Below are 56,984 nucleotides of genomic sequence, written 5' to 3'. Positions count from 1 at the left end.
CAAGGGGGCCTCCGCGCGACATCAGCCGCGCGGTACACCGGAGGTCAATCGAAGCGGCCGGTGCGCGCCATCTCCATCAGGCGCGCGATGCGTTCCTCGGTGGCCGGGTGCGTCGAGAACAGGTTCTGCAGGCCGCCGCCGTGCAGCGGGTTCATGATCATCATCTGCGCGGTGGCCGGATGGGCCTCGGCCGCCTGGAACGGAATGCCCGCCGCATAGCGATGAATCTTGTCGAGCGCGGTGGCGAGCGACTGCGGATCGCCGGAAATCTGCGCGCCGCCGCGGTCGGCCTCGAACTCGCGGGCCCGCGAAATCGCCATCTGGATCAAGGCGCCCGCGATCGGCGCGAGCAGCGCGACCGCTATACCCGCGATCGGATTGGCCGGCCGGCCGTTCTCGTCGCGCCCGCCGAAGAACATCGCGAAATTCGCGAGTGCCGAGATCGCACCCGCCATCGTCGCGGTGATCGTCGAGATCAGGATGTCGCGGTGCTTCACGTGCGCGAGCTCGTGCGCCATCACCCCGCGCATCTCGCGCTCCGACAGCACGCGCAGGATACCCGTCGTCGCGGCGACCGCCGCGTGCTCGGGGTTGCGCCCCGTCGCGAACGCGTTCGGCGCATCCTCGTTGATCAGGTAGACGCGCGGCATCGGCAGGTTCGCGCGCGTGGCCAGCTCGCGCACCATCCGGTAGAACTGCGGCGCCGTGTTCTCGTCGACTTCCTGCGCGTTGTACATGCGCAGCACCATCTTGTCCGAGAACCAGTACGAGAAGAAATTCATGCCGAGCGCGAACAGCAGCGCGATCGTCATGCCGCGCGAGCCGCCGATCATCCCGCCGATCACGATGAACAGGGCCGTGATCGCGGCCATCAGCATCGCCGTTTTGACCCAATTGAACATACCCACTCCTTATCCGTCAGGGGACCGCCGCGCATCACAGGGCACGGCGGAAAATTGTAAGCGATTTGTTAGATAAGGTCTTGCCGGAAAAATTCAATCTCAGCGTTGCGACGTTGCAAGACGAAGTCCGAGGCCGACGAACGCGCTGCCGACCGTGCGGTCGAGCCACTTCTTGACGCCCGGCTTGCCGGAAAAGCGCTGTGTGACGCTGCCCGCCACCCACGCGACCAGGCTCGTCCAGACCGTGCTCATCGCGACGAACACCGCGCCGAGGGTCAGGAACGCCCATGTCTTGTGCGGACTGTCGGCCGAGACGAATTGCGGGAAGAACGACACGAAGAACAGCACGACCTTCGGATTCAGCACGTTGGTCCAGAAGCCCTGCATGAACAGCTGGCGCAGCGGCTTGGCGACCGCGACCTGCGCGGCTGCGGCGCCCGACGGCGCGGCGGCCTGCTTCGCGATGATCATCCGCACGCCGAGATAGATCAGGTAGGCGGCGCCGACCAGCTTGATCACCGTGAACGCGGTGGCCGACGCGGCCAGCAGCGCGGTCAGGCCGAACGCGCAGGCGAGCGCGTGAACGCAGCAGCCGGCCGAAATGCCGAACGCCGACATCAGCCCCGCGCCGCGCCCCTGCGCGACGCTGCGGCCGACGATGTAGGCCGTATCAGGGCCGGGCGTGACGTTCAGCAGGAAAACCGCGAACACGAAGAAGCCGAAATGGGTGATGCCGAACATGAAAACCTCGAAACCGGAGAGCGCAGGGAAATTCTACGCGCGCCTGCCGCACCGCGCGACTCGGCCGTCCGGCCAGTTGCGCCGGGCCGGCAGACCGGGTCGAATGGCGCTCAGGCCGTGTCAGTCGACGTCGGGCAGCGCGAACCGCTGGCCCGCGGCGAGCGGCGAACCGGCGAGGAATTCGCGCGCGGGCAGCCGCTTGCCGCCCGGCTTCTGCAGCTGAGTGACGCGCAGCGCGCCGCTGCCGCATGCGACCACCACGCCTTCCGGCGCGGCTTCGACGATCGTGCCGGGCGCCGCGTTGGCCATCGTGCCGCGCGCCGCCACGGGCTCGGCCGCCCACAGCTTGATGGCCGCGCCGTCGAGCGTCGCGACGCCGCCCGGGAACGGATCGAATGCACGCACCTGGCGCGCGAGTACGTCGGCCGGCTTGCGCCAGTCGAGCGCCGCTTCGTGCTTGCCGATCTTTTCCGCGTAGGTCACGCCGTCGGCGGGCTGCGGCGTCGCCGGCAGCGTGCCGTCGCGCTCGAGCCGCACGAGCGCGTCGACGATCAGCCGCGCGCCGTCGGCGGCGAGGCGGTCGTGCAGCGTCGCGGTCGTATCGTCGGGCGCGATCGCGATGCGCGCCTCCTCGATCATCGCGCCGGTGTCGAGGCCGACGTCCATCTGCATCAGCGTGACGCCCGTCTCGGCGTCGCCGGCCTCGATCGCCCGATGGATCGGCGCGGCGCCGCGCCAGCGCGGCAGCAGCGACGCGTGAATGTTGATGCAGCCCGCGCGCGGGATGTCGAGCACTTCCTGCGGCAGCAGCAGGCCGTACGCGGCCACCACCATCACGTCGTGCTGCGTCGTGCGCAGCAGTTCGATCGCGTCGGCCGCCTCCGCCGGGTACTTGCCGGCGCGACGCAGCGACGGCGGTTGCGCGACGGTCATCCCGTGCTCGACGGCGTAGCGCTTCACGGCACTGGCCTGGAGTTTCATCCCGCGGCCGGCCGGGCGATCGGGCTGGGTAAGCACGAGCGGCACCGGGAAACCGGCCTCGTGGATCGCGGCAAGGGCAGCCGCGGCGAATTCCGGCGTGCCGGCAAAAATCACGCGCAACGTATGGGTCATGACAGCGTTCGGGGTCGGGCTGGGTGCACGCGCATCACATCGCGCGTTCGAGTTTCTTCATCTTCGTCTTGATGCGCGTCTGCTTGAGCGGCGACAGGTATTCGACGAACACGCGGCCCATCAGGTGATCCATCTCGTGCTGGACGCACACGGCGAGCAGGCCCTCGCAGTCGAGCTCGAACGTCTCGCCCTGCTCGTTGAGCGCACGCACGCGCACGTGGTCGGGGCGCTCGACTTCGTCGTAGATGCCGGGCACCGACAGGCAGCCTTCTTCATAAGTCTGCTTCGCGTCGCTCGACCACACGATTTCCGGGTTGATGAACGCGCGCAGCTCGTTCTTCTCCTCGGAGACGTCGATCACGATCACGCGCTCGTGCACGTCGACCTGCGTGGCCGCCAGGCCGATGCCGGGCGCCGCGTACATGGTCTCGGCCATGTCGGCGACGAGCTTGCGGATCCGGTCGTCGACCTTGTCGACGGGCTTCGCGACCTTGTGCAGCCGCTTGTCGGGGTAATGAAGAATATTGAGCAAAGCCATGGTGTTCGGTATTCGGTGGAGCGGCGTGCCGCATCGGCCATCCGGCCGGCTGGCGCCGCCGCCGGGATGCAATGAAGATGAGGCGGATGCGTGGCATATCAATGCCGCGGATCGCGCCTCCTGCAATCGGCCGGGCGCCTGCGCGCACGGCCCTGTCGAGTATTTCGGATGATGAAAATTTTATCATGGCGCCACGCGCTTCGCTGGCCGCCGCATTCGAGGGCCGCCTCATGTCGCCGCAAGCGCTGACGCCCGCCGCGCTGCGCGCATGGCTGCAGTTCGCGCATGCGCCCGGCCTCTCGCCTGCCGTGCTGCAACTGCTGCTCGCGGCATTCGGCTCGCCGGAGGCGTTGCTGCGCGCGTCCGACGAGGCGATCGCCACCGTGAGCAGCCCCGCCGCCGCGCAGGCCGTGCGCATGAGCGAGCGCGACGATCTCGATACGCGCACCGCCGCCGCGCTTGCGTGGCTCGACGGGCCGGGCAACGTGCTCGTCACGCTGAGCGATCCGGCCTACCCGCCGCGGCTGCGCGACCTGCACGATCCGCCGCCGCTGCTATATGTAAAGGGAGGGCTCGAGCTGCTGCACGCACGCGGCCTCGCCGTGGTCGGCAGTCGCCATGCGACGCCGCAAGGGCTCGCCGACGCCACGCAGTTCGCCCGCACGTTGTCCGACGCGGGCCTCACGATCGTCTCGGGCCTGGCGCTCGGGATCGACGGCGCCGCGCACCGTGGCGGGCTCGACGGCCGGTCGGGCACCGTCGCGGTGATCGCGACGGGCGCCGATCTCGTCTATCCGGCGCGGCACCGCGCGCTCGCCCACGAGATCGCCGCACACGGCGCGATCGTGTCGGAATGGCCGCTCGGCACGCCGGCCCGCGCCGCGCATTTCCCGCAGCGCAACCGGCTGATCGCCGCGCTCGCGATCGGCGCGCTCGTCGTCGAGGCCGCTCCGCGCTCGGGCTCGCTGATCACCGCGCGGCTCGCGAACGAATTGGGGCGCGACGTGTTCGCGATACCCGGTTCGATCCACGCCCCGCTCGCGCAGGGCTGCCACGCGCTGATCCGCGACGGCGCGAAGCTCACCGCGGCGCCGCTCGACGTGCTCGAGGAATACGGGCTGGACGAACCGGCGGCGCGCGCAACGAGCGGCGCAATGCGAGCCGGCAATCAGGGCTCGAACACCGACGCGCTCCGCGAACCTGAAACTGCCGGCATCGCGCAGGCGAATCGCACGGCGGCGACCACCGCACCGGCCTCAATCGAAGCCGCTCCACCAGGCAATCCGTCGGAACGAGCGGTGCTCGCCGCCCTGGGATACGGCCCCGTGACATACGAATGGCTGGCCGAACACAGCGGCCTGTCCGACGACGTGCTGCATGGCGCGCTGCTCGCGCTGGAACTGGCCGGCCGCGTCGCGAGCGTCGCCGGCGGCCGCTTCGCGCGGCTTGACGCAGCGCCCACCCCCTCCACGCGGGGCGTGCTACATTCCCCGGCATAGGGGCGGCCCGGCCGCCGACGCTACCCAAGGAATGCCATGCCCGCGCTGAATCTCGACACCGATGCCGATCGGATCGCCGAGCGCCTCGCCGATCCCGGCACGTTGCTGGTCGCCTGCCTGTGCGCCGAGTGGTGCGGCACGTGCCGCGACTACCGCACCGCCTTCGACCAGCTCGCCGACGCGCATCCGGACGCCTGCTTCGCCTGGATCGACATCGAAACCCACGCCGACCGGCTCGACGATCTCGACGTCGAGAACTTCCCGACCATCCTGATCGAGGATGCCCACACCGCGCGCTTCTTCGGCACGGTGCTGCCGCACGCGGCGATCGTCGAGCGCATGCTGTCCGACCTGAGCGCGGTGCCAGGTGCGCCGCACGCACCGAAATTGCGCGACGTCCTGAACGTCGAAGCCTGAATTCGCGGCCGGCCCGGCGGTTTTGCGCCCGTTTGCGCGCGCCGCCGCGTCGGACGCTTGCCGCCGTTGCGGCCCCCCTCTATGATGAGCCGCTTTTTACACGCCGAGCCGCCGTCGCTGCGGCGTGTGCTATAAAGCGGTCGTAAAAGGGACCCACAACCGGCGAACCCGGTCTACCAACACACACCTGTCATGTCCAAAGCACTGATCATTGCGGAAAAGCCTTCTGTCGCGAACGACATCGCACGCGCTTTGGGCGGCTTTACCAAGCATGACGAGTATTACGAGAGCGACGATTTCGTCCTTTCGTCCGCTGTCGGCCACCTGCTGGAAATCGCCGCCCCGGAAGAGTACGAGGTCAAGCGCGGGAAATGGAGCTTCGCGCATCTTCCCGTCATTCCGCCGCATTTCGACCTGAACCCGATCGCAAAAAGCGAGTCGCGCCTCAAGGTGCTCACGAAGCTGATGAAGCGCAAGGACGTCGACCGCCTGATCAACGCATGTGACGCGGGGCGCGAAGGCGAGCTGATTTTCCGCCTGATCGCGCAGCACGCGAAGGCCAAGCAGCCGGTCCAGCGCCTGTGGCTGCAATCGATGACGCCGCAGGCGATCCGCGACGGTTTCGCGAACCTGCGCAGCGACTCCGACATGCAGCCGCTTGCCGACGCCGCACGCTGCCGCTCGGAAGCCGACTGGCTCGTCGGGATCAACGGCACCCGCGCGATGACCGCGTTCAACAGCAAGGGCGGCGGCTTCTTCCTGACCACCGTCGGTCGCGTTCAGACGCCAACGTTGTCGATCGTCGTCGAACGCGAAGAGAAAATCCGCCGCTTCATCCCGCGCGACTACTGGGAAGTGAAAGCCGAATTCGCGTGCGCGGGCGGCTTCTACGAAGGCAAGTGGTTCGACCCGAAATTCAAGCGCGACGAATTCGATCCGGAAAAGCGCGATTCCCGCCTGTGGAGCCTGCCGGCCGCCGAAACGATCGTCGCCGCCTGCCGCGACCAGGTCGGCACGGTGTCCGAGGAATCGAAGCCGTCGACGCAGCTGTCGCCGCTGCTGTTCGACCTGACGAGCCTGCAGCGCGAGGCGAACAGCCGCTTCGGCTTCTCCGCGAAGAATACGCTCGGCCTCGCCCAGGCGCTGTATGAAAAGCACAAGGTGCTGACCTACCCGCGTACCGACGCGCGCGCGCTGCCGGAAGACTACCTGTCGACGGTCCAGTCCACGCTCGAGATGCTCAAGGAGAGCCACAACTACCTGCCGCATGCCAAGCAGGTGCTCGACAAGGGCTGGGTGAAGCCGAACAAGCGGATCTTCGACAACTCGAAGATCAGCGATCACTTTGCCATCATCCCGACGCTGCAGGCGCCGAAGTCGCTGTCCGAGCCGGAGCAGAAGCTGTACGACATGGTCGTGAAGCGCTTCCTCGCGGTGTTCTTCCCGGCCGCCGAATTCCGCGTGACGACGCGCATCACCGAAGTCGCCGGGCATCACTTCAAGACCGAAGGCAAGGTGCTCGTCGAACCGGGCTGGCTGCAGGTGTACGGCCGCGACGCCGAAGGCGCGGACGCGAACCTCGTGCCGGTGCAGAAGGACGAGAAGGTGAAAACGGACGAAATCGCCGCCGTCGCGCTCGTGACCAAGCCGCCCGCACGCTACTCGGAAGCGACGCTGCTGTCCGCGATGGAAGGCGCCGGCAAGCTGGTCGAGGACGACGAGTTGCGCGAGGCGATGGCCGCGAAAGGTCTCGGCACGCCGGCGACGCGCGCGGCGATCATCGAAGGCCTGCTCGGAGAGAAGTACCTGCTGCGCGAGGGCCGCGAACTGATCCCGACCGCGAAGGCATTCCAGCTGATGACGCTGCTGCGCGGCCTCGGCGTGAAGGAGCTCACCGCGCCCGAGCTCACCGGCGAATGGGAATACAAGCTGTCGCAGATGGAGCGCGGCAATCTCGGCCGCGACGCGTTCATGCAGGAAATCGCCCGCATGACGCAGCAGATCGTCAAGCGCGCGAAGGAATACGATTCCGACACGATTCCCGGCGACTACGCAACGCTCGAGACGCCGTGCCCGAACTGCGGCGGCCAGGTGAAGGAAAACTACCGCCGCTTCGCGTGCACGAAGTGCGACTTCTCGATCTCGAAGATCCCGGGCAGCCGGCAGTTCGAGATTCCGGAAGTCGAGGAGCTGCTGCAGAAGAAGGAAATCGGGCCGCTGTCCGGGTTCCGCAGCAAGATGGGGCGCCCGTTCTCCGCGATCCTCAAGCTGTCCTTCGACGACGAGACGAAGAACTACAAGCTCGAGTTCGATTTCGGCCAGGACCAGGGCGGCGAGGAAGGCGAAGCGCCCGACTTCTCCGCGCAGGAACCGGTCGGCGCGTGCCCGAAGTGCAAGGGCCGCGTGTTCGAGCACGGGATGAGCTACGTGTGCGAGCACTCGGTCGCGAACCCGAAGACCTGCGACTTCCGCTCGGGCAAGGTGATCCTGCAACAGGAAATCACGCGCGAGCAGATGGGCAAGCTGCTGGCCGACGGCCGCACGGATCTGCTGCCGAACTTCAAGTCGTCGCGCACCGGCCGCAACTTCAAGGCGTTCCTCGTGAAGCAGCCGGACGGCAAGATCGGTTTCGAGTTCGAGAAGAAGGAGCCGAAAGCCGCCGCCGCGAAGAAGACGGCCAAATCGGCGACGAAGGACGCCGAAACCGTGACGGAAGGCGCCGAGGAGAAACCGGCACCGGCCCGCAAGACCGCCGCCCGCAAAACCACGGCGCGCAAGACGGGTTCGTGACGGCCCGACCGCCGGGCGCCGCCTGCGGCGCGTCCGGCGCCGGCACGCAGCCATAAAAAAACGCGGATCGAACGATCCGCGTTTTTTCTTTGTGCCGGCAGGGGCGCTGCCGGGCCTGGGCCGCCGAGCCGTTACAGCGGCGACGGCACCGCCACGCGCGTGCGCGGCGAACGCGCCAGACGCGGCTGCAGGTTCGGATCGGTCGATTCGGGCTGCTCGGCACGCATCTCGACGCCGATCGGCGGCAGCGTCGCGCCCTGCGCGGCCCACTGTTCGCCCATCATCGCGTCGGTCGAATGGCTGAAATGCTCGACGAGATGGTCGATGAACGTGCGCACCTTCGCCGGCAGATGGCGCCGGCTCGGGTAGGCAATGTTGATCTCGACCTGCGGCAGCCGGAAATCCGGCAGCAGCCGCACGAGCGCGCCGCGCGCGATGTCGCTGCCGATCAGGTAGCTCGGCAGGATCGCGACCCCCATCCCGAGCAACGCGAACTGGCGCAGCATCGCGGTGTTGTTCGCGACGATCACGTTGGTCGGGCGCACGCGCACTTCGCCGTCCGGCCCCGTGAACACGCGCTCGTCGCCCCAGTATTCGGTCGGCAGGCTCAGCGCCGGATGCTCGGCGAGCTGTTCCGGATGCGTCGGCACGCCGTGCTTCTCCAGATAGCTCGGCGTCGCGCACACGGTCATGCAGCCGGTGGTCAGGCGCCGCGTGACGATGCTCGCGCTGCGCATCTGGCGCGTGACGACGATGCCGACGTCGAAGCCTTCCTCGACGAGATCGACCTGCCGGTCGACCAGCGTGAGATCCGGCACCACCTTCGGGAAATTCTCCGTGTACGACTGCAGCACGGGCGCGAGGTTGTGCAGGCCGAACACGACCGGCGCAACGATGCGCAGCGTGCCGACCGGCTCGTGATTGCGTGCGACGACCATCTGCTCGACATCCTCGAGCTCGTCGAGGATCTGGCGGGCACGCTCCAGATAGACCTGACCCGACTCCGTCAGGGAGAGGCTGCGCGTGGTGCGGTTAAGCAAACGCGTGCCGAGCCGGCCTTCCAGATCGGCGACGTGGCGCGTCGCGACCGCGTTGGAGATATCCATTGCGCTCGCGGCCCGCGCGAAACTGCCGAGATCTGCAACCTTGACGAACACGCGCATCGACTGCAAATGATCCATAAACGACTCCTGCCGCTGTTACAACTTCAAAAAGATGAAGCAAATGCGTAATTCTCCTACGACAGCGGAAATGATGCAGAGTTGCTCAACAAGGGGCCGGTTGACGATAAAAATAGTCAAAAATCCTCGCCTTCCGCGGATAGTTGATCCAATTATTCTGCTTGGAGCAACAATTGGGTGAACCTCGTCGAGGAAGTGGCCGAATCAGGAAGGACCTATTTGATGCGACACAACAGCGCACCCCGTCGCACGACGCAGGAGCGGCGCCGGGTGTGGCCGGCGCCGATTGCGGCGGAGCGTAACAACCTGTTAAAAAGACACCACGAAGGCGGCCGACGTTGCATCATGTCGGCCCCGGCCGGGCGGGACGGGCGCGCAACGTGCGCCACCGCCACGGCCGCTTTCAACGCGCGACACCCCGTTCACCATGAAAATTGCCATCCTCGACGACTACCAGGACGCCGTCCGCAAGCTGAACTGCTTCGAGATGCTCGCCGGCCACGACGTAAAGGTCTTCAACAATACGGTGCGCGGCCTGGGACAGCTCGCCAGCCGTCTGGCGGAAGTCGAGGCGCTCGTGCTGATTCGTGAACGGACCCCGATTACCTCGCAGCTGCTGTCGAAGCTGCCGAACCTGCGCATGATCAGCCAGACCGGCCGCGTGTCGAGCCACATCGATCTCGACGCGTGTACCGACCGCGGCATCGCGGTGCTCGAAGGCACCGGTTCGCCGGTCGCGCCGGCCGAGCTGACCTGGGCGCTCGTGATGGCCGCCCAGCGCCGCATTCCGCAATACGTCGCGAACCTGAAGCAAGGCGCGTGGCAGCAGTCGGGCCTGAAGACGTCGGCGCTGCCGCCGAACTTCGGCCTCGGCCAGGTGCTGCGCGGCCAGACGCTCGGCATCTGGGGCTACGGGAAGATCGGCCGGCTCGTCGCCGGTTACGGCAAGGCGTTCGGGATGAACGTGCTGGTATGGGGCCGCGAGCATTCGCTCGAAGCCGCACGCGCCGACGGCTACACGGCCGCCGACAGCCGGGAAGCGCTGTTCGAGCAGAGCGACGTGCTGTCGCTGCACCTGCGCCTGCATGACGACACGCGCGGCATCGTGAAGCAGGAAGACCTGATGCGGATGAAGCCGACGTCGCTGCTCGTCAACACGAGCCGCGCCGAGCTGCTCGAGGAAAACGCGCTCGTCAACGCGCTGTCGCACAACCGTCCGGGGATGGTCGCGATCGACGTGTTCGAAAGCGAGCCGATCCTGCAGGGCTACAGCCTGCTGCGGATGGAAAACGTGATCTGCACGCCGCACATCGGCTACGTCGAACGCGAAAGCTACGAACTGTATTTCAGCGCCGCATTCCGCAACATTCTCGCGTTCGACGACGGCGACATGTCGAGCGTCGCCAACCCGGAAGCGCTGACGCCGATCCGCAAGCGCTGATCGCACGGGCCGCGCGCCGCGCGGCCCCACCGTTTCATTCCCCGCTCGTCAGGCGGCCACGCGGCCGCCCGTCATCGCGCCGACGCGCGCGAGGAAGTGCTCGCCGTCGCGCCGTCCGAGATCGTACGCATGCCGCATCTGCGACGGGCTCGTGTAGTCCCAGCTCGAAATCGGTACCTTGCTCGACGGCTGCACATACAACCGCCGCTGGTCGCCATGCGCGACCGTGAACATCTGCGGACGCGGATACAGCCGGGTGACGAGCACCAGCACGTCGCCCGGCGACGGATCGAGCGCATCGACCGGCACGTTGTCGACCATCCCGCCGTCGAGCACCGGCCGGCCGCCACGCCGCAGCACCGGCGTGAACGGCGGCGTGCAGGACGACTGCAGGATCAGGTCGGCGAGCTCGTCGACTTGCGTGCAGGCCTGCGCCCGCACGAATTCGGGCCGGAAACCGAGCGTGCGCCCGAGCGTCGGGTGCAGCGTCTTGCGCACGTACTTCTCGATGTTGTATGCGACGAGGCCGGCCGCGACGGCGCTGCGCGCGCCGAGCCAGCGCGGCACGTGCGACACGCCGATGCGGATCTCCGGCGCCGTGGCGAGCTTCGCGAACGGCTCGCCGTAAATGTCGAGCAGCGCCTGACGATAGATCCGGTAATGCGGAAACACGGGCTCGCGCCCGAACAGGTTGCCCCAGTACGCATTCTTCCGGTTGTGGCGCAGCGCTTCTCCGTAATAGCGCATCACCCACGCGGCGTCGCGTGTATACAGCATGCAGGCGGTGGCCGCGCCGGCCGAGATGCCGGTGATCACGCGCGGGCGCAGGTCGAGGGCCGGCCGCGCGACGTCCCAGAAGCCGGCCTGCCACCAGCAGCGATTGCCGCCGCCCGCAAAGACGATCTGGTCGAACATCGCGCCGCTCAGCTGACGAGCGCGTAGGTCGACGTCGCGTGAACGGCAATCTTGCCGTCCTCGTCGAACAGCTCGACTTCGCCGAACACGAGGTTGCGGCCCATCCGCAGCACGCGCGCGGTGACGAGCACGTCGCCCTTGCGCACGGGACGCATGAAGTTCGTGTTCAGCGACACCGTCGTCATCGGCCGGAATTCGCCGAGCGCGGACGAGATCGCGACCACCATCGCGGTGTCGGCGGCCGCCGTGAACACCTGGCCGCAGATGATGCCGCCCGAATGGCGGAACTCGCCGGAAAACGGCAGGCGCAGCGTGACGCTGTCATCGCCGATCGACACGGGGACCAGACCCAGCGAGCGGACCCACGGGGCCAGCAGGCGATCCAGCAATTCGCGGACTGCGTTTTCGTCCATCTTCGGATGTCCAGAAAACGTTGCGCGACCGCCGCGCAACGCGTGTGGCGTCATCATACCGGGAGCGCGCAAACTGCGATCGCTCGTTACCGCGCTGACAGCCGCGGTTGTCTTGACGAAATATTTTCAGGAAATTTGCACAAAGGGCTTGCCATGTCCTGAAAACCCCGGCATAATCTTTCTTCTGTTGGGGGCGTTAGCTCAGTTGGTAGAGCAGCGGACTCTTAATCCGTAGGTCGAGTGTTCGAGTCACTCACGCCCCACCAGGAATTCCAAAGGCCGGTCAGCGAAAGCTGACCGGCCTTTTCCGTTTTGGCCGCCGCATTCATCGCGGCGCGCGCCTTTGGCGGCGATACGCGAGCGCACGCCCGTTGCACATCGTTTCCGCTAGAATCCTCCGACAAATATCACACGACCGGCGCAGGGTTCGTCGTTTGCCCGCCGGCACTGAGAGAACATGGGACGTCAGACATGGAAGCATGTGAACGAGACGCGACCATTCAGAGGGCATGGTTGCGCCGATATCGGCCCGTCCGTCGCGATGGGCCGTGCATCCGGACACACCCGACTCCGCACGGCGCACGAACCGGATCGCGTCATGCCCGGTAAGGACGCGCTGCTCGCACTGATGATCGGCGTCGTCCTGTTCGTGCTGGCCGGCGTGCTCGCCATCACGGCCGGCCGGGAACCGGGCAATCTGGTCCGCGCGCCGGGCACGGTCGTGCGCATCGTCCAGGACAGCGACGCGATGCACGCGTACCGGCCGATCGTCGCGTACCTCGCGAACGACGGCCAGCGCCGCGAAGTCGCCGGCAATACCGCGTCGACGGTCCCCGCCTACGACATCGGCGAGAACGTCGACGTCCTGCTCGACCCCGATCACCCCGAACGCCCCGCGCTGATCGACGATTTCACGCAACGCTGGTTTCCGGCGGCCGTGCCGGCGCTGCTCGCCGTCGCGTCGTTCGCGATCGGCGGCCTGCTGATTGCCCGCGAGCGTCGCCACCGGCAATCGGACCCGGCGCCGCGCCGCGTCGTGCACACGCCGGCACGGCGTCGCTGGGATGTCGCGATCGTGCTGATTCCGATCGCGATCGGCACGGGCTTCCTCGCCGGCGCCGGCGCGGCCGGCCTGCGTCAGTGGCAGATCGTCCATCACTATGCGCGCTCGACCGGCCATGTGGTCGAGATCGCGAAAAACGGGCGGTCGTCACGGTCGCGCACGTCACTGTATTCGGCCGTCGTCGCGTTCACGACCGACAGCGGGCGGCTGATCACGTTCGCGCAGGGCTCGGCGTCGTCGCACCCGGGCCTGCACGAAGGCGACGCGGTCAACGTGCTGTACGACCCCGTCACGCCCGAGCGTGCGCTCGTCGACCGCTTCTGGGATCGCTGGGGCCTGACGGCCATCCTGTTCGCGATCGGTGCGCCGTTCCTGGCGGCCGGGCTGTTCGTCGCCGCGACGCTATGGCCCGACCATCGGCCCCACGGCACTGCTCAATGACGCACGCGCGGCGCGGCCACCGCCGCAGCGCGCGTGTCACCGCTCCCTGAACGCCTCCACCTTCGCGCGATTCCCGCACGTGCGCATGTCGCACCACCGTCGCCCGACGCCGCGGCCGCGATCGACGAAGAACCACGTACACCGGCCGCACTGCCGCACCCGCGCGAAATCGTCGCTGCGCATCAGATCCTCGAAACCGAGCGCGATCGCATCGACCCAGCGCGACGCGGCCCGCGCATCGGGCCGCCACGCGAAGCGGCCGCCGACCGCATCGAATGCGCTGCGCCCGATCGCATCGCGGATCGCCACCGCGAGCCGCTCCGCCGCGCGCGCGCGCGCGCTGCCGCCACCTTCAGCCGTCAGATGTGCGATCGCGACGTACGCGTCTTCGCGAAAGCGGCGCAGCGCCGCGAGTTCGTCGGGGCCGTCCTGCCGCGGATGACGTAGCAGCCGCGCCAGATCGTCCGGCGCCGGCAACCCCGCTTTCCCGGCCCACGCGCGCACGGCCGGCCAGTCGACGAGCTTGTCCTCGGCGCGCGTCTTGCCCGTGTCGGCCACCGTGTTGAGGAAGTCGAGCGCCGGATGGCCGCCGACGAAATCGGCCGCGCGCCATTCGTGCCGGGGTCGCACCGGGTCGGATCGAGTAACCATTTATTTTCACCTATTCGGTTTCACATCCGGACAATCCGGCGTAACCTGTTAACAACCAAAACAGGTTAGCACGGAGAAGCCGATGCTCGAACTCCCGAACCGCTTCAATTTCGAAGGCCACCGGATTGCATGGGGCACGCTCGGCGAAGGGCCGCCGCTCGTGCTGGTGCACGGCACGCCGTTTTCGTCGCAGGTATGGCGCCGGATCGCGCCGTGGCTCGCGCGGCGCCATCGCGTGTATTTCTACGACCTGCTCGGCTACGGGCAGTCCGACATGCCGGACGCGGACGTGTCGCTGGGTCGCCAGAACGCGCTGTTCGGCGCGCTGCTGAATGAATGGAAACTCGCGCGGCCGCGCGTGCTCGCGCACGACTACGGCGGCGCAACCGCACTGCGCGCACACTTTCTCGACGGCATCGCATATGCGGATCTCACGCTGGTGAACCCGGTCGCGATCGCGCCGCAAGGCTCGCCGTTCGTCCGCCACGTCGCGCAGCACGAAGCCGCGTTCACCGGCCTGCCCGCGTACGCGCATCACGCGCTTCTGTCGGCCTATCTCGGCAATGCGGTCGCGCGCCCGCTGAGCGACGACGCGCTGTCGATCTACCGTGCACCGTGGCTCACGCCGGCCGGCCAGGCCGCGTTCTATCGGCAGATCGCGCAGATGCGCCAGCGCTACATCGAGGAAGCGGAGGCCCGCTACGCGCCGCCGGACTTTCCGGTGCGCATCGTGTGGGGCGAGGACGACGCGTGGATTCCGCTCGAGCAAGGGCAGGCGCTAGCCGATCGCATCGCGAACGGCCAGTTGATCCGGGTGCCGCACGCGGGCCATCTGGTTCAGGAAGATGCGCCCGAAGCGATCGTCGCCGCGGTGCTAGACGGATACGCGCAACGCTGAGCGCGCCCCCATCGCGCCGCGTCGTCAGAACGCCGGCACGCCTTGCGCGAGCGTCGCGACGAACTTCGCGGTGCGCGGGTCGCGCGGCCGGCCGAACAGGTCGCGCGATGCGCCGGCTTCGACGATGCGGCCATCGGCGAGAAACACCGCATCGTGCGCGATCGACGCGGCGAGGCGCAGGTCGTGCGTGGCCATCAGCATCGTCGTGCCTTCACGCGCGAGCTGGCGCAGCACCTCGACCACTTCGACGGACAGCTCCGGATCGAGCGCCGACGTCGGTTCGTCGCACAGCAGCACCTGCGGCGACGGCGCGAGCGCCCGCGCGATCGCCACGCGCTGCTGCTGGCCGCCCGACAGCGTGGCCGGCCATGCGTCGGCCTTGTCTGCGATGCCGACCTTGTCGAGCAGCGCGAGCGCGCGCTCCCGGGCCCGCTCGCGCGGCCAGCGCTGCACGGTCACGAGCCCCTCCATCACGTTCTGCACGACGCTCAGGTGCGGAAACAACTGGAAGTTCTGGAACACCATGCCGGTCTGCTTGCGCACCGCGAACACCGCGTCGCGCGACGGCCGGCGCGCCGGCACGAAGTCGATGCGCGCGTCACCGACAACCAGCGCACCCGCCTCCGGCACTTCGAGCAGGTTCACGCAGCGCAGCAGCGTGCTCTTGCCGCTGCCGGACGGCCCGATCAGCGCGGTCACGCTGCCCGGCTGCAACGCGAGGTCGATTCCGCTCAGCACGCGATGCGCGCCGAACGACTTGTCGATGCGTTCGAGGCGGATCATCGCAACTCCGCGTGGAACAGCGCGTGCCGGCCGAAGCGGGTTTCGAGGCGACGTTGCAGCGTGGACAGCACCGAGCTGAACAGCAGATAGATCAGCGCGGCTTCGGTATAGAGAATCAGCGGCTCGTAGGTCACGGCCGCGATGCGTTGCGCGGCCTGGAAGATCTCGGGCACCGTCAGCACGGCCGCGAGCGACGTGTCCTTCACGAGCGAGATGAACGAGTTCGACAGCGCGGGCAGCGCGACGCGCGCGGCCTGCGGCAGGATCGCGCGGCGCAGCGCCTGCGCGCGCGTCATCGACATCGAGTACGCGGCCTCCCACTGCCCTTTCGGCATCGATTCGATCACGCCGCGAATCACTTCCGCGTTGTACGCGCCGACGTTCAGCGAGAAACCGATCACGGCGGCCGTCAGCGGATCGAGCACGATGCCGACGTTCGGCAATCCATAGAAGATCACGAACAACTGCACGAGCAGCGGCGAGCCGCGGAACAGCCAGATGTAGAACCGCACGACGGCCTGCGCCCAGCGCGGCCCGAACAGCCGCGTGAGCGCCGCGCCGAACGCAAGCAATAAACCGATCGCGAACGACGCGAGCGTGAGCGGAACCGTGAACACGAGCCCTGCAACGAGCAGGGGCCGCAGCGATTCCGCCATCAGGTGCAGCCAGGCCGGCATCGTTCAGCCTCGCGTCACGGCTGCGACACGTCGCGGCCGAAGTACTTCTGCGAGATCTTCGCGTAGGTGCCGTCCGCCTTGATGTCCGCGAGCGCCTTGTCGATCGCGGCCACCAGCGCCGGGCTGCCCTTGCGCAGCAGTACGCCGGACGCGTCGCCCGCGCCGGTCTGGTCGGTCGCCGCGATCTTCAGTTTCGCGTCGGGCTTGTGCTTGCGGAAATCGAGGTACGACAGCGAATCGTTGATCGTCGCATCGACGCGCCCCGACGTCAGCAGGTCGATCGATTCGTTGAAGCCCTGCACGGGCACCACGTCGGCGCCGTGCGCGGCCGCGAGCTTGCCGAAATTGCTAGTCAGCGTGTTCGCGGATTTCTTGCCCTTCAGGTCGTCGAACGAGCGGATCGTCGTGTTGTCCGCGCGCACGATCAGCACCGCGTGCGACGTGATGTACGGCGTCGAGAAATCGTATTTCGCCTTGCGCGCATCGGTGATCGACACTTCGTTGACGACCGCGTCGTAGCGGTTCACGTCGAGGCCCGCGATCAGCCCGTCCCATTTGCCTTCGACGAACTGCGGCTTCACGCCGAGGCGCTGCGCGATCGCGGTCGCGATGTCGACGTCGAAGCCGGTCAGCTTGCCCGTCTCGTCGTGGTACGTGAACGGCGCGTAGGTGCCTTCGGTGCCGACGCGGAACACGCCGGCCGACTTGATCTGCGACAGGTCGTCGGCAGCCAGCGCACTGGTGGCCGCGGTGGCCTGCAGCAGCGCGACGACCAGGAGGGAGCGGAGGAATTTCATGGTGCGGACCCCGAATGATTGGAGAGAATCATCCCGCCGGCATGCGTACGCCGTTCGAGAGGTCCGCGAATTCTACCGACGCGTCGAGGCGCGGCAAAAACGCAAATCGGCTAACGATATGAGCCGATCGAATAACGCCCGCACCGGCCGCCAGGCCGGCGCGGGATCTTACACACCGCTTACCAGGGCAGCGAATACGTCTTCGTATTCGTGAAGCTCTTCATCGCTTCCTGCACGCCCTCCTTGTAGCCGAGCCCCGAATCCTTCACGCCGCCGAACGGCGTCAGTTCGAGCCGATAGCCGGGCACTTCGCGCACGTTCACGCTGCCGACTTCCAGCTCGGTGATGAAGCGCGTGATGTGGTCGAAGCGGTTCGTGCACACCGACGACGACAGCGCGTAGTCGGTGCTGTTCGACATCCGGATCGCCTCGTCGATGTCGCGAAAACGCATGATCGGCGACACCGGCCCGAAGGTTTCGTGCTTGACCAGCGGCATGTCGGGCGTCACGCGATCGACGACGGTCGGCGAATACAGCGCGCCGTCGCGCACGTTGCCGACCAGCAGCCGCGCGCCGCGCGCGATCGCGTCGTTGACCTGCTGCTCGCAGAACTTCGCCGCCGCTTCGTCGATCACCGTGCCCATGTCGACCGACGGATCGGACGGGTTGCCGTACGACCAGGCGCGCGTCTTCTCGACGACGAGCGCCGTGAAGCGATCGGCCACCGCCTCGTGCACGAGCATCCGCTTGATCGCCGTGCAGCGCTGCCCCGAATTCTTGTACGAGCCCGACACCGCGAGCGTGCTCGCTTCGTCGAGATCGGCATCTTCCATCACGATGATCGGATCGTTGCCGCCGAGTTCGAGCACCGCGCGCCGGTAGCCCATCCGCGCGGCGATCGACTTGCCGATCGACACGCCGCCGGTGAACGTGATCAGGTCGATCGCCGGGTTCGTGATCAGCTCGTCGGCGATTTCCTTCGGGTCGCCGGTGATCACCTGCAGCATCTGCGGCGGCAGGCCGGCTTCGTACAGGATGTCCGCGAACAGATAACACGACAGCGGCACCTTCTCCGACGGCTTCACGACGATCCGGTTGTTGGTCGCGACCGACGGCACGATCTTGTGCGCGACCTGGTTCATCGGGTGATTGAACGGCGTGATCGCCGAAATCACGCCGAGCAGCGGATCGCGCTGCGTGTACACGCGGCGCTTCTTGCCGTGCGGCGTCAGATCGCACGAGAAGATCTGCCCGTCGTCCTTCAGCACTTCGCCGGCGCCGAACGTGAGCACGTCGGCCACGCGGCCGGCCTCGTAAGTCGAATCCTTGATGCACAAGCCGGCCTCGGCCGTGATCAGCGCCGCGATCTCCGCGGTGCGCGAGCGCACGATGTCGGCCGCGCGGCGCAGGATCGCCGCGCGATCGTGGCGCGTGAGCGTCGGCCGGTACGCACGCGCGACCGCGAATGCACGGCGCACGTCGTCGAGCGTCGCCTTCGGCACGGTGCCGACCAGCGCGCCGTCGTACGGGTTGCGCACGTCGATCACCGCGTCGCGGTGAATCCGTTCGCCGTCGATTCGCAGTGCTTCGCGACGAATCTCGCGGACGGCCGTCGATGCTGCAATGGCGTTCATGACTGTATCCCCCCAAGGATGCGCGTGCATCACTGCAGATGGTTGAGCGCGATGTCGATGATGTCGAAGTTGCGCAGCCGCGCGCGACCGGTGACGTCGGTCGCGACCGGCTTGCTGAAGATCAGCGGCACGATCTGCTCGGAGATCCCGCCGTGCGAACGCAGCGGCACGTCGAGGCCCGACAGGTCGTGCTTGATGCGGCGCGTGCCGAGCACGACGTCCTGCTTCGAGATCACGATCAGGTCGCCCATCCGCGCGGGCGGCAACTCGAAGCGCGCGCAGCCTTCGGCGCCCGTCAGCACGACCTCGATGCCGTCGACCGCCGCGAGCCGCGCGCGCAGCGCGTCGGCATCGGCGGTGGCCGGCACGTAGACGGTCGCGAACGAGCCGAGCGCACCGTGGTGCACGACGTACGGATCGGTGATCGGCAGGATCACGCGCGCCGCATCGTGGCCGAGCCATTCGTCGAACAGCTCCTGCAGGTAGATCACGTTCGGCTCGCCGGTCGCGTCGTCGTGCTTCGCGTTCATCCCGTGATCGGCCGTGATCGCGACGATCGCGCCGAGTGCGTCGAGACGCTGCAGGTACGTGTCCATCATCGCGTAGAACGCGTTCGCGCCTTCGGTGCCGGGCGCGCACTTGTGCTGCACGTAGTCGGTGGTCGACAGGTACATCAGGTCGATCGGGCGCGTCTCGAGCAGGCGCACGCCGGCCGCGAACACGAATTCCGACAGGTCCGCGCTGTACACGCTCGGCACCGGCTTGCCGACCAGCTCGAGCACGTTGTCGATGCCGTTTTCCTCGACGCTCGCCTCGTCGGCCTTTTCCGACGAGAAGCAGATGCCCTTCAGCCCCTTGCCGAGCAGACGGCGCAGCTTGTCCTTCGCGGTGACGACCGCGACGCGCGCCCCTCGTTCGGCGAAGGTCGCGAGCACGGTGGGCGCGACCAGGTACTTCGGATCGTTCATCAGCACTTCGGCGCCGGTGTCGCGATCGTAGAAGTAGTTGCCGCTTATCCCGTGGATCGCCGGCGGCACGCCGGTGACGATCGACAGGTTGTTCGGGTTCGTGAAGCTCGGCACCACGCACTCGCCCTTGAGTGCGGTGCCCGGCTTCAGCAGCGTGCGCAGGAACGGCGCGACGCCGGCCTCGGCGGCTTCCTCCAGATATTCGTATGCGCAGCCATCGACGCACACGACCACCACGGGCCGGCTCATCCAGTTGTAGCGGCGGCCGTTCACTTCCACGGATACAGGCGTTTCAGTCATGACGTTCATTCCTTTCAGGTCGAAGGGTGTGAGCCGTCGGCGCCCGCGCCGCGCCGAAGGGAGGTGTTTTCCATGCTTGACATTAAAATTGATGATTTGTAGATTGTCAACAACATGCAGAGAACAGAAAGCAAAACAACGAAGCAGCAAGAGGGCTGGTCTCCACTCATCCGCCGTGTGCCGCGGCGCCACAGTCAAGGGGTCTGAAGATGAACGAAGTGCCGGTAAACAAGCGTTTGAACGCATGGGCGGCGGGCGCGGCCCGCGTCGCGCTGGCTGCCGCGGTGGCGCTCGGCGCCGCGCACGCGGCGTACGCGAAGACGTCGCTGCTGGTCTACACCGCGCTGGAAGACGAGGCGATGAAGCCCTACAAGGACGCGTTCGAGAAGGCGAACCCCGATATCGAGATCCGCTGGGTGCGCGACTCGACCGGCTCGGTCACCGCGAAGCTGCTCGCGGAGAAGAACAATCCGCGCGCGGACGTCGTGCTCGGCCTCGCCGCGTCGAGCCTCACGCTGCTCGACCTGCAGGGCATGCTGATGCCGTACACGCCGAAGGGCTTCGACCAGCTCACGCGCAAGTACAGCGACGCGAACACGCCGCCGCACTGGGTCGGCATGGACGTGTGGGGCGCGACGATCTGCTACAACCGCGTCGCCGCGCAGGCGAAGAACATCCCGAAGCCGACGTCGTGGGAAGACCTGACGAAGCCCGTCTACAAGGGCGCGATCGTGATGCCGAGCCCCGTTTCGTCGGGCACCGGCTATCTCGACGTGACCGCTTGGCTGCAGACCTTCGGCGACGATCGCGGCTGGAAATTCATGGACGCGCTCGACAAGAACGTCGCGCAGTACGTGCACTCGGGCTCGAAGCCGTGCACGCTCGCCGGCACCGGCGAATTCCCGATCGGCATCTCGTTCGAGTTCCGCGGCCACGAACTGCAGGCGCAAGGCGCGCCGATCGATCTCGTGTTCCCGAAGGAAGGGCTCGGCTGGGACATGGAAGGCACGGCGATCATGAAGACGACGAAACAGCCCGACGCCGCGAAGAAGCTCGCCGACTTCATGGCGAGCAAGGAAGCGAACCAGATCACCGCGCGCTGGTGGGCGATCGTCGCGTATCCGGGCGTCGCGCGGAAGCTGGCCGGCATCCCCGACAACTACTCGGACCTGCTCGTGAAGAACGACTTCGTGTGGTCCGCGAAGAACCGCCAGTCGATCCTCGATACGTGGCAGAAGCGCTACGGCGCGAAAGCGCAGCAGTAACGCCGCGACCGGCTGCGGGGCCGCGCCGGGCGCCGCCCCGCGTCACTTTTTCCGTCGTCGAATCCGGCCCCCGGGCCGCCCCTCCATGGAGGCGCGCATGGCACCTTATCTGAGCGTAGAACGCATCGAGAAGCGGTACAACGACACGCAGGTCCTCACCGACATCAACCTGAGCGTGATGAAGGGCGAGATGATCTGTTTCCTCGGGCCGTCCGGCTGCGGGAAGACCACGCTGCTACGGATCATCGCGGGGCTCGAGACACAGAACGCCGGCCACATCATGCAGGACGGCCGCGACATCTCGCGGCTGCCGCCGCAACTGCGCGACTACGGAATCGTGTTCCAGTCGTATGCGCTGTTCCCGAACCTCACCGTGTACGACAACGTCGCGTACGGGCTCGTGAACCGCAAGATGAAGCGCGACGCGATCCACGAGCGCGTGCATACGCTGCTGGCGCTGGTCGGTTTGCCCGACAGCCATCGCAAGCATCCGGGCCAGTTGTCCGGCGGCCAGCAGCAACGCATCGCGCTGGCGCGCGCGCTCGCCACCTCGCCCGGCCTGCTGCTGCTCGACGAGCCGCTGTCGGCGCTCGACGCGCGCGTGCGCGTACGGCTGCGCCAGGAGATCCGCGCGCTGCAGCAACGGCTCGGCGTGACGACGATCATGGTCACGCACGATCAGGAAGAAGCGCTGTCGATGGCCGATCGCATCGTCGTGATGAACCACGGCGTGATCGAGCAGATCGGCACGCCGCTCGAAATCTACCGGCAGCCGGCATCGCCGTTCGTCGCGGACTTCATCGGCCGCGTCAACACGATTCCCGCCGAGGTCGCGCAGGACGGCACGCTGCGCGCGGGCGGCATCGGCTTCGACTGCCGCCACGGCACCGCGCAAGGCGCGGCGGTGTCGGTCTACGTGCGGCCCGAGGACCTGCGCATCCGCGTGCCGGGCGAGACGGCCGACAACGTGCTGGCCGGCCGCGTCGAGAAGCTCGAATTCCTCGGCGCGTTCTGCCGCGTGAGCTTCCGGATCGACGGGCTCGACGGCCAGGAGATCGTCGCCGACCTGTCGTATCACGACGTCGACCGCACCGGCGTGCAGGCCGGCGCGCGCATCGACCTCGCGCTCGATCGCGAGCATGTCCGCGTGTTCCCGTGCGCGAAGGAGCGACTCCAATGAGCACCGTCCTGACCGAGCGCCGCCGCGGCGCGTCCGCCCCCGCCGACGTGCGGCAGCTCACGCACTGGCACGATCGCCTCGCGCAGCTCGCGCTGGTCGCGATGGCCGCGCTGATGTCGCTGTTCCTGCTGCTGCCGCTCGCGCTCGTCGTGCAGAAATGCTTCGTCGACGCGGACGGGCGCTTCGTCGGCGCGCACAACTTCGTCGAGTATCTGGAGGACAGCGGCGTGCTGCGCTCGATGCTGCATTCGCTGACGGTCGGCGCGCTCGTCACGATGATCGTCGTGCCGATGGCGTTCACGTTCGCGTATGCGCTGACACGCTCGTGCATGCCGCTGAAGAACGCGGCACGCACGATCGCGCTGCTGCCGCTGCTCGCGCCGACGCTGCTGTCGGCCGTGTCGTTCATCTACTGGTTCGGCAATGCGGGGCTGCTGAAGCCGCTGCTGCACGGCCATTCGATCTACGGGCTGCCGGGCATCGTGCTGAGCATGGTGTACGCGTCGTTCCCGCACGTGCTGATGATCCTCGTCACCGCGCTGTCGCTCGCGGACGGCCGGCTCTACGAAGCCGCCGACGCGATGGGCACGGGCCGCCTGCGCAAGTTCTTCACGATCACGCTGCCCGGCGCGAAGTACGGGCTGATCAGCGCGACGATGGTCGCGTTCACGATGTGCATCAACGACTTCGGCGTGCCGGTCGTGATCGGCGGCGCGTACAACGTGCTGTCGACCGACATCTACAAGCTGATCATCGGGCTGCAGGATTTCAACCGCAGCGCGGTCGTAAGCCTGATGCTGCTGTGCCCGGCGCTCGTCGCGTTCGGCGTCGACTACTTCATCCGCCGCCGCCAGCAGTCGCAGCTCGGCGCGCGCTCGACGCCGTACCAGCCGAAGCCGTCGCGCGGCTTCGACGCCGCGATGCTCGCGTACTGCGCGCTCGTGTGCGCGTTCTTCATCGCGGTGGTCGGCATCTCGGTGTTCGCGTCGTTCGTGAAGTTCTGGCCGTACCAGATGACGCTCGGGCTGCAGCATTACGAGATGGGGTTGATCGCGGCCGGCATCTTCGACGCGTACAAGAACAGCTTGCGGATGGCCGCGACGGTGGCGCTCGGCGGCACGATCGTCGTGTTCGGCGGCGCCTACCTGATCGAGAAGACCCGCGGCGCACGCTGGCTGCGCGGCTTCATCGGCCTGTGCGCGATCCTGCCGATGGGCGTGCCGGGGCTCGTGCTCGGCATCAGCTACATCTTCCTGTTCAACGCGCCCGGCAATCCGCTGAACGGGCTGTACGGATCGCTGTGGCTGCTCGCGATCGTCACGGTCGTCCACTACTACGCGTCGAGCCACCTCACCGCCGTCACCGCGCTCCGGCAGATCGACAGCGAGTTCGAGGCGGTATCCGCGTCGCTGAAGGTGCCGTTCTACAAGACCTTCCTGCGCGTAACGGTGCCCGTGTGCCTGCCCGCGATCCTGCTGATCGCGCGCTACCTGTTCGTCAACGGGATGACGACGGTGTCGGCCGTCGCGTTCCTGTACTCGCCGGACACGCAGCCCGCGTCGGTCGCGATCCTGAACCTCGACGACGCGGGCCAGATGGGCCCGGCCGCCGCGATGGCCACGCTCGTGCTCGCGACCTCGTCGTTCGCGTGCGTGCTGTTCGCCTGCATCTCGCACCGCCTGCTGCGCCGTACGCAGGCATGGCGCAACCCGCATCGCCGTTGATTCCCTGCCGCATTCACGTGACGTCCCGACTTCATCGAGGAGACACCATGACGCTCGCTGCCCAGCCCATCCTGCTGACCCCCGGCCCCCTGACGACCTCCGAGCGCACGCGCGACGCGATGCTGCGCGACTGGGGCTCGTGGGACGGCGATTTCAACGCGATCACCGCGCGGCTGCGCGAACGCCTGCTGCAGATCGTGCACGGCGAAGGCACGCACGAATGCGTACCGCTGCAAGGCAGCGGCACGTTTTCGGTCGAAGCGGCGATCGGCACGCTGGTGCCGCGCGACGGCCACGTGCTGGTGCCGAACAACGGCGCGTATTGCCAGCGCCTCGCGAAGATCTGCCGCGTGCTCGGCCGCCGGCTCACGACGATCGACTACCGCGAGGATCGCCGCGTCGATCCGGCCGACGTCGAGCGCGCGCTCGCCGCCGATCCGTCGATCACGCACGTCGCGCTCGTGCACTGCGAAACCGGCGCCGGCGTGCTGAACCCGCTGCACGACGTCGCACAGGCCGTCGCGAAGCACGGGCGTGCGCTGATCGTCGACGCGATGAGCTCGTTCGGCGCGATCGACATCGACGCGCGCACGACGCCGTTCGACGCGGTGATCGCCGCGTCCGGCAAATGCCTGGAGGGCGTGCCGGGGCTCGGCTTCGTGATCGCCAAGCGCAGCGCGCTCGAACGCTGCGAAGGCAACAGCCACTCGCTCGCGATGGACCTGTACGACCAGTGGGTCTACATGCAGCGCACGACGCAGTGGCGCTTCACGCCGCCGACGCACGTGGTCGCCGCGCTCGACGCGGCCGTCGCGCAATACATCGACGAAGGCGGGCTCGCCGCGCGCGGCGGCCGCTACCAGCGCAACACCCGCGCGCTGCTCGACGGGATGCGCGCGCTCGGCTTCCGGCCGTTCCTCGATCCGGCGATCCAGGCGCCGATCATCGTCACGTTCCATGCGCCGGACGATCCGAACTACGACTTCAAGCGGTTTTATCAGGAGGTCAAAAAGCGCGGCTACATTCTGTATCCGGGCAAGCTGACCGAAGTGGAGACGTTCCGCGTCGGCTGCATCGGCCATTTCGGCGAGGCCGGGATTCCGGGCGCCGTCGCCGCGATCGCCGACACGCTGCGCGCGATGGGCGTACGCCGCGTGTCGGCCGAAGCGGCGGCATGACGATGTGACGCGATGCCCCGGCCGCGTGCGCAGGCGCAGGCGGCCGCCCGTTTTCCCGGCCGTGCGCCGCACGGCCCCTTATCGACGACTCTCCGATGCGACCCTTCTGGATCGAACAAGCGCTGTTCAACGACGGCGATCTCGCCCCCGCGCTGCAAGGCGCGACGCAGGCCGACGTGTGCATCGTCGGCGGCGGCTTCACGGGCCTCTGGACCGCGATCCAGGCCAAGCAGCAGCATCCCGCGCTCGACATCGCGATCCTCGAAGCCGACCTGTGCGGCGCCGGCGCGAGCGGCCGCAACGGCGGCTGCCTGCTCACGTGGTCCGCGAAGTTCCTGACGCTGCGACGCCTGTTCGGCGAAGCCGAGGCAATCCGGCTCGTGAAGGCGTCGGAAGCGGCCGTGCAGCACATCGCCGATTTCTGCCGCGCGCACGACATCGATGCGGAACTGCGGCTCGACGGCACGCTGTACACCGCGACGTCGCGCGCGCAGGTCGGCACGCTCGCGCCGGTGCTCGACGCGCTCGCCGCCTGCGGCATCCACAGCTACGAGCCGCTGCCGCCCGCCGAAGTCGCGCGCCGCTCGGGCTCCGCGCGCAATCTCGACGGCGTCTACTCGCCGATCGCCGCGACCGTGCATCCGGGCAAGCTCGTGCGCGGGCTGCGCCGCGCCGCGCGCGCGATGGGCATCCGGATCTACGAGCGCACGCCGATGCTCGACTTCACGCCCGGCCAGCCGGCCGTCGTGCGCACGCCGTCCGGCAGCGTCACGGCGGGCAAGCTCGTATTCGCGATCAACGCGTGGATGGCGAGCCGCTTCCCGCAGTTCGAGCGGACGATCGCGGTCGTGTCGAGCGACATGGTGATCACCGAGAAATGCCCGGAGCTGCTCGAGCGGACCGGGCTCGTGGACGGCGTGTCGGTGCTCGATTCGCGGATCTTCGTCTACTACTACCGCACGACCGCCGACGGGCGGCTGATGCTCGGCAAGGGCGGCAACACGTTCTCGTGGCGCAGCCGCATCGCGCCGGTGTTCGACCGCCGCTCGCCGTACGAGGCGCAGCTCACGCACAGCCTGCGCGAGTTCTTCCCGTCGCTCGCGGGCGTGCCGGTCACCGCGAGCTGGAACGGGCCGTCCGATCGTTCGGTGACGGGCTTCCCGTTCTTCGGCCGCCTCGACGACGCGCCGAACGTGTTCTACGGCTTCGGCTATTCGGGCAACGGCGTCGGGCCGACCTACATGGGCGGGCAGATCCTGTCGTCGCTGGTGCTCGGCCTCGACAACGCGTGGACGCGCAGCCCGATCGTGCGCGGCCCGCTCGGCCATTTCCCGCCGGAGCCGATCCGCTATGTCGGCGCGCACGTCGTGCGCAACGCGATCCGCCGCAAGGAGCGCGCGGAGGACGAGAGCCGGCAGCCGTCGGCGGTCGATACGTGGCTCGCGAAGTTTGCGAGCGCGGCGGGGAAGGCCGACAAGGCGTGACGACGGGTTGATCCGCTGAACCGAAGCGCAACGAAAAAGGGACGCGGCGACGCGTCCCTTTACCTGTGCGCGACAGCCCCCGCGGGCGTTGCCGGGCTTTTATGCGCCGGCCTTCTCCCGCGCCGCCTTGCCCGTCGCAGGCAGCCCCTGCTCGTGCGTACGGCGCATCCGCGCGAGGCCGTGCGCGACATGCTCGCGCACGAGCGCGACGGCCTTGTCCTCGTCGCCGGCCGCGAGCGCCTGCACGATCTTGTCGTGCTCGGCCGCCGACACCGCGATCGCATCCTCCTCGGCCTCGATCGCCGCCTGGCGCAGCAGGCCGAGCTGGCGCACGAGCCGCCGGTAGGTATCGGTGAGATGGGTATTGCCGACGCCGACGACCATCGCGTCGTGGAACTGCACGTTCAGCTCGGTATAGCGCGTGACGTCATGCGTCTTCGCGGCGTCCTTCATCGACTGGATGATGCCCTTCAGCACCTTCAGCGTCTCGGGCGAGATACGCTTCGCGAGCGCGCGCGCGACCGACTCGTCGAGCATCGCGCGCACTTCGTAGATTTCCTCGGCCTCGCGCAGCGGCACGACGCGCACGGTCACGCCGCGATTCTTCTCGTTGCGCAGCAGGCCGGCCTGTTCGAGCGCGCGGAACGCTTCGCGCACCGGGCCGCGCGACACGTTCAGCCGGGTCGCGATCTCGACTTCGTTGAGCTTTTCGCCCGGCGCGTATTCGCCGGAGACGATCGCGCGCTCGAGCATGTCCTGGACGATCATCGCGAGCGACTGGCTTTGCAGGAGTTCGATGGCGCTGAGCGCGTTCGGGGCAGTCATGGTCGGGCAGGCAGCGGGCTATGGATGAAAACGAGGGCGCCATATCGGCGAATGATCCTTGTATACCCTCGGCCCGGCATATTGTCAACAGTTTTCAGTTTCCAAAATCCAATCCGGCGTGCCGGAATGCGGCCGGCACGCGAGGGTCGCGCGCGGCGGGCGAACCGCCCCGCTTCGCGCGACCCTGCGCAACCGTCAGGCCGTGTGCTTCACCGGCCCCGGATCACTGTGGCTCGGCCGGCCCGTCTCGACGTGGCCCGCGAAGCGGCGCACGACCTTGTCGTCGCCGCCGCGCAGCGTGGTCGCGGTGATCGTCAGATCGTACCAGCCGTGGCTCGACGACAGCTCGAAGTGCGCCTCGATGCGCTCGCCCGGCGCCAGCGTGTAGGTGCGTGCATGCGCATGGCTGTACGCGTTGTCGACCGTCACGCGGCAGCTCGCGCGCCCGCTGTTGCGCAGTTGCAGGTACACGTGGCGATTGCGCACGTCGTAGCCGATCTTGGCTTCGGGGTTCGCGTGGCGGCCGTCCGCGGCGAGCCGCGTGTTGCCCTGGAACTCGCACAGATAGCCGTTCGGGCCGTAGGCCGCGAGATGGTAGTCGCCGCGCGCGGCCGACGTGCTCCACGTGTCGACGAAGCGGTCGCGCGCGGACACCGCGTAGCGGCGCGGCGGCGTCGCCGGGTTGCGGCGGTCGTACACGTAGAACGCGGCGCCCGCGTCGCCGGTGTTCGCGAAGTCGAGCGACACGGTGTCGTCATGCGCGCCCACGCGGCTGTGCACGAACAGCTCGTACGGCAGCGCACGCGCCGGCCGCGTGCCCGGCTCCTGCGCCGGCATCGACTGTTGCGCGGGCACCTGGTACGCCTGGCCGGCCGTCGCGAGGTGCTGCGGCACCGTGAAGCTCACCGTGCGCGTGTCGGGGCGCGCGGAGAAGTCGAACGCCGACGTGAGGTCGCCGCAGATCGACCGGCGCCACGCGCTGATGTTCGGTTCCTTCACGCCGAAACGCGCTTCGAGGAAACGCAGCACCGACGTATGGTCGAACGTCTCCGAGCAGACCCAGCCGCCCTTCGTCCACGGCGAGATGATGATCAGCGGCACGCGCGGCCCGAGGCCGATCGGCTGGATGCCGCCCGGGTCGGCGCCCGGCACGAGCGGGCTCATTTCGCCCGGGTACTTGTTCAGGTCGAGCAGCTCGTCGCCGAGGGTCGACAGCAGGTTCGACGACACGATCCCCTGCCCGCCCACGCCGCTCGTGACCGGCGGCACCGGCGGCACGACGTGATCGAACAGTCCGTCGTTCTCGTCGTAGTTCAGGATGAACACCGTCTTCGCCCACACTTCCGGGTTCGACGTCAGCGCTTCGAGCACCATGTTGATGTAGAACGCGCCGTCGGTCGGCGACGCCTGCGGGTGCTCGCTGTACTTGTACGGCGACACGATCCACGACACCTGCGGCAGCCGGTTCGCCTGCACGTCGGCCTTCAGCTCCGCGAGCGTGTGGTTCGATGCGCCCTTGTCGACCAGCGGGCCGCTCGCGCCTTCCTTCACCTGGAAGCGCTTGAAGAACATCAGCGAGTTGTCGGTGTAGTTGTCGGTCGGGTCGCCCGGGATGCCGGTGCCGCCCTGGTACACCTTCCAGCTGATCTTCGCGTTCTCGAGGCGTTCGGCGTAGGTCGTCCACGTGTAGCCGTTCACGTCGTTGCGCTCGCCGATGCCCGGGCCGTTCGGCGCGCTGCCGTAGACGTTGCGCGAATCGATCGTGCCGGTCCACAGGTAGATGCGGTTCGGCGCCGTGTCGGCGTGCGCGGAGCAGAAGTACGAATCGCAGATCGTGAACGCGTCGGCCAGCGCGTAGTGGTACGTGAGATCCTGGCGCTTCAGGTAGCCCATCGTCAGCACGTCCTGCTTCTGGTTCACCCACTGATCCCACTGGCCGTTGTTCCAGGACAGGTGGCCGCTGCTCCAGCCGTGGTTGGTGCCCGGCTGGAATTCGGTCGTCTGCTTCGGATCGAGGTAGAACGGCAGCACGTACGGCGCGGACGGATCGAGCCCGCGCGAGTGGTAATTCTTCGTGAACACCGATGCCGGCGGCTGTTGCCACACCGGTGCGCCGTTCGGCAGCAGGTGCGGACGCGGGTCGTCGAAGCCGCGCACGCCGCGCAGCCCGCCGAAGTAATGGTCGAACGAACGGTTTTCCTGCATGAAGATCACGACGTGCTCGACGTCGCGGATCGTGCCGGTGCGATAGGCGGCCGGCATCGCCAGCGCATTGCGGATCGCGGGCGGAAAGCCCGCGTAGGCGGCCATCGCGCCGGCCGACTGCGCGGCGAGGCGCAGGAAATCGCGTCGATTGTTCGAGGACATGAAAAGCACCCTGTGGTCGGTGGGAGTGGGGTCGCCGGACGAGCGGGCCGGCGATCTGCGTCGCCGTTATTACCCCGCACCGGCATGTCCCGGCCGTGACCGGTTCCCGCAGGTTTCTTTGGGTGACCCACAGGATTTTTTTGGAAGCGGCGCACGGCGCGCCTTTCATGCGGCCGACATATGCGTGCGCTACGCTGACGCGCGATGAAGAGGGGGGAGAAGCCGAGTCGTGTTCGATCAGCTGAAGGCGTTCCACGCGACCGTCCGGCAGGGCAGCATCACGCGCGCCGCGCGCCACCTCGGCGTGAGCCAGCCGACGATTGCCGCGCAGATCCGGCAGGTCGAGCAGGTGTACGGCGTCGAGCTGTTCTACCGCAGCGGCCGCAAGCTCGAGGTGACCGACACGGGCATCGAGCTGCTGCCGCTCGTCGAGCAGATGATCGCGCTCGAGGCGCAGGCCGACATCATGCTGCGCAACGTCGGCGGCCTGTTCGAAGGCCACCTGCGGATCGGCGCGACGGGCCCGTACTACATCATGGACGCGGTCGGCCGCTTCTCGAGCGCGCACCCGTCGATCGCGCTCACGTGCCGGATCGGCAACTCCGAGGAAATCCTGCAGGCGCTGCAGGAATTCCGCATCGATCTCGCGGTCTCGTCGCAGCGCAACGACGCCGACGGCCTGGAACGCAAGGTGATCTCGACCGATCCGCTGGTGCTCGTCGTGCATCGCCGTCATCCGCTCGCGCGATTCGATTCGATCGACCCGGCGCAGCTCGCCGACGTGCGGCTGCTGATCCGCGAGGAAGGGTCGGTCACGCGCCGCTGCACGGAGACGATCCTCGCCGCGGCCGGCGTCGCGGCCCCATCGGTCGCCGAGATCGGCAGCCGCGAAGCGATTCGCGAGGCGATCCTGCATGGCGTAGGCGGCAGCCTGTTTCCGCTCGGCGAGGCCGAGCGCCATCCGGACCTGCGCGTGATCGCGCTGCGCGGCGTCGACACGACGATCGACGAATACGTGTACTACCTGAAGGCGCGCCGCCAGAGCCCCGCGATCGACGCGTTCCTCGCGTGCATCCTGCCGGGCGACGGCGAAGCGGCCGATGCGATCGATGCGGCCGACACGGTTGAAACCGGACGAACGATGCGGCGGGTGAACGCGCGCTGAGCCGCCGCGCGTTCACCGCTTCCGCACACTACGTGGCGCTTTTCCCGCGCCTTCCCTCGTTGCTTTCCTCGTGCCTTCTTCTGTCGCGGCGCCGCGTCACTTCGGCAGCGCCGGAATCATCCAGGTCAGCACGTGCTGCTGCAGGAACACCAGCACGCCGAGCAACAGCGTGAGGATCACGCTGTGCCAGAAGGTGCGCGCGAACACGACGCCCTCCTGCCCTTTCAGGTCCGTCGTCGATACGCCCGTCGCGATGTTCTGCGGCGAGATCATCTTGCCCATCACGCCGCCCGACGAGTTGGTGGCGGCCATCAGCACCGGATCGAGGCCGAGCTGGCGCGCGGCGACGACCTGCAGGTTGCCGAACAGCGCGTTGCCCGACGTGTCGCTGCCGGACAGGAACACGGCGATCCAGCCGAGCGACGCGGACACCAGCGGGAACAGCGCACCGGTCGACGCGACGCCGGTGCCGAGCGTATAGCTGATGCCCGAGTAGTTCAGCAGGTACGCGAGCCCGACGATCATCATCACCGTGACGATCGCGATCCACGTCTGCCGCCACGTCTTCACCACGCATTCGACGAACGCGCCGGGGCCGGTACGCGTCAGCGCGGCCGTGACGATCGCCGACAGCAGGATCGCGGTGCCCGTGCCGAGCGGCTGGAAATCCCAGATCGCCGCATACGGCTTGTGGTACAGCGACACGTACACGGCGTTGTGCAGGCCCGGCCACTTGATCTTCACGTCGCCGATCGCCGCGACGTTCGCGTGTACCCACACGATCACGACCACCGACACGACGAGCCACGGCAACCAGCCGCCGAAGCCCGCGCGCGCGGCGCCGGCGGCGGCCGGCACGCTGCGCGCGAGCGCGTATTGCGGATCGGGCTGCGGCTTCCACACCTGCAGGAAGCCGATCGTCACGATCAGCGACGTGAGCGACGACAGCACGTCGGTGAGCTGGTAGCCGAGGAAGTTCGACGTGACGAACTGCGCGAGCGCGAAGCTGCCGCCCGACACGAGCAGCGCGGGCCACAGCTTCGCGATCGAGCGCAGCCCGCCGTATGCGCCGACCACGTAGAACGGCAGCAGCAGCGCGAAGAACGGCAACTGGCGGCCGACCATCTGCGCGAGCGTCGCGGGCGGCAGCGACGTGACCGCGCCGAGCACGGTGATCGGCACGCCGAGCGCGCCGAACGCGACCGGCGCCGTGTTGAACAGCAGCGTGTAGGTGAGCGCTTCGAGCGCGGGAAAGCCGAGCGCGATCAAGAGCGCGCTCGTGATCGCGACCGGCGTGCCGAATCCGGAGATCCCTTCGAGCAGACAACCGAACGAGAACGCGACGACGAGCAGCACGAGGCGGCGATCGTCGGGCAGGTTGTCGAGCATCCACTGCCGGAACTGGTCGAAGCGGCCCGACTTCACCGCGATGTTGTAGAGCAGCAGCGCGTTGAAGACGATCCACATCACCGGCACGACCGCGAGCGCCATGCCGGCGCCGACCGCGTTGAACGCGAGCCCGGCCGGCATCCCCCACGCGCCGATCGCGACCGCGAGGCCCGCGACGAGCCCGGCCAGCGACGCCTGCCACGCGGGGCGACGCAGCACGCCGAGCGCGATCAGCGCGACCGCGATCGGGATCGCGGCGACGAGGAACGACAGGAGCAGCGAGTGGGCGACGGGCGTCAACGGTTGCGCGAAGACGATGCCGGGCGGTAGGGCGTCGGTGGGATTCATCGTGTCTCCAGAGTCGACCCGGGCGCGCATGTCGATGTGCCGGGTTCGGGTCAAGGCGATGTCCTGCAGTCACGACCACGATCGGGCGCTTGCGTACGCAACGACGTTGCGCGGCCAACCGATCGGTCGCTTAAAAGAGGTTAGGAGGCGCGACGCGCTTGTACAAGGGGGGAGAAGCCCGATGCGGGCGAGCCGATGCGGACCGTCCGCCGCACGATGACCGGCAGATGGCGCGCAGCTGTCGCGTTCGACAGGCAACCCGTCGCGGCCGGCTCACCGGTGCGCGCGCAATGTTGCGCGACCGGAAAAGGTGACTGCCAGCCACGAGGATGTTTCGTTTGGCCTCCGAAGCCTAGACTGGCTGCATCGTTTCCGCCCGCGCCAGCAACGGCGCGGCACCGGAACCTCACGGAGCACACACGATGAAGACGATGAAACACGCGGCATGCGCGTTCGTGCTGATCGGCGCGGCGTTCGCCGCTCACGCGCAAGCCGCGTCGACGCTCACGCGCGCGCAGGTCCGCCAGGAGCTCGTGGAGCTGCAGGCCGCCGGCTACCGGACGAGCCTCGCAAGCAGTCCGGACTTTCCGGAAAACATGCAGGCGGTCATGCAGCGCGCGGCGCAGGCGCGCACTGAGGGCGACGCGGCCGGTTACGGCAGCGACGGCCGGTCCCACACGGAATCGGGCAAGCCGATGCTGCCGCACGCGGCCGATCGCGGCACGTACGCGCATCACTGACCGGATCACCGACCCGATCACCGACGGAATCGGACGGATCGCGCGGCAGCGGCGCGGCGCACCCTGCGCCGGCCGCATGCGCGAGCGTCACACGCTGAAGCGGTTCAGCGTATAGGCGCGATAGGCGGCGACGAATGCGTCGAACGATCCGGCCTCCTTCGCTTCGAGCTCGGCCTGCTCGGCCAGCGACTTCGCGGCGAGCGCCTGCTCGGTGCGCAGCGTCTCGGCCGACGGCGGATGCGCGCGGAAATGCGCGGCATGCGCTTCGCTCTGCGCGAGCGCGAACGCGAGGAACGACTGGCCGTTCTCGCGCATCGTGCGCAGCACGCGCGCGGAAGGCGTGCGTTCGGGATCGGCGAGCTTGTCGCGCTGCGCGGCGATCGCGCGCGCATGCTCGTCGCCGCCGCGGATTTCGTCGAGCCGGTGACCGACGATCTCGATATCGGCCATCAGTTCGTCGGCCCACTGCCGCAGCGTGATCGATTGGCCGTCGCGCGTCAGCGTGAGCCCCGGCTTGCGGCCGTCCATCGTCACGCTGCCGAAGTTCGCGTTCGCTTCCTTGTACGCGTCGCAGTCGAGCGGCGCGCTTTCGTCGAGTGCGCACGCGAGCAGGAACGCGTCGATGAAGCGCGCGGTCTCCAGCGCGATGCCGGTCGGCTCGAACGGATCGATGTCGAGGCAGCGCACTTCGATGTACTGGACGCCGCGCGACGCGAGCGCATGCAGCGGCCGCTCGCCCGAATACGTGACGCGCTTCGGCCGGATCGTCGAGTAGAACTCGTTCTCGATCTGCAGCACGTTCGTGTTGATCTGGATCCACTCGCCGTCGCGATGCGTGCCGATCGCCTCGTACGCCGGATACGGCTCGCTCACGGCCTTCGACAGCGCGTCGAGATAACCGGGCAGCGTGTTGTAGTCGACATGCAGCGCGGCCTGGGCCGTCGTGTTCGAGTAGCCGAGATCGCTCATCCGCAGGCTGGTCGCATACGGCCGGTACAGCGTATCGGCGTCGAACGTATCGAGTTTGTGCGGCTTGCCGCGCAGGAACCTGGTGTCGAGCACCGGCGACGCGCCGAACAGGTACATCAGCAGCCAGCTGCGGCGGCGGAAGTTGCGGATCTGCGCAAGATAGCGTTCCGACTGGTAATCGACGAGCGTCGCCGTGGACCCTTCTTCCGCATGCAGGCGCCGCCACACTTCCTCGTGCAGCGAGTAGTTGTAGTGGATGCCGGCGATGCACTGCATCGTGCGGCCGTAGCGATACGCGAGGCCGCGCCGGTACACCGTCTTCAGGCGGCCGATGTTCGACGTGCCGTAATCGGCGATCGGGATCTGGTCGTCGGCCGGCAGCAGGCCCGGCATCGAGTCGTTCCACAGCATCTCGTCGCCGAGCGATGCATAGACGTAGCGATGCAGATCGTCGAGGCGCTCGAGCGTGAGCGCGGCGTCGCGCTCGGCGGGTGTGATCAGTTCGATCAGCGCTTCGGAATAGTCGGTCGTCAGCGCCGGATGCGTGAGCGCCGAACCGAGCGCGCGCGGATGCGGCGTGAACGCGATCATCCCGTCGCGCGTCACGCGCAGGCTTTCCTTTTCGATGCCGCGCAGGCCGTCGGGCAGATGCTGCCGCGTCGGGCCCGAGCTCAGCGCGTCGAGGCGATTCAGCAGCAGTTCGGACTGGCGGTGAGTCATGGTGTTCGACATGGAGACGCAAGTGCGTGACGGCCGCGCGCAGAACGCCGCGCGCGGCCGGCTGGATTGTTGGTCGCTTCGTTGGTAGCGGGCACTTTAACATCTCGCCGGAACCCGCGCTTGAGGTGGCCCCGGGCATGGCGCACGGGCCTGAGCGGGCGATCGGACGGCCCGGGCGCGGCAGCGCCGGCCCCGATCGCCGGGTCGGGACGAGGCCGATCGGCACGCCGGTCAGCGGAATTCGTCGGATGGAACGGGCGCGGCGAACGGGGGGCGGCAGGTGCAACCGTGTCGCGGAATGGATCGGGAAACCCCGCATCCGGAGACGTCGCACGCGCGGCATCCGGCCGGTGCCGCAGGCGTGGCATCGCCATGACGGGCCACGTCACGCCGGCACTTGTCGCATGCCGGCGCCGCCTGCGCACCGGGTTGCAGCCCCGCCTTCCGGCGGTCGCACCCGGCCGCGGGCCGCCGCGCTTACCCGCCGCGCGCGCCGCCTGCCCGGTCGGCCACTTCGTTCCACAGATGCAGCGCCGCATACGCACGCCACGGCCGCCAGCCTTCGGTGCGGCGCTTCTGGCTGGCGAGCCGGTCGAGCGCCGGGTCGCGCGCGGCGATCGACTGCATCAGCACGAGATCGGATGCCGGCCACGCGTCCGGGTCGCGCCATGCACGCATCGCGATGTATTCGACGGTCCACGGGCCGATGCCGGGCAGGTCGAGCCACGCGCTGCGCAGCGTCGCGAGATCGGCATGCGCGCGATCGACCGGCACGTCGCCGGCCGCCACCGCGCGCGCCACGCCGGTCAGCGCGGCCACCCGCTTGCCGGGCATCCCGATCTTGTCGAGATCGCACGCAGCCAGCGCGTCGGGTGTCGGAAACCGCCACGCGGGCGCGCCGTCGTCGTCCTGCATCACGCGTTCGCCGGCCCGTTCGACGAGCCGGCCGACGATCGTCGTCGCGGCCTTCACGCTCACCTGCTGGCCGACGATCGCGCGCACGGCCAGCTCGAATCCCGACCACGCGCCCGGCACGCGCAGCCCCGGCGCGGCGTCGACGAGCGGCGCGAACCACGGATCGCGCGCGAGCCCGTCGCCGATCGCGGCCGGATCGGCGCCGAGGTCGAACATCGTCGCGACGCGCGCGGCGAATGCATCGTCGACGTGACGCGCGACCGCCCCTTCGACGGTCGCGATCAGGCAATGCTTGCGCGGGTGTTTCGTGACGGTGAGCCGGCCCGCATCGCCGTGCAGATCGACGATGCGGCGATATACACCGTCGGCGACCTGCTCGACACCCGGAATCGCGCGCCCGCTGAAGAAGCGCAGTACGCGCGCCCAGTCGTACGGCGCCTTGTAGCGCAGCTCCATCTGCGCGGACGGCGGCACTGGGCCACCGTTCGCGAGGGACTTGATCGTTGTCGTCTCGATGCTCAAACCGCACTGCCCTCCGTCTCGGCTTCGGCTTCATCGTCGTGAACGTGGCGCGCCTCGGCCGCGAGCAGCGTCGCCTTGCGGCGCACGCCCCAGCGATAGCCGGCGAGCGCGCCGCCCTTCTGCACGACGCGGTGGCACGGGATCGCGAGCGCGACCGGATTCGACGCGCACGCGGACGCGACCGCCCGCACCGCGCGCGGCGAGCCGAGCGCCTCCGCGATCTCCGAATAGCTGCGCGTCTCGCCGTACGGGATGTGCGTCAGCGCTTCCCATACGCGCTGCTGGAACGCGGTCGGCGCGATGTCGAGCGGCAGGTCGAATGCGTGCCGCGTACCGTCGAGATACGCGCGAATCTGCGTGACGAACGGCGCGAGCCGCGCGGACGATTCGACCAGTTCGGCGCGCGCGAACGTGTCCTTCAGTTCGCCGACGAGCGACGCCGGGTCGTCGCCGAACGCGATCCGGCAGATGCCCTGTTCGGTGGCGGCGACCAGCACCGTGCCGAGCGACGTCGACGCGGTCGCATAGTCGATCCGCAGGCCCGCGCCCTGGCGGCGAAACGCGGACGGCGCCATCCCCAGCTCGCGCGGCACCGACGCATAGAGCCGCGACGGCGAGTTGAACCCCGCGTCGACGGCCGCCTGCGTGACCGGCTGCCCGCTTTGCAGCGCCTGCCGCAACGCCGCGCCGCGCTGCGCGGCCTGGTACTGCCGCGGCGACACGCCGACCACGCGCTTGAAGAGCCGCTGCAGGTGGAACGGGCTCACGTGCACGGCGTCGCTCAACTGCTGCAGCGTGAGCCGCTCGGCCTGCGCGTCGAGCACCGCGCATGCGCGATTGACGATGTCCAGTTCGCGCGGCAGCCCTTCCGGCTGGCAGCGCTTGCAGGGCCGGAAGCCGGCCGCGCGCGCGGCCGCCGGATCGGTGAAAAAGGACACGTTCTCGCGGCGTGGCTGCCGCGACGCGCAGGTCGGGCGACAAAACACGCCGGTCGTGCGGACACCATAGAAGAACGCGCCGTCCGCATGCGGATCGCGCTCGGTCACGGCGCCCCAGCGGGCATCATCGGTCGGATAGGCGGTTTTCATTTGAACCTCGCACTCTCTAGTGTAGATGGTGCCTACTCTAGCCATCGGCACATGCCGTCGCGCCCTGAATCTTGCTCTGTGATTCGTGCCGACGAATCGGGGCCACATCGATCGAGATAAATCCGACGAAACCCGCGCGGCGGCCGCTCCAGCGCGGTTTTCGTCATCGTCCCGTCACCATTTTGCTGCAGTGCGGATGCGACAAATCGCCGTCCTGACGTTTTTTTGCAATCGGAATATTGCGTCGCACCATCGCCGTGTGTATAGTTGGAACTGTCTCCTCCATGTCTCCTCCTGATATGGATTAAGCCCGTTCCGCACTGCGTGAACGGGCTTTTTTTCGTCCGTCGATTGTGCCGCGTTCCGGCCGGCGGCGCAGGCGCGATGCGTCTACACTCGATGCTCGTCGACTGCGAAGGAGTCCCCCGCTCATGAAACCCACCATCCGCGGAATCGATCACATCGTGCTGCGCGTGACCGACATGGCGGCGATGACGCGCTTTTACTGCGACGCCGTCGGTTGCCATGTGGAGAAGGAACAGCCCGATCTGGGCCTCGTGCAACTGCGCGCCGGCGACGCGCTGATCGATCTGCTGACGGTCGGCGGCCCGATCGACCGGCCCGACAGCGGGCCGCCCGGCACCGGGCGCAACCTCGATCACCTGTGCCTGCGCGTCGAGCCGTTCGATCCCAACGCATTGATCGCCCATTTCGCCACGCATGGCGCGCGCCCCGGCGCACCGGCCGAACGCTACGGCGCCGGCGGCTACGGGCCGTCGATCTACCTGTTCGATCCCGAAGGGAACATGGTCGAATTCAAAGGGCCGCCGTCCGCGCTCGGCTGAATGCGGCCCGCGCGCGGGCCGTTACGCGTCCGCGCGCGCCTTCAGTACCGTCCACTCGACCACGACCGGATCGTGATCGGCGCTCGAGATCCACGCGGTGCCGTCCTGCACCGTGCACTGCAGGCGCATCGTGCGCTCGGCGAGCCGCCCGAGCGCGGCCGCGACGCCGTCGGCGAGCGACAGCACCTGCACGTTGCGCAGCCGTTCGACCTTGCTGCGCACGCCCTGCCACCAGATATCCGACGTCTTGCCGCCGTACGCGATCACCGTGACCTGTCCGGCGCGGCCGGCCGCCTTCGAGATGCGTCGTTCGTCCGGCTGGCCGGCCTCGATCCACACGTCGATCGCGCCCGTCAGATCCTTCTGCCACAGGTCGGGCTCGTCCACGTCCGACAGTCCCTTGCAGAACTCGAGCCGCTCGTGCGCGAACAGCGCGAACGCGACGATGCGCACCATCATCCGGTCGTCGGTTTCCGACGGATGGCGCGCCACCGTCAGCGCGTGATCGGCGTAGTAATGCCGATCCATGTCGGCGATTTGCAGCTCGGCTTTGTAGATCGTGGATTTCAGCGCCATGCGGATGCGGCCCGGGCGGGCATTCGGTTCGGTCGGGCCGTGATGATACCGAATGCGCGCCGTCCGGCGTGCGTGATGCGCGATCCACAGCGCAACGGCCCGGCATGCGCCGGGCCGTGATCGGTTCGCGCCGCCGGCTCCTCGAGCCGGCGCGCTCGCGCGTCGTGCGACTGCGCGGGAATGGACGGTTATTGCTTGACGAAGCGCGAATCGGTCCAGAGGCCTTGCTGGTCGCTGTTGTCGGCGCTGACGAACTGCACGTCGCCCTGATCGACCGACACCACGCGGAAGCGCTGGCCTTCCGGCACCGACAGGCAGCGGAAGTCGTCGAAATACTGCTGCTTCGCCTGCGACTTGCCGTCACGCTCGTGACTCAATACGGAGTCCAGATTGTCTTTCGACAGACAGCCCCATGCGTTCTTCGTCAGCTGGATTTCCTGCTTCGGCTTGACGGCCGAATCGCCGCCGGCCTGCGCAATCGACACAGCGCAAAATGCGCCGACAAGGGCAAAGAGGACACCGGTACGCTTCATCATGTTCTGTCTCCAGGCTTGCGGGCACCAGGCTGGGTTAGCTATGTGTTTAAAGGTGATCGTGAACCCGCGTTTTTCACTTTAGAAGACCGGTAAACGATAGCAAGCACATTTGTTGTGCGACCGCAATAGCGGCGGATTGTCGCACCCCGTGCGCAGCCTGTTTTCGCGCAGTGTGCGCGACGGGTAAAAGCGGGCTGCCCGGCGGACAGCCTCGTCATGCCGGGCGGAAAGCGTTATCCGGCAAGGCTTTCATCCCAGTTACATTGCAGCGATTGAACGGTTTGGATAATCCATTTCGATATCCGGATCATTTTGATGCGCCGCACATAAAGTCATCCGAAACGATTCCACTTTACCGCAGCGCGCAATCGCATTTACCTGATACAAGAAAAATGCCAGGTATAAGCGGATCCGTATTTATCCGTAGTTCCCCGTGTCCATTCGGCGCCCGCGAAGCCCCGTCGCAAGCGCCTTTCACCGATGGCGTTTACCCTGCGTTATTCACACCGGCCCGCTGCCGCTCGAAATAATCGCACTGGAAGATGCACATCCGATAAGCGTTGTGATACGCGCCATTCCCGAAAAATTCTTCCTTCAATTCGGCCTCGTGCTGGAATCCGCATTTCTCGTACACGTGAATCGCCGCCGCATTCGACGTATCGACGATCAGGTACAGCTTGCGCATGTTCAGCACCTTGAACGCGTACTCGATCGCGAGGCGCGTCGCCTGGCCCGCATAGCCGCGCCCCTGGCACTGCGGCGCGATGATGATCTGGAACTCGCCGCGGCGGTGGATGTAGTCGAGCTCGATCAGCTCGACGAGGCCGACGAGTTCATCTTGCGCATCGACCGCGACGAAACGGCGCTCGCGCTGGTCGTGTACGTGGCGGTCGTACAGTTGCGACAGTTCCGAGAAGGTTTCGTACGGCTCCTCGAACCAGTAACGCATGATCTTCGCGTCATTGTTGAGTTCGTGGACGAAGCGCAGGTCCTGGCGCTCCAGCGGCCGCAGCGCGAGCGTGTTGGTATCGTTCTGGAGTTGCATGTTCATGTCCTTTTTGAGGCCGGCGCACGTGCGGAACGCCCGCGCGGCGCGGCCGCGTTCGGGCCCGTTTCGCACTGTAAGAAATTGAACGCGGGCGAAGTTCAGAGCCTAGAATGGGAGCAAGGGTTCCTGCCACCGCAAGGAGGCTATCGTGATCGAGCAAGTCATCCTCGGAATTTTCCTCGTGCTGCCGCTCGTCATCGTGGCTGCGCTGTTTTCCGACGAACTCTGGCAGGAGCACCGTCGCCAGCATCCGCGCGACGAGAACGCACCGCACATCGACTGGAAGCATCCGTGGCGCCGCGTGCGACGCGGGCATTGACGTCGATCGCCGCCATCCGCAACCCGCGCCGGCCGGGGCACCGCGGGCCGCGTAACATGCCGGGCACGGCCCTTGCGCTTCGATCCGATTCCCGCCCCACCCGCGAGACGCCGACGTGAACGACAAGCCCACCATTCCTCCGCACGATATCCCGAACGAAACGATCGACCTGCAGATCGCCGATGTCCTGGCGGCCGTCCGCTATCCGGCGAACAAGGATGCGATCGTCGATGCCGCGCGCGACGCCGGCGCCAGCAACGAAGTGCTGTCGATGCTCGACGGCCTGCCCGAGCAGGACTACGCGGACGTCGATGCCGTCACGCGCTGGGTCGCCGGCAACTTCGGCCCCGGGCTCGGCATTTGAGCGCAGCGCGATAACGCGATAGGATCGGGCCGCACCGGTCGCGCCGCGATCGGCAGGCGTGCCGCCCGGCGCAAGATCGGGTGCGTCGCACGCGTGTCCGGGGGACTCCATGGAAGGCATCCTGATCCAGCACACGACGCAACGTCAGCTGTGGTTCGGCGCGCTGACGGCGCTCGTCATCCTGCTCACGCTCGGGATCGCCGCGCCGCATGCGAACGTCGCGCTGCCGCCCGTCGAGCCCTTCATGCCGATGTGCGCGCTCACCGTGTTCACGACCGCGAGCATCGCCGCGTTCTTCCTCGGCGCGCAGTTCACCGTGACACGCCAGCCCGTGCTCGGTGCGCTCGGCGGCGCCTATGCGTTCACCGCGCTCGCCGTCGCGCTGCAACTGCTCACCTTTCCCGGCGTGTTCGCGCCACATGGCCTGCTCGGCGCGCGCCCGCAAAGCGCCGCGTGGATGTGGGTCTTCTGGCATGCCGGCTTTCCGTGCTTCGTGATGGCCGCGCTGTTCGCACGCGAACGGCTGACGCGCGCCCCGGTCGGCGCGAAAGAGACGCGCCGCTGGACCCTCGCGCTCGTCGGTGGGCCGGCCATCGCGGCGGCGCTGCTGTGCGTGCTCGCGCTGAACGTGTCGCTGCCGCCCGCGTTCCATCCGCCGCGCGACGCGGCCGTGCTGCCCGTCAACGGCATCGCGCTCGTCGTGTGGATCCTCAACGCGCTCGCGCTCGTGGCCGTGCTGGTCACGGGCCGGCTGCGCACGACGCTCGACCTGTGGCTCGCGATCGCGGTGCTCGCCTGTCTCACCGATACGACGCTGAACCTGCTGTCCACCAACCGCTTCACGGTCGGCTGGTATGTCGCGCGCGTGTTCAGCATGTTCACGCCCGGCGTGCTCGTGTGCGTGCTCGCGTGGGAAGTGACGATGCTGTATCAGCAGTTGTTCGAAGCGCACGCGACGCTGATCCGCTCTTCCGCGCGCGACGGTCTCACGGGCGCGTTCAACCGCAGCCACTTCAACGACCATTTCCATACGCTGTTCCTGCAGGCGCGGCGGCAAGGCGAACCGCTGTCTCTGCTGATGGTCGACGTCGATCGCTTCAAGGCGTACAACGACGCGTTCGGTCACGTGAAGGGCGATGCGTGCCTGATCGCCGTTGCGAATGCACTGGCCGGCGCGGTGCGGCGGCCGGCCGACATCGTCGCGCGCTACGGCGGCGAGGAGTTCGCGATCGTGCTGCCGAACACCGGCGCGCGCGGTGCGCGGGTGGTGGCCGACGAAGTGCGCGAAGCCGTGCTGCGGCTCGACCTCGCGATGCCCGACTCGCCGGCCGGGCGCGTGAGCGTCAGCGTCGGTTGCGCGACCGTGTCGGCCGACGATCTGTCGACCCCCGACGCGTTGATCGAAGCTGCGGATGCCGCGCTGTATCGCGCGAAGGATGCGGGGCGAAACCGGGTCGTCGTCGCCTGAAAACGTCTGCTGTTTGGCGAATTGTTACGGTCATTGTGACCGGAATAATCCGCCGTTACGGATTGCGGCGCGGGGATACGATCGCTTACAGCCCGGGCCGGAGCCGCTCGCTATGCTGGGTTTCATATTGAACCCGAGCAGGTGAACGCGATGAAGAAGGCCCTTTTGCTGATTGCCGGCGTCGCCGTGTTGTTGAGCGGCTGTATCGTCGTGCCTGATGGTGGCGGGTATTACGGTGGGGGTGGGTATTACCATCATCATCGTCATTGGGATTGACGTCTTCCGACCGAGCACTGCGTCATCATTCCGGATGTTTGAATTCGTTTCGGCATCCGGCAATGACGATGCGTGAGCGCCCATGCCGTTCGTACTCGATGGCACGCCGCTGGCAGCGGCAACGGACAGTTCCGTGCCAGCTCACTTCCCGATACAAAACCTGCTGAAAATCACCCCCAGCAGATCATCCGACGTGAACTCCCCGGTAATCGCATTGAGCTGCTCCTGCGCGAGCCGCAGCTCTTCGGCAAACAGATCGAGCGACTGCGCACGCTGCTCCGCATGATCCGCCGCCTGCGCGAGATGTTCCTGCGCGGCCCGCAGCGCGATCAGATGCCGCTCGCGTGCGAGATACACACCCTCGGCCCCCGCCTGCCACCCTGCGATCCGCAACAGCTCCGCGCGCAGCATGTCGATCCCGTCGCCGCGTTTCGCCGACAGATGCACCTCGGTCAGATCGCCTTCCGCCGCCGGATGCTCGACGCATGCCGGCACGCCGGTCAGGTCCGTCTTGTTCAGCACGCGCACCACCGGCACGCCGGCCGGAAACCGCGCGGCGATCGTTTCGTCGTCCGCCGTCATCCCCGTGCGCGAATCGAGCAGATGCAGCACGACGTCCGCGCGCTCGATCTCGCTCCACGTGCGCGCAATGCCGATCCGTTCGACTTCGTCCTCCGTCTCGCGCAACCCGGCCGTATCGATGATGTGCAGCGGAATCCCTTCGACCTGGATCGTCTGCGCCACCTTGTCGCGCGTCGTGCCGGCAATCGGCGTGACGATCGCCAGCTCGGCGCCCGCCAGCGCATTCAGCAGCGATGACTTGCCGACGTTCGGCTGCCCCGCGAGCACGACCGACAGCCCTTCACGCAACAACGCGCCCTGACGCGCATCGCCGAGCACGTGCGCGAGTTGCGCGCGGATCTTCGCGAGCTTGCCGCGCGCGTCGGCCGCTTCGAGGAAGTCGATTTCCTCCTCCGGAAAATCGAGCGTCGCCTCGACCAGCATCCGCAGCGTGATCACGTCGTCGACGAGCGCGTGGATCTGCCGCGAGAACGCGCCGTCGAGCGAACGCCCGGCCGAGCGCGCCGCGGCCTCGGTGCTCGCCTCGATCAGGTCGGCGACAGCCTCGGCCTGCGCGAGGTCGAGCTTATCGTTCAGGAACGCGCGCCGCGTGAATTCGCCCGGTTCCGCGAGCCGCAGCCCGAAGCCGCGCCCCGCATCCAGGCAGCGCTGCAGCAGCAGCTGCATCACGATCGGCCCGCCATGCCCCTGTAGCTCGAGCACGTGCTCGCCGGTGTACGAATGCGGCGCCGGGAAATACAGCGCGATCCCGCGGTCGAGCGGCGCGCCGTGCGCGTCGAGAAACGGCACGTAGCTCGCGTGGCGTGGCGCGAGCTTTTGCCCGCACAACGCGTCGATCAGCGGCAGCGCGGCCGCCTCGCCGCCACGCCCGAACGACACGCGGACGACCCCGATGCCGCCCCGGCCGGCAGCGGTGGCAATGGCGACGATCGGATCGGAATCGGTAGCGAGCATGGGAATCGGAGAAATCGGGTAATCAGCGAGTCAATGGTGCGCCCGCGCAACAGTTCGGGCACCGGAACGCCGGCATTGTAGCGTGCCGGCTCACACGCCACCGGCCGCGCCGCCGGATTCGGACACGCCCGAATTTATCCCGCCGGGGATAAGCCGAGTATCAGTTCGGCGTCGTGACACACCGACCATTTCGGACGAGTATGCGTGCCCGAGGGGCTTGGCACTACGTCCCTCAATTTCGTTCCCCATCCTGATCAAGGGTGAGATTCGTCCGAACAAGATACGTTTATCCTATATGGTTGTCTGGGACGCGGCGATGGAATTGCACAATCTCCCCATGCCGACATCCGAAGAAAAAGCCGCGTTCTCGGAACGCCTGAAATTCGCCCTGCGGCGCAGCCCGGAGAAGGTCACGGGCGCGACGGAACTGGCGAACCGATTCAATCTGCGTCATCGCGGAACGCACCCCGTTTCGCCGCAAACCGCGCACAAATGGCTGACGGGCCGCACGATCCCGACGTCGGACAAACTCGAAACGCTCGCCGAATGGTTGCGCGTCGAAGTGCACTGGCTGCATTACGGGCCGTCGCCAAGCGTAATCGAACATCCGACGCCGCAACCGCTGCCGCGCGACGAACGTTATCCGCCGACACCCGAGACGATCGAACTCGCATCGAAGATCGAGGCCTTGTCGCCGCATCAGCGCTACCTCGTGCAGGAACTGGTCGAGCAGTTCTACGGCGATCCGAAACTCGAAGCGAAGAAAGCCTGAACGGCAGCAGCCGCACGCGCCGCCGGCGTCGTCGCCGCGAAACAAAAAAGCCGCATGGTCATGAACCATGCGGCTTTTTTTGCGAGCATCGCGGACGGCGGGCCGCCCGCGGCTGCAACGCGCGTCAGGCCGGCTTCTTCTTGACGCCGCCGAGCTTGCGCGTGATGTAGTACTGCTGCGCGATCGACAGCACGTTGTTCACGACGTAGTACAGCACGAGACCTGCCGGGAAGAAGAAGAACATCACCGAGAACGCGATCGGCATGAACTTCATCATCTTCGCCTGGACCGGGTCCGGCGGCGTCGGGTTCAGGCTCGTCTGCACGAACATCGACACGGCCATCAGCACCGGCAGGATGAAGAACGGATCGCGTTGCGACAGGTCGTGAATCCACAGAATCCACGGTGCGCCGCGCATTTCCACCGACGCGAGCAGCACCCAGTACAGCGAGATGAACACCGGGATCTGGATCACGACCGGCAGGCAGCCGCCGAACGGATTGACCTTCTCGGTCTTGTACAACTCCATCAGCGCGGCGTTCATCTTCTGCGGATCGCTCTTGAAGCGTTCGCGCAGCGCCTGCATGCGCGGCGTGATTTCCTTCATCCGCGCCATCGACTTGTAGCTCGCGGCCGACAGCGGGAAGAACACGGCCTTGATCAGCACCGTCAGCAGCACGATCGCCCAGCCCCAGTTGCCGACATAGCCGTGGATCTTCTCGAGCAGCCAGAACAGCGGCTTCGCGATGATCGTCACCCAGCCGTAGTCCTTCACGAGCTCCAGGCCCGGCGCGATGCCTTCGAGCATGCGCTCTTCTTCCGGACCGGCGAACAGGCGCGCCTGCACGTCGGCCGACTGGCCCGGGGCGATTGCGGCGACCGGCTGCTTCACGCCGACGCGGTACAGCGCCGGATCGATCTTTTCAGCGTAGATGTCGCGCTTCGCGCCCTGCTGCGGAATCCACGCCGACGCGAAGTAGTGCTGCACCATCGCGACCCAGCCGTTGTCCGCGGACTTCTCGAAGTTCGCCTTGTTCTTGTCGAGGTCACTGAAGTCGATCTTCTGGAAGTGCTTCGCGTCCGTGTAGACCGCCGGCCCGAGGAACGTGTGCGAGAACATCGGCGTTTCGACGGCCGTGTTGTCGCGAACGAGTTCCATGTAGACCGTCGGCGTGACGGGCGCCGTGCCGACGTTGTCGATCTTGGTGTCGACGCCGATCACGTAGCTGCCGCGCGTGAACGTGTAGGTCTTCACGACCTTCACGCCGCCCTTCACCGGCGATTCGAACGACAGCTTCAGCGTGTTCTGGTCGCCCGTCAGCGACGTCGAGCCGGGGTTCAGCTGCGTGTAGACGTCGTTGTGGTTCGGGAAATCGCCGCCGAGCAGGCCCGTGCGTGCGAGATACGTGTGGCCGGCCGTGTGGTCGAACAGCGTGATGTACAGGTCGGGCTGCTTGCCGTCGCCCTGCTTCTTCAGCGTCAGCTTCGCGAGCGTGCCGCCGCGCGTGTCGATTTCGCCGTCGTACACGTCGGTCGAGAACTTCACGAGCTGCGCCTGCGCGGCCGGGGCCGTCGTCGACGGTGCGGCGCCGGCTGCGGCGGCAGGCACGTCACCTGCGGTCGTCGCGCCCGTGCCCGATGCGCCGCCGGCAGCGGCCGGAGCCGTGTGCGTGGCGCTCGGGAAGAACATCGACGGGCGTCCATGGTCCCGCTGCCAGTTGTCGTACAGCATGACAGCTGACATGAAGAAGATCACCCATAGGACGGTGCGTTTGATATCCATGCGTTGTCTCAGAGTCGATGGGACCGCGCGTCGGCTTCGCCGCGAGCGCGAGTGTCGGAGTTGGGCGGCGGGACGAGGTCGATGCCGCCCGCGGAAAACGGATGGCATCGGCACACGCGCCTGACGGCGAGATACGTGCCGCGCGCGGCGCCATGATACTGGATTGCCTCGCGCGCGTAATCCGAACAGGAAGGATAAAAACGGCAACGGTTGCCGAGCATCGGGCTCACGGCAACCTTGTAGAAGCGCAGCAAGGCGATCAATACCGTTTTCATACCTTGGGCGGCGCCGTACGACGCCGCGTCAAAACCGGCCGGGCGGGCGCGAACGCCACATCGGGCACGGATGCGTCACTCGGACGCGGGCTTCGACGCACGGCGGGCGATTTCCCGGACTGCCCTGTCGAGCAGCTCGCGGATCTCGGCCGCGCACATCGCCGCGAGCGGGGCGGAAGCCGCGCTCGGCAGCGCTTTCTTGTCGAAGCGCGTGTGCTGCCGCAGCAGCAGGTCGTAACCGGCGAATTCGGCGCGGCGCAGGCGAAACTGATCGCGCGCCAGCCGCTTCACGAGGTTACGGGTGACCGCTCGCGGCGCATACTTCTTGCCGATGACGAGCCCCAGGCGTGCGGGCTGACCGGTCGGCTTGCCGTAAATCACGAAGTGCGCGGAGCGCCGCCAGGGGCGCAAACGAAAAACGGATGAAAATTCATCCGTTTTCAGAAGTCGCGCAGCTTTCGGGAAGGCGGCTTTCGTCTGCGACGGATTCGCACCCGGCTCGACGGCACCTTCCGCAGGACTGCGGACGGCGGACACAGCGCGCAACCTGCCTTAGATGGCGAGGCGCTTGCGGCCCTTCGCGCGGCGAGCGTTGATGACCTTGCGGCCACCTGCCGTCTTCATGCGGACACGGAAGCCATGGGTGCGCTTGCGGCGCGTCACGGACGGTTGGTAAGTACGTTTCATGATGTTCTCACTTGTTCGAGAATGTCGAAATTCAGGGGACCGCGTGCCCTTAACCGGAGGCATTCGGGCGAACGCAATCGCCGGGAATACAGGATTGGTTTTCGCGGAACCCGCTATTTAAACCGTTTTTCTCTTGACGGTCAATACTTTACCAGTCGTCCGCCTGTGCCGGCCCGCGCCGATCCGGCCCCGCGACCCACACAACCGGCCTGTGGATAAGTCCCGCTGTGGCCGCGTTTGGCGTTAGAATCTCGCCTTATCTCCAAGAATCCCGCACGCCGCCTCGGCTCGCGCCTGCCCCTCCAACACTGTGACGCAGGCGTCCGAGGCACGCTCGCACGACCGCTTCGGGCCTTGTTGCGCGACTGCGACAAGGGCGCGGGCGAGCCGCGCTGTGCACGCAAAAAACGACAGTTACTTGATGAACGATTTCTGGCAACACTGTTCCGCACTGCTGGAGCGCGAGCTGACGCCCCAGCAGTACGTGACGTGGATCAAACCCTTGGCCCCGGTGGCCTTCGATGCGTCGGCGAACACGCTGTCCATCGCCGCGCCGAACCGCTTCAAGCTGGACTGGGTCAAGAGCCAGTTTTCGGGCCGGATCGCCGATCTGGCCCGCGAATTCTGGAACACGCCGATCGAAGTCCAGTTCGTCCTCGATCCGAAGGCCGGCATGCGCAGCGCCCCCGCAGGCGCCGCACCGGCCGCCCCGCGTGCACCGCTGGCCCCGAACGGCCCCGCCGCGACGGTCGCCGCGATCGCCGCCAACCTGACCGCGAATGCTTCCGCTGCGCCCGCCGCGCCGGCCGACGTGCCGATGACGCCGTCGGCGGCCGCCGCGCGCCACCTGAACGCCGACGACGCCGACATCGACCTGCCGAGCCTGCCCGCGCACGAAGCGGCGGCCGGCCGCCGCACGTGGCGTCCGGGCCCGGGCGCCGCGCCCGCGAACGGCGGCGAAGCCGATTCGATGTACGAACGCTCGAAGCTGAACCCGGTGCTCACGTTCGACAACTTCGTGACCGGTAAAGCCAACCAGCTCGCGCGCGCGGCCGCGATCCAGGTCGCGGACAATCCCGGCATCTCGTACAACCCGCTGTTCCTGTACGGCGGCGTCGGCCTCGGCAAGACCCACCTGATCCACGCGATCGGCAACCAGTTGCTGCTCGACAAGGCCGGCGCGCGGATCCGCTACATCCACGCCGAGCAATACGTGTCGGACGTGGTGAAGGCGTACCAGCGCAAGGCGTTCGACGACTTCAAGCGCTACTACCACTCGCTCGACCTGCTGCTGATCGACGATATCCAGTTCTTCTCCGGCAAGTCGCGCACGCAAGAGGAATTCTTCTACGCGTTCGAGGCGCTCGTCGCGAACAAGGCGCAGGTGATCATCACCAGCGACACGTATCCGAAGGAGATTTCGGGCATCGACGATCGCCTGATCTCGCGCTTCGATTCGGGCCTGACCGTCGCGATCGAGCCGCCCGAGCTGGAAATGCGCGTCGCGATCCTGATGCGCAAGGCGCAGTCGGAAGGCGTGAACCTGTCGGAAGACGTCGCGTTCTTCGTCGCGAAGCACCTGCGCTCGAACGTGCGCGAGCTCGAAGGCGCGCTGCGCAAGATCCTCGCGTATTCGAAGTTCCACGGCCGCGAGATCTCGATCGAGCTGACCAAGGAAGCGCTGAAGGACCTGCTGACCGTGCAGAACCGGCAGATTTCGGTCGAGAACATCCAGAAGACCGTCGCCGACTTCTACAACATCAAGGTCGCGGACATGTACTCGAAGAAGCGTCCCGCGAACATCGCGCGGCCGCGGCAGATTGCGATGTACCTGGCGAAGGAACTCACGCAGAAGAGCCTGCCGGAAATCGGCGAGCTGTTCGGCGGGCGCGATCACACCACCGTGCTGCACGCGGTGCGCAAGATCGCCGACGAGCGCAGCAAGGACGCGCAGCTCAACCACGAGCTGCACGTGCTGGAACAGACGCTGAAGGGCTGAGCGCGCGCACCGCGCTTGATAATTCGGCCTCCGCCCCAATTTAAGGGGGGCGGTTCGGTTTTGAGGCACAATACTGGTTTGACCGCCCCGGTGGTGGCGGGCCAAGAGCCCGGCCGGCGGGGCGCTGCGTGGCTGCTGCGCTGCAGGCCGTTACTCAACGAAGGAACTCTATGCAACTGGTCAAGACCGAACGAGACACCCTCCTCAGGCCGCTGCAAACGGTCAGCGGCATCGTCGAACGCCGCCATACGTTGCCGATCCTCGCCAACCTGCTGATCACCAAGAACGGCCCGGACGTTTCATTCCTGTCGACCGACCTGGAGCTGCAGATCACCACGCGCGCCGATTTCGGCGTCGGCGGCGACCAGATCGCGACCACCGTCGCGGCCCGCAAGCTGCTCGACATCCTGCGCGCGATGCCTGACGGCCAGGTCACGCTGTCGCTCGCCGACAAGCGCCTCACCGTTCAATCGGGCAAGAGCCGCTTCGCGCTGCAGACGCTGGCGGCCGACGAGTTCCCGACCGTCGCGCAGGCGAAGGATTTCGGCGCCACGCTCACCGTCCCGCAGAAGTCGTTCCGCCAGTTGCTCGGCATGGTGCACTTCGCGATGGCGCAGCAGGACATCCGCTACTACCTGAACGGCATGCTGCTCGTCGTCGACGGCGACCAGCTGATGGCCGTGGCCACCGACGGCCACCGCCTCGCGTTCTCGTCGATGAAGCTCGAAGGCGGCACGTTCGGCCGCCAGGAAGTCATCGTGCCGCGCAAGACGATTCTCGAGCTGCAGCGCCTGCTCGAGGACATCGACGACACCGTCACCATCGACATCGCGCAGACCCAGGCCAAGTTCACGTTCGGCCAGGTCGAGCTCGTGTCGAAACTCGTCGAGGGCAAGTTCCCCGACTTCCAGCGCGTGATCCCGAAGGCGCACAAGAACACGTTCGAGATCGGCCGTGAAGAGCTGCAGCGTTCGCTGCAGCGCGCGGCAATCCTGACCTCGGACAAGTTCAAGGGCGTGCGCTGCATCATCGCGCCGGGCCAGCTGAAGATCATGTCGACCAACGCCGATCAGGAAGAGGCGCAGGAAGAACTCGAAATCGCCTACCAGGGCGATACCGTCGACATCGGCTTCAACGTCACGTATCTGCTCGACGTGCTCGCGAACCTGAAGGTCGACACCGTGCAGGTGAGCCTCGGCGACGCCAGCTCGAGCGCGCTGATTACCGTGCCCGAGAACGACGAGTTCAAGTATGTCGTGATGCCGATGCGCATCTGACGCGCACGACATCGCGACACACACCAGGGGGCGGCAAGCCCCTTTGGCGTTTTTATGGCGAACCGACAACCCGCCCTTTTGGTGCCTTTTCGGCACTTGGGGCGGGCCAGGAAACTGGAGCGGCCCGGCGATTTCTCGCTGAAACGCACCGCGCCGCCACGAGAGTGGCCCCGCAGAACCGGAAGATATCCATGAGTGAACAGCACAATTCGCAACCCGATAACAGCAGCTACGGCGCCTCGTCGATCCAGATCCTCGAAGGTCTGGAAGCGGTGCGCAAGCGCCCCGGGATGTACATCGGCGACACGTCGGACGGCACCGGTCTGCACCACCTCGTGTTCGAGGTGCTCGACAACTCGATCGACGAAGCGCTGGCCGGGTACTGCAACGACATCCACGTGACGATTCACGCCGACAACTCGATTTCCGTGACCGACAACGGCCGCGGGATTCCGACCGACGTGAAGATGAACGACAAGCACGAGCCGAAGCGCAGCGCCGCCGAGATCGTGATGACCGAGCTGCACGCCGGCGGCAAGTTCGACCAGAACAGCTACAAGGTGTCGGGCGGCCTGCACGGCGTGGGCGTGTCGTGCGTGAACGCGCTGTCGAGCTGGCTGCGCCTCACCGTGCGCCGCGACGGCAAGAAGCGTTTCATGGAGTTCCACCGCGGCGTCGCGCAGGATCGCGTGATCGAGGTGGTGGACGGCGTGGAAGTGTCGCCGATGCTCGTGACCGGCGACACCGAGAACCGCGGCACCGAAGTGCACTTCATGGCCGACCCGACCATTTTCGGCACGGTCGAGTATCACTACGACATCCTCGCGAAGCGGATGCGCGAGCTTTCGTTCCTGAACAACGGCGTGCGGATTCGCCTCACCGACCTGCGTTCGGGCAAGGAAGACGATTTCGCGTTCGCCGGCGGTGTGAAGGGCTTCGTCGAATTCATCAACAAGACGAAGAGCACGCTGCACCCGACGGTGTTCTTCGCAAACGGCGAGAAGGACGGCGTGGGCGTCGAAGTCGCGATGCAGTGGAACGACAGCTACAACGAAAACGTGCTGTGCTTCACGAACAACATTCCGCAGCGCGACGGCGGCACGCACCTGACCGGCCTGCGCGCCGCGATGACGCGCGTCATCAACAAGTACATCACCGACAACGAAATCGCGAAGAAGGCGAAGGTCGAGACGACCGGCGACGACATGCGCGAAGGGCTGTCGTGCGTGCTGTCCGTGAAGGTGCCGGAGCCGAAGTTCAGCTCGCAGACGAAGGACAAGCTGGTTTCTTCCGAGGTTCGTGCGCCGGTTGAGGAAGTTGTGGCGAAGGCGCTCGAAGAGTTCCTGCTGGAAACGCCGATCGACGCGAAGATCATCTGCGGGAAGATCGTTGAAGCTGCTCGGGCGCGTGATGCTGCGCGGAAGGCGCGTGAGATGACGCGCCGCAAGGGCGTGCTCGACGGCGTCGGCCTGCCGGGCAAGCTCGCGGACTGCCAGGAGAAAGACCCGGCGAAGTGCGAAATCTACATCGTCGAGGGTGACTCGGCAGGTGGGTCGGCCAAGCAAGGGCGTGATCGGAAGTTCCAGGCCATCCTGCCGCTGCGCGGCAAGGTGCTGAACGTCGAGAAGGCGCGCTACGACAAGCTGCTGTCGTCGGAGCAGATCGTCACGCTCGTGACCGCGCTTGGGTGCGGGATCGGCAAGGAAGACTACAACCTCGACAAGCTCCGCTATCACCGCATCATCATCATGACCGACGCGGACGTCGACGGTGCGCACATCCGGACGCTGCTGCTCACGTTCCTGTATCGCCAGATGCCGGACATGATCGAGCGCGGCTATGTGTATATCGCGCAGCCGCCGCTTTACAAGATCAAGGCGGGCAAGGACGAGCGGTATCTGAAGGATGACGTGGAGCTCAACGCGCACATGCTGCGGTTGGCGCTGCAAGGGTCGGAGCTGGTGCCGGGTGAGAATGCGGCGGCGATTTCGGGTGATGCGCTTGGGGAGCTGGCAAGGTCGTATCTGCTGTCGCAGAGCGTGATCGAGCGGTTGAGCCGGTTGTATGACCCGGCGGCGCTGGAAGCGGTCATGGACGGGGTGGTGATCGATCTTTCCAACGAAGAGTCGACCGAGGCTTCGGCGAAGGCGCTGCACGCTGCGTTGCATGATGAAGCGCTGAAGAACGAAGTGCGGGTTGTGCCTTCGTATGACCCGGTTCGCGAACAGCGGGCGCTGCATGTCGAGCGAACGCACCACGGCAACGTGCGCGTTTCGGTCATTGACCAGGAGTTCCAGCACACGGCGGATTATCAGCAACTCGTGACCACCGCGAATACGTTCAAGGGGCTTATTGGGGAAGGGGCGGTCATCAAGCGCGGTGAGCGCAGCATGGCCGTGGCGGACTTCAAGAGCGCGATGAAGTGGCTGCTGGCGGATGCGGAGCGGAATGTGTCGAAGCAACGCTATAAGGGCCTCGGCGAGATGAACCCCGAGCAACTGTGGGAAACGACGATGGATCCGGCAGTGCGGCGTCTGCTGCGTGTGCAGATCGAAGATGCGATCGCTGCGGATGGGATCTTTACCACCCTCATGGGGGATGATGTCGAGCCGCGGCGGGCGTTTATCGAGTCGAATGCGTTGCGGGCGGGGAATATTGACGTTTGATTACGCACTCCATTCGTGGAACTGGGCGGTTTTTCGCGAGACTGGGAAAACAAAAATGATGAGACTGCCCTGACTCCATCCAGCAGGAGTGGTAGTTGAACGACAGGCCCCGACGGTGCCACGCTGCGGGGCTTCTTGACAAGCGGTCGCGGACGCCCCGCCCGTTTGATGTCTGTGCCCACTCGATAGCGAACATCAGCGGCGGCGTATACGCCGTCCGCTGAACTCATTTGTTGTTAGGCCTCTTCCCATCGAGCTTGGCCGTTCTGCTACTCCGAGTTCTCAGTCGACAACTCAGCTTGGCGCAAGACGAGCTGTGTTGCCTCTTCGGATAGGTCTGGCGGGTATCCATACATTGCCAACAACCGACGCACCTTACGTCGCAGGTCTGCCCGCACACTTTCCCGCTGGGTCCAGTCGAGTCGGGGCATCTTCTTGACCATTTCCGCCAGCTCGCGAGCCATCAACCGAAGCTGGTCGGACTTCATGGCCTCCTTTGCCGAACCATTCTCGGTCAAGGCGTCGTAGAACGCCGCTTCTTCGTCACTCAGTCCAAGGTCTTGTCCATGCAATTTTGCCTCGCGCACCCACTTCGCTAGTGCCAGCAATTGCGTGATCATCTGGGCCGTCGTGATCTGCTTGTTCGTGTAGCCGAGCATCGCCCTTTCCAGCGCCTCGCGGAACTTCTGTGCTTGCACGAGATTGGACCGCTCACTGAGCTTGATCTGGTCGGCCAGCAGCTTTCGTAGCGTCTCCAAAGCCAGATTCTTCTGCTCCAGGGCGGACACACGTTCCAGAAAGTCGTCGCTGAGGATGTCCAGTCGTGCCGCATCGAGCCCTGCCGCGGCAAACAGGTCGATCACCTCGCCCGCATCCACCGCACCACCGATCACCTGCCGCACCGCGGCGTCAATGTCGGGGGAACCATCGCTTCGACTCTCCGTCGGTCCGCGCTCGTCGGTGAGCCGCTTGCGGATCATTGCGGCTACACGTTGGAAGAAGGCCAGGTGCGGGGTGATGTCTCGCGTTTCCTCCCGTGGCACGGCAAGCGCAAATGCTGTTGCCAGCCGCTTCACCATGCCGCCGAAGCGCTGCCAGCCTGTTTCATCGCCCACGGTGTGTTTCACGTCCAGCACGTGATCGATCGCACCCAAGTACACACGCAACACCCTCGACGGAATTGCGTCCAGCGCCTCCGCGTAGTTGAAGTCGTGGAAGAAGCTGCGCAGTTGCTCGAACGCTGATTGCATGGCTGGAATCGCTTCATCCTGCAATTCTTTGACCGGCTTGTCTGTTTCACCCGTAGCGCTCGCATACGTCGCCAGTGCGTCGGCCAACGGGTCCGCCAGTCCGATCATGTCGACGATCAACCCACCGGGCTTTTCGCCATACACGCGGTTCACGCGCGCGATGGCCTGCATCAGGTTGTGTCCAGCTAGCGGCTTGTCCAAGTACATCGTGTGCGCGCAGGGCACATCGAATCCTGTGAGCCACATGTCCACGACAACCGCCAGCCGGAAGTCGTCGGTCGGGTCTTTGAACCGATCTGCCAATGACTTTCGCTGCGCCTTGCTCCGCGAATGCCGCATCATGTGTTCAGAGTCGTTCGGGCCGCCGGTCATGACAACCTTAATTGCGCCCTGTGCGTCGTCCTCGTCATGCCATGCCGGCCGTAGCTTGCAAATCTCGTCATATAGCCGCGCTGCGATGTCACGGCTCATGGTCACAAGCATCGCCTTTCCCTCCATCGCGGCTCGGCGCTCTTCCCAATGCTCGACCACAAACTTCGCTACGCGCTGCAGCCGCTCGGGTGCGCCATACAACTCCTCTAGTGAAATGCGAACATTCTCCGGCGTCTCCTGTCCATACTCATCGCGGGTCGCGTACTGCGCGATCTTTGCCTCTGCTTCCTTAGCCCCTGTTTCGTCTATCGTGAGCTTCACGATCCGCGGTTCGTAGTAGATTGGCACGGTCGCGCCATCAGCCACGGCTTGACGAACGTCGTATACGTCGGCGTACTCGCCAAACACATTCTGAGTGACGCGATCGCCCGCCATCAGCGGCGTGCCGGTGAAGCCGACGAACGTCGCATTTGGCAGCGCCTCACGCATCCACCGCGCCCCGCCTTCGACAAAGCCGTACTGGCTACGATGCGCCTCGTCTGCCATCACGACAATGTTCGCACGCTCGCTGATCATGCCGTGCGCCTCGGTGAACTTATGGATCGTCGTGAACACAACACCGCCGCTAGCCCGGTCAAGCAATTGCCGCAGGTGTTCGCGGCCTTCTGCCTGCATGGGATCTTGCCGCAGCAGCGCCCGGCCCATGGCAAAAGTCTCGAAAAGCTGGTCATCGAGGTCGTTGCGGTCGGTCACGATCACGATAGTCGGGTTGGCCATCTCCGCCGCGCGCACCAGTGTGCCGGCAAGCATCAGCATCGTCAGGCTCTTGCCGCTGCCCTGTGTGTGCCAAACCACACCGCCCTTGCCCGCAGTCACATCGTCGCTACGCGCCGA

50 protein-coding genes and 1 tRNA gene (1 of these 51 cut by a window edge) are annotated in these 56,984 nt (G+C 66.7%); 23 read left to right on the top strand and 28 right to left on the bottom strand.

Annotated features, from left to right (window positions below; genetic code table 11):
- Positions 1-44 precede the first annotated feature (44 nt).
- The 4 genes from htpX to def all read right to left on the bottom strand — a co-directional run bounded on the left by htpX (position 45) and on the right by def (position 3,294).
- The gene (htpX, locus tag DTA15_RS12315) at positions 45-902 is read right to left on the bottom strand and encodes a zinc metalloprotease HtpX (protein ID WP_006485774.1); all 858 of its coding nucleotides are present in this window, start codon (positions 900-902) and stop codon (positions 45-47) included.
- A 99-nt stretch (positions 903-1,001) separates the two neighbouring features.
- Entirely contained in the window at positions 1,002-1,643 is a 642-nt protein-coding gene (locus DTA15_RS12310) for a LysE family translocator (protein ID WP_006485778.1), read from the bottom strand.
- 120 nt (positions 1,644-1,763) lie between these two features.
- The gene (gene fmt, locus DTA15_RS12305) at positions 1,764-2,756 is read right to left on the bottom strand and encodes a methionyl-tRNA formyltransferase (RefSeq protein ID WP_006485789.1); all 993 of its coding nucleotides are present in this window, start codon (positions 2,754-2,756) and stop codon (positions 1,764-1,766) included.
- A 34-nt stretch (positions 2,757-2,790) separates the two neighbouring features.
- The gene (def, locus tag DTA15_RS12300; RefSeq protein ID WP_006485794.1) at positions 2,791-3,294 is read right to left on the bottom strand and encodes a peptide deformylase; all 504 of its coding nucleotides are present in this window, start codon (positions 3,292-3,294) and stop codon (positions 2,791-2,793) included.
- 185 nt (positions 3,295-3,479) lie between these two features.
- Here def and dprA point away from each other — a divergent pair, with 185 nt between their 5' ends.
- The 3 genes from dprA (at position 3,480) to DTA15_RS12285 (ending at position 8,000) form a co-directional block, all read left to right on the top strand.
- Positions 3,480-4,793: a DNA-processing protein DprA gene (dprA, locus tag DTA15_RS12295; RefSeq protein WP_006485767.1), complete on the top strand. Its 1,314-nt coding sequence runs from the start codon at positions 3,480-3,482 to the stop codon at positions 4,791-4,793.
- 36 nt (positions 4,794-4,829) lie between these two features.
- Positions 4,830-5,210, top strand: coding sequence for a thioredoxin family protein (locus DTA15_RS12290; RefSeq protein ID WP_006485786.1), 381 nt, complete (start codon positions 4,830-4,832; stop codon positions 5,208-5,210).
- 192 nt (positions 5,211-5,402) lie between these two features.
- Complete coding sequence (locus tag DTA15_RS12285; protein ID WP_012492332.1) at positions 5,403-8,000, top strand: DNA topoisomerase III; 2,598 nt, start codon at positions 5,403-5,405, stop codon at positions 7,998-8,000.
- A 131-nt stretch (positions 8,001-8,131) separates the two neighbouring features.
- Here DTA15_RS12285 and DTA15_RS12280 read toward each other — a convergent pair whose 3' ends face one another.
- The gene (locus DTA15_RS12280; protein ID WP_006485796.1) at positions 8,132-9,181 is read right to left on the bottom strand and encodes a LysR family transcriptional regulator; all 1,050 of its coding nucleotides are present in this window, start codon (positions 9,179-9,181) and stop codon (positions 8,132-8,134) included.
- Positions 9,182-9,608: 427 nt separating this feature from the next.
- Here DTA15_RS12280 and DTA15_RS12275 point away from each other — a divergent pair, with 427 nt between their 5' ends.
- On the top strand, positions 9,609-10,622 hold the full coding sequence (locus tag DTA15_RS12275; protein ID WP_006485779.1) for a D-2-hydroxyacid dehydrogenase family protein: 1,014 nt from the start codon (positions 9,609-9,611) through the stop codon (positions 10,620-10,622).
- Positions 10,623-10,670: 48 nt separating this feature from the next.
- Here DTA15_RS12275 and DTA15_RS12270 read toward each other — a convergent pair whose 3' ends face one another.
- A complete protein-coding gene (locus tag DTA15_RS12270) occupies positions 10,671-11,537 on the bottom strand; it encodes a patatin-like phospholipase family protein (protein WP_006485795.1) in 867 nt (288 codons plus the stop codon).
- Positions 11,538-11,545: 8 nt separating this feature from the next.
- Positions 11,546-11,950: a PaaI family thioesterase gene (locus DTA15_RS12265; protein ID WP_012492331.1), complete on the bottom strand. Its 405-nt coding sequence runs from the start codon at positions 11,948-11,950 to the stop codon at positions 11,546-11,548.
- A gap of 190 nt (positions 11,951-12,140) precedes the next feature.
- Between DTA15_RS12265 and DTA15_RS12260 the strand changes: the two genes are divergently transcribed.
- Both DTA15_RS12260 and DTA15_RS12255 read left to right on the top strand, forming a co-directional pair.
- A tRNA-Lys gene (locus tag DTA15_RS12260) sits at positions 12,141-12,216 on the top strand.
- Positions 12,217-12,407: 191 nt separating this feature from the next.
- Complete coding sequence (locus DTA15_RS12255; protein ID WP_034178450.1) at positions 12,408-13,454, top strand: DUF3592 domain-containing protein; 1,047 nt, start codon at positions 12,408-12,410, stop codon at positions 13,452-13,454.
- A 36-nt stretch (positions 13,455-13,490) separates the two neighbouring features.
- On the opposite strand, the gene DTA15_RS12250 is transcribed toward DTA15_RS12255, so the two are convergent.
- Complete coding sequence (locus tag DTA15_RS12250; RefSeq protein WP_012492330.1) at positions 13,491-14,105, bottom strand: CGNR zinc finger domain-containing protein; 615 nt, start codon at positions 14,103-14,105, stop codon at positions 13,491-13,493.
- A gap of 82 nt (positions 14,106-14,187) precedes the next feature.
- On the opposite strand from DTA15_RS12250, the gene DTA15_RS12245 reads away from it, so the two are divergent.
- Positions 14,188-15,003 carry an alpha/beta fold hydrolase gene (locus DTA15_RS12245; RefSeq protein ID WP_006485775.1) on the top strand — a complete coding sequence of 272 codons (816 nt, stop codon included), beginning with the start codon at positions 14,188-14,190 and terminating at the stop codon, positions 15,001-15,003.
- A gap of 24 nt (positions 15,004-15,027) precedes the next feature.
- Here the strand turns inward: DTA15_RS12245 and DTA15_RS12240 are convergent, their stop codons facing one another.
- The 5 genes from DTA15_RS12240 to phnA all read right to left on the bottom strand — a co-directional run bounded on the left by DTA15_RS12240 (position 15,028) and on the right by phnA (position 20,162).
- Positions 15,028-15,786 carry an amino acid ABC transporter ATP-binding protein gene (locus DTA15_RS12240; protein ID WP_006485792.1) on the bottom strand — a complete coding sequence of 253 codons (759 nt, stop codon included), beginning with the start codon at positions 15,784-15,786 and terminating at the stop codon, positions 15,028-15,030.
- The gene (locus DTA15_RS12235; protein ID WP_006485773.1) at positions 15,783-16,463 is read right to left on the bottom strand and encodes an amino acid ABC transporter permease; all 681 of its coding nucleotides are present in this window, start codon (positions 16,461-16,463) and stop codon (positions 15,783-15,785) included. Before DTA15_RS12235 ends, DTA15_RS12240 begins: the two co-directional genes overlap by 4 nt.
- Positions 16,464-16,477: 14 nt before the next feature.
- Positions 16,478-17,260 carry an amino acid ABC transporter substrate-binding protein gene (locus DTA15_RS12230; RefSeq protein WP_006485790.1) on the bottom strand — a complete coding sequence of 261 codons (783 nt, stop codon included), beginning with the start codon at positions 17,258-17,260 and terminating at the stop codon, positions 16,478-16,480.
- 179 nt (positions 17,261-17,439) lie between these two features.
- Positions 17,440-18,894, bottom strand: coding sequence for a phosphonoacetaldehyde dehydrogenase (gene phnY, locus DTA15_RS12225; RefSeq protein WP_006485777.1), 1,455 nt, complete (start codon positions 18,892-18,894; stop codon positions 17,440-17,442).
- Between the two features lie 29 nt (positions 18,895-18,923).
- On the bottom strand, positions 18,924-20,162 hold the full coding sequence (phnA, locus tag DTA15_RS12220; RefSeq protein WP_006485766.1) for a phosphonoacetate hydrolase: 1,239 nt from the start codon (positions 20,160-20,162) through the stop codon (positions 18,924-18,926).
- Between the two features lie 209 nt (positions 20,163-20,371).
- On the opposite strand from phnA, the gene DTA15_RS12215 reads away from it, so the two are divergent.
- The 5 genes from DTA15_RS12215 (at position 20,372) to DTA15_RS12195 (ending at position 26,993) form a co-directional block, all read left to right on the top strand.
- A complete protein-coding gene (locus DTA15_RS12215; protein WP_006485797.1) occupies positions 20,372-21,427 on the top strand; it encodes a putative 2-aminoethylphosphonate ABC transporter substrate-binding protein in 1,056 nt (351 codons plus the stop codon).
- Between the two features lie 97 nt (positions 21,428-21,524).
- On the top strand, positions 21,525-22,607 hold the full coding sequence (locus tag DTA15_RS12210) for a putative 2-aminoethylphosphonate ABC transporter ATP-binding protein (protein WP_006485771.1): 1,083 nt from the start codon (positions 21,525-21,527) through the stop codon (positions 22,605-22,607).
- Positions 22,604-24,331, top strand: coding sequence for a putative 2-aminoethylphosphonate ABC transporter permease subunit (locus tag DTA15_RS12205; protein ID WP_006485787.1), 1,728 nt, complete (start codon positions 22,604-22,606; stop codon positions 24,329-24,331). The genes DTA15_RS12210 and DTA15_RS12205 overlap by 4 nt, the downstream gene beginning before the upstream one ends.
- A 47-nt stretch (positions 24,332-24,378) precedes the next feature.
- Complete coding sequence (locus tag DTA15_RS12200; RefSeq protein WP_006485770.1) at positions 24,379-25,509, top strand: 2-aminoethylphosphonate--pyruvate transaminase; 1,131 nt, start codon at positions 24,379-24,381, stop codon at positions 25,507-25,509.
- A gap of 95 nt (positions 25,510-25,604) precedes the next feature.
- Positions 25,605-26,993, top strand: a complete 1,389-nt coding sequence (locus tag DTA15_RS12195; RefSeq protein WP_006485785.1) for an FAD-dependent oxidoreductase — start codon at positions 25,605-25,607, stop codon at positions 26,991-26,993.
- Between the two features lie 99 nt (positions 26,994-27,092).
- On the opposite strand, the gene DTA15_RS12190 is transcribed toward DTA15_RS12195, so the two are convergent.
- Both DTA15_RS12190 and DTA15_RS12185 read right to left on the bottom strand, forming a co-directional pair.
- Entirely contained in the window at positions 27,093-27,818 is a 726-nt protein-coding gene (locus DTA15_RS12190) for a phosphonate utilization associated transcriptional regulator (protein WP_006485791.1), read from the bottom strand.
- Positions 27,819-28,013: 195 nt separating this feature from the next.
- Positions 28,014-30,185, bottom strand: a complete 2,172-nt coding sequence (locus DTA15_RS12185; protein ID WP_012492328.1) for a phosphocholine-specific phospholipase C — start codon at positions 30,183-30,185, stop codon at positions 28,014-28,016.
- A 229-nt stretch (positions 30,186-30,414) separates the two neighbouring features.
- Between DTA15_RS12185 and DTA15_RS12180 the strand changes: the two genes are divergently transcribed.
- Positions 30,415-31,350: a LysR family transcriptional regulator gene (locus DTA15_RS12180; protein ID WP_006485776.1), complete on the top strand. Its 936-nt coding sequence runs from the start codon at positions 30,415-30,417 to the stop codon at positions 31,348-31,350.
- 96 nt (positions 31,351-31,446) lie between these two features.
- Here the strand turns inward: DTA15_RS12180 and DTA15_RS12175 are convergent, their stop codons facing one another.
- A complete protein-coding gene (locus DTA15_RS12175; RefSeq protein ID WP_006485788.1) occupies positions 31,447-33,087 on the bottom strand; it encodes an L-lactate permease in 1,641 nt (546 codons plus the stop codon).
- Between the two features lie 422 nt (positions 33,088-33,509).
- On the opposite strand from DTA15_RS12175, the gene DTA15_RS12170 reads away from it, so the two are divergent.
- The gene (locus DTA15_RS12170; protein WP_006485769.1) at positions 33,510-33,827 is read left to right on the top strand and encodes a DUF4148 domain-containing protein; all 318 of its coding nucleotides are present in this window, start codon (positions 33,510-33,512) and stop codon (positions 33,825-33,827) included.
- Positions 33,828-33,914: 87 nt separating this feature from the next.
- On the opposite strand, the gene gshA is transcribed toward DTA15_RS12170, so the two are convergent.
- The 3 genes from gshA to ada form a co-directional block, all read right to left on the bottom strand.
- A complete protein-coding gene (gshA, locus tag DTA15_RS12165) occupies positions 33,915-35,528 on the bottom strand; it encodes a glutamate--cysteine ligase (RefSeq protein ID WP_006485793.1) in 1,614 nt (537 codons plus the stop codon).
- 465 nt (positions 35,529-35,993) lie between these two features.
- Positions 35,994-36,953, bottom strand: a complete 960-nt coding sequence (locus tag DTA15_RS12155; RefSeq protein ID WP_006492382.1) for a DNA-3-methyladenine glycosylase family protein — start codon at positions 36,951-36,953, stop codon at positions 35,994-35,996.
- Positions 36,950-38,041, bottom strand: a complete 1,092-nt coding sequence (gene ada / locus DTA15_RS12150) for a bifunctional DNA-binding transcriptional regulator/O6-methylguanine-DNA methyltransferase Ada (protein WP_006489944.1) — start codon at positions 38,039-38,041, stop codon at positions 36,950-36,952. Before ada ends, DTA15_RS12155 begins: the two co-directional genes overlap by 4 nt.
- A 431-nt stretch (positions 38,042-38,472) precedes the next feature.
- Between ada and DTA15_RS12140 the strand changes: the two genes are divergently transcribed.
- Positions 38,473-38,886 (top strand): VOC family protein, encoded by a 414-nt coding sequence (locus DTA15_RS12140; RefSeq protein WP_006489956.1) that lies wholly within the window; start codon positions 38,473-38,475, stop codon positions 38,884-38,886.
- Positions 38,887-38,907: 21 nt separating this feature from the next.
- Here DTA15_RS12140 and DTA15_RS12135 read toward each other — a convergent pair whose 3' ends face one another.
- The 3 genes from DTA15_RS12135 to speG form a co-directional block, all read right to left on the bottom strand.
- Entirely contained in the window at positions 38,908-39,462 is a 555-nt protein-coding gene (locus DTA15_RS12135; RefSeq protein WP_006489935.1) for a YaeQ family protein, read from the bottom strand.
- A gap of 188 nt (positions 39,463-39,650) precedes the next feature.
- The gene (gene sap1, locus DTA15_RS12130; protein ID WP_006489950.1) at positions 39,651-39,998 is read right to left on the bottom strand and encodes a surface attachment protein Sap1; all 348 of its coding nucleotides are present in this window, start codon (positions 39,996-39,998) and stop codon (positions 39,651-39,653) included.
- A gap of 487 nt (positions 39,999-40,485) precedes the next feature.
- Entirely contained in the window at positions 40,486-41,043 is a 558-nt protein-coding gene (gene speG, locus DTA15_RS12125) for a spermidine N1-acetyltransferase (protein ID WP_034178587.1), read from the bottom strand.
- A 151-nt stretch (positions 41,044-41,194) separates the two neighbouring features.
- On the opposite strand from speG, the gene DTA15_RS38535 reads away from it, so the two are divergent.
- From DTA15_RS38535 to DTA15_RS39015, 4 genes are all read left to right on the top strand, one after another.
- Positions 41,195-41,365, top strand: a complete 171-nt coding sequence (locus tag DTA15_RS38535; protein ID WP_006489933.1) for a hypothetical protein — start codon at positions 41,195-41,197, stop codon at positions 41,363-41,365.
- A 115-nt stretch (positions 41,366-41,480) separates the two neighbouring features.
- Entirely contained in the window at positions 41,481-41,729 is a 249-nt protein-coding gene (locus DTA15_RS12120) for a DUF2795 domain-containing protein (RefSeq protein WP_006489924.1), read from the top strand.
- 109 nt (positions 41,730-41,838) lie between these two features.
- A complete protein-coding gene (locus DTA15_RS12115) occupies positions 41,839-43,197 on the top strand; it encodes a sensor domain-containing diguanylate cyclase (protein WP_006489952.1) in 1,359 nt (452 codons plus the stop codon).
- 150 nt (positions 43,198-43,347) lie between these two features.
- Positions 43,348-43,473, top strand: a complete 126-nt coding sequence (locus DTA15_RS39015) for a hypothetical protein (protein ID WP_256097665.1) — start codon at positions 43,348-43,350, stop codon at positions 43,471-43,473.
- Positions 43,474-43,614: 141 nt separating this feature from the next.
- Here the strand turns inward: DTA15_RS39015 and mnmE are convergent, their stop codons facing one another.
- Complete coding sequence (gene mnmE / locus DTA15_RS12110) at positions 43,615-45,009, bottom strand: tRNA uridine-5-carboxymethylaminomethyl(34) synthesis GTPase MnmE (RefSeq protein ID WP_006489926.1); 1,395 nt, start codon at positions 45,007-45,009, stop codon at positions 43,615-43,617.
- A gap of 337 nt (positions 45,010-45,346) precedes the next feature.
- On the opposite strand from mnmE, the gene DTA15_RS12105 reads away from it, so the two are divergent.
- On the top strand, positions 45,347-45,781 hold the full coding sequence (locus DTA15_RS12105) for a transcriptional regulator (protein ID WP_006489946.1): 435 nt from the start codon (positions 45,347-45,349) through the stop codon (positions 45,779-45,781).
- A 124-nt stretch (positions 45,782-45,905) separates the two neighbouring features.
- Here the strand turns inward: DTA15_RS12105 and yidC are convergent, their stop codons facing one another.
- From yidC to rpmH, 4 genes are all read right to left on the bottom strand, one after another.
- A complete protein-coding gene (yidC, locus tag DTA15_RS12100; RefSeq protein WP_006489931.1) occupies positions 45,906-47,564 on the bottom strand; it encodes a membrane protein insertase YidC in 1,659 nt (552 codons plus the stop codon).
- 8 nt (positions 47,565-47,572) lie between these two features.
- Complete coding sequence (gene yidD, locus DTA15_RS12095) at positions 47,573-47,839, bottom strand: membrane protein insertion efficiency factor YidD (protein WP_006489939.1); 267 nt, start codon at positions 47,837-47,839, stop codon at positions 47,573-47,575.
- A 75-nt stretch (positions 47,840-47,914) separates the two neighbouring features.
- On the bottom strand, positions 47,915-48,376 hold the full coding sequence (rnpA, locus tag DTA15_RS12090; protein ID WP_006489941.1) for a ribonuclease P protein component: 462 nt from the start codon (positions 48,374-48,376) through the stop codon (positions 47,915-47,917).
- Between the two features lie 15 nt (positions 48,377-48,391).
- Entirely contained in the window at positions 48,392-48,526 is a 135-nt protein-coding gene (gene rpmH, locus DTA15_RS12085; protein ID WP_004198824.1) for a 50S ribosomal protein L34, read from the bottom strand.
- Positions 48,527-48,947: 421 nt separating this feature from the next.
- On the opposite strand from rpmH, the gene dnaA reads away from it, so the two are divergent.
- The 3 genes from dnaA (at position 48,948) to gyrB (ending at position 54,468) form a co-directional block, all read left to right on the top strand.
- Positions 48,948-50,525 carry a chromosomal replication initiator protein DnaA gene (gene dnaA, locus DTA15_RS12080; RefSeq protein ID WP_012492323.1) on the top strand — a complete coding sequence of 526 codons (1,578 nt, stop codon included), beginning with the start codon at positions 48,948-48,950 and terminating at the stop codon, positions 50,523-50,525.
- 170 nt (positions 50,526-50,695) lie between these two features.
- Positions 50,696-51,802: a DNA polymerase III subunit beta gene (dnaN, locus tag DTA15_RS12075; protein ID WP_006490996.1), complete on the top strand. Its 1,107-nt coding sequence runs from the start codon at positions 50,696-50,698 to the stop codon at positions 51,800-51,802.
- A 191-nt stretch (positions 51,803-51,993) separates the two neighbouring features.
- Positions 51,994-54,468: a DNA topoisomerase (ATP-hydrolyzing) subunit B gene (gene gyrB, locus DTA15_RS12070; RefSeq protein WP_006490993.1), complete on the top strand. Its 2,475-nt coding sequence runs from the start codon at positions 51,994-51,996 to the stop codon at positions 54,466-54,468.
- A gap of 269 nt (positions 54,469-54,737) precedes the next feature.
- Here gyrB and DTA15_RS12065 read toward each other — a convergent pair whose 3' ends face one another.
- On the bottom strand, positions 54,738-56,984 hold the 3' portion of the coding sequence (locus DTA15_RS12065) for a type I restriction endonuclease subunit R (protein WP_006490994.1). The gene runs 849 nt beyond the window's last position; 2,247 of the gene's 3,096 nt are visible here — the last part of the coding sequence; its start codon lies beyond the right edge, outside the window; the stop codon is at positions 54,738-54,740.

Origin of the sequence: Burkholderia cenocepacia, from assembly GCF_900446215.1 — a bacterium.
Classification (GTDB): domain Bacteria; phylum Pseudomonadota; class Gammaproteobacteria; order Burkholderiales; family Burkholderiaceae; genus Burkholderia; species Burkholderia cenocepacia.
The sequence above is the reverse complement of the archived record's forward strand: the minus strand, read 5'-3'. Positions and strand labels throughout refer to the sequence as shown.

Bases quoted from the DNA above. Each gene is read 5' to 3' on its own strand.
- DTA15_RS12250 (WP_012492330.1), bottom strand. From the start codon at position 14,105: ATGGTTACTCGATCCGACCCGGTGCGACCCCGGCACGAATGGCGCGCG.
- DTA15_RS12135 (WP_006489935.1), bottom strand. From the start codon at position 39,462: ATGGCGCTGAAATCCACGATCTACAAAGCCGAGCTGCAAATCGCCGAC.
- DTA15_RS12255 (WP_034178450.1), top strand. From the start codon at position 12,408: ATGGGACGTCAGACATGGAAGCATGTGAACGAGACGCGACCATTCAGA.
- DTA15_RS39015 (WP_256097665.1), top strand. From the start codon at position 43,348: ATGAAGAAGGCCCTTTTGCTGATTGCCGGCGTCGCCGTGTTGTTGAGC.
- mnmE (WP_006489926.1), bottom strand. From the start codon at position 45,009: ATGCTCGCTACCGATTCCGATCCGATCGTCGCCATTGCCACCGCTGCC.
- yidD (WP_006489939.1), bottom strand. From the start codon at position 47,839: ATGAAAACGGTATTGATCGCCTTGCTGCGCTTCTACAAGGTTGCCGTG.
- gshA (WP_006485793.1), bottom strand. From the start codon at position 35,528: ATGTCGAACACCATGACTCACCGCCAGTCCGAACTGCTGCTGAATCGC.
- DTA15_RS12290 (WP_006485786.1), top strand. From the start codon at position 4,830: ATGCCCGCGCTGAATCTCGACACCGATGCCGATCGGATCGCCGAGCGC.
- dprA (WP_006485767.1), top strand. From the start codon at position 3,480: ATGGCGCCACGCGCTTCGCTGGCCGCCGCATTCGAGGGCCGCCTCATG.
- DTA15_RS12195 (WP_006485785.1), top strand. From the start codon at position 25,605: ATGCGACCCTTCTGGATCGAACAAGCGCTGTTCAACGACGGCGATCTC.
- DTA15_RS12205 (WP_006485787.1), top strand. From the start codon at position 22,604: ATGAGCACCGTCCTGACCGAGCGCCGCCGCGGCGCGTCCGCCCCCGCC.
- DTA15_RS12230 (WP_006485790.1), bottom strand. From the start codon at position 17,260: ATGAAATTCCTCCGCTCCCTCCTGGTCGTCGCGCTGCTGCAGGCCACC.
- DTA15_RS12285 (WP_012492332.1), top strand. From the start codon at position 5,403: ATGTCCAAAGCACTGATCATTGCGGAAAAGCCTTCTGTCGCGAACGAC.
- DTA15_RS12265 (WP_012492331.1), bottom strand. From the start codon at position 11,950: ATGGACGAAAACGCAGTCCGCGAATTGCTGGATCGCCTGCTGGCCCCG.
- dnaA (WP_012492323.1), top strand. From the start codon at position 48,948: ATGAACGATTTCTGGCAACACTGTTCCGCACTGCTGGAGCGCGAGCTG.
- rpmH (WP_004198824.1), bottom strand. From the start codon at position 48,526: ATGAAACGTACTTACCAACCGTCCGTGACGCGCCGCAAGCGCACCCAT.
- phnY (WP_006485777.1), bottom strand. From the start codon at position 18,894: ATGAACGCCATTGCAGCATCGACGGCCGTCCGCGAGATTCGTCGCGAA.
- DTA15_RS12115 (WP_006489952.1), top strand. From the start codon at position 41,839: ATGGAAGGCATCCTGATCCAGCACACGACGCAACGTCAGCTGTGGTTC.
- DTA15_RS12140 (WP_006489956.1), top strand. From the start codon at position 38,473: ATGAAACCCACCATCCGCGGAATCGATCACATCGTGCTGCGCGTGACC.
- phnA (WP_006485766.1), bottom strand. From the start codon at position 20,162: ATGACTGAAACGCCTGTATCCGTGGAAGTGAACGGCCGCCGCTACAAC.
- dnaN (WP_006490996.1), top strand. From the start codon at position 50,696: ATGCAACTGGTCAAGACCGAACGAGACACCCTCCTCAGGCCGCTGCAA.
- DTA15_RS12200 (WP_006485770.1), top strand. From the start codon at position 24,379: ATGACGCTCGCTGCCCAGCCCATCCTGCTGACCCCCGGCCCCCTGACG.
- DTA15_RS12270 (WP_006485795.1), bottom strand. From the start codon at position 11,537: ATGTTCGACCAGATCGTCTTTGCGGGCGGCGGCAATCGCTGCTGGTGG.
- DTA15_RS12310 (WP_006485778.1), bottom strand. From the start codon at position 1,643: ATGTTCGGCATCACCCATTTCGGCTTCTTCGTGTTCGCGGTTTTCCTG.
- htpX (WP_006485774.1), bottom strand. From the start codon at position 902: ATGTTCAATTGGGTCAAAACGGCGATGCTGATGGCCGCGATCACGGCC.
- DTA15_RS12190 (WP_006485791.1), bottom strand. From the start codon at position 27,818: ATGACTGCCCCGAACGCGCTCAGCGCCATCGAACTCCTGCAAAGCCAG.
- speG (WP_034178587.1), bottom strand. From the start codon at position 41,043: ATGCAACTCCAGAACGATACCAACACGCTCGCGCTGCGGCCGCTGGAG.
- def (WP_006485794.1), bottom strand. From the start codon at position 3,294: ATGGCTTTGCTCAATATTCTTCATTACCCCGACAAGCGGCTGCACAAG.
- DTA15_RS12170 (WP_006485769.1), top strand. From the start codon at position 33,510: ATGAAGACGATGAAACACGCGGCATGCGCGTTCGTGCTGATCGGCGCG.
- DTA15_RS12210 (WP_006485771.1), top strand. From the start codon at position 21,525: ATGGCACCTTATCTGAGCGTAGAACGCATCGAGAAGCGGTACAACGAC.
- DTA15_RS12240 (WP_006485792.1), bottom strand. From the start codon at position 15,786: ATGATCCGCCTCGAACGCATCGACAAGTCGTTCGGCGCGCATCGCGTG.
- fmt (WP_006485789.1), bottom strand. From the start codon at position 2,756: ATGACCCATACGTTGCGCGTGATTTTTGCCGGCACGCCGGAATTCGCC.
- DTA15_RS12245 (WP_006485775.1), top strand. From the start codon at position 14,188: ATGCTCGAACTCCCGAACCGCTTCAATTTCGAAGGCCACCGGATTGCA.
- yidC (WP_006489931.1), bottom strand. From the start codon at position 47,564: ATGGATATCAAACGCACCGTCCTATGGGTGATCTTCTTCATGTCAGCT.
- DTA15_RS12235 (WP_006485773.1), bottom strand. From the start codon at position 16,463: ATGCCGGCCTGGCTGCACCTGATGGCGGAATCGCTGCGGCCCCTGCTC.
- DTA15_RS12105 (WP_006489946.1), top strand. From the start codon at position 45,347: ATGCCGACATCCGAAGAAAAAGCCGCGTTCTCGGAACGCCTGAAATTC.
- gyrB (WP_006490993.1), top strand. From the start codon at position 51,994: ATGAGTGAACAGCACAATTCGCAACCCGATAACAGCAGCTACGGCGCC.
- DTA15_RS12275 (WP_006485779.1), top strand. From the start codon at position 9,609: ATGAAAATTGCCATCCTCGACGACTACCAGGACGCCGTCCGCAAGCTG.
- DTA15_RS12175 (WP_006485788.1), bottom strand. From the start codon at position 33,087: ATGAATCCCACCGACGCCCTACCGCCCGGCATCGTCTTCGCGCAACCG.
- DTA15_RS12280 (WP_006485796.1), bottom strand. From the start codon at position 9,181: ATGGATCATTTGCAGTCGATGCGCGTGTTCGTCAAGGTTGCAGATCTC.
- DTA15_RS12215 (WP_006485797.1), top strand. From the start codon at position 20,372: ATGAACGAAGTGCCGGTAAACAAGCGTTTGAACGCATGGGCGGCGGGC.
- DTA15_RS12185 (WP_012492328.1), bottom strand. From the start codon at position 30,185: ATGTCCTCGAACAATCGACGCGATTTCCTGCGCCTCGCCGCGCAGTCG.
- ada (WP_006489944.1), bottom strand. From the start codon at position 38,041: ATGAAAACCGCCTATCCGACCGATGATGCCCGCTGGGGCGCCGTGACC.
- sap1 (WP_006489950.1), bottom strand. From the start codon at position 39,998: ATGATGAAGCGTACCGGTGTCCTCTTTGCCCTTGTCGGCGCATTTTGC.